Origin of the sequence: Lactobacillus apis, assembly GCF_002837055.1 — a bacterium.
GTDB classification, from domain to species: domain Bacteria; phylum Bacillota; class Bacilli; order Lactobacillales; family Lactobacillaceae; genus Lactobacillus; species Lactobacillus apis.
This window is the reverse complement of the sequence record NZ_PDKP01000008.1, coordinates 1-41,911: the sequence shown is the minus strand read 5'-3', so window position 1 is coordinate 41,911 and position 41,911 is coordinate 1. Positions and strand designations below refer to the sequence as shown.

Annotated in this window: 44 protein-coding genes and 3 pseudogenes; 9 read left to right on the top strand and 38 right to left on the bottom strand. The window is 36.8% G+C overall.

Features of this window, described 5'->3' with window-relative positions; genetic code table 11:
• Positions 1–680, bottom strand: a 680-nt coding sequence (gene rsmG / locus CRG87_RS06035) for a 16S rRNA (guanine(527)-N(7))-methyltransferase RsmG (RefSeq protein WP_101138700.1), incomplete at its 3' end; no start/stop codon positions are given.
• 158 nt (positions 681–838) lie between these two features.
• On the opposite strand from rsmG, the gene CRG87_RS06030 reads away from it, so the two are divergent.
• Together CRG87_RS06030 and CRG87_RS08250 are read left to right on the top strand one after the other, a co-directional pair.
• A complete protein-coding gene (locus CRG87_RS06030; protein ID WP_074426022.1) occupies positions 839–1,375 on the top strand; it encodes a CvpA family protein in 537 nt (178 codons plus the stop codon).
• A 163-nt stretch (positions 1,376–1,538) separates the two neighbouring features.
• A complete protein-coding gene (locus CRG87_RS08250) occupies positions 1,539–2,627 on the top strand; it encodes a C39 family peptidase (protein WP_074426023.1) in 1,089 nt (362 codons plus the stop codon).
• Positions 2,628–2,730: 103 nt separating this feature from the next.
• Here CRG87_RS08250 and CRG87_RS06020 read toward each other — a convergent pair whose 3' ends face one another.
• The 11 genes from CRG87_RS06020 to yaaA all read right to left on the bottom strand — a co-directional run bounded on the left by CRG87_RS06020 (position 2,731) and on the right by yaaA (position 10,977).
• A complete protein-coding gene (locus CRG87_RS06020) occupies positions 2,731–3,660 on the bottom strand; it encodes an FAD:protein FMN transferase (RefSeq protein ID WP_074426024.1) in 930 nt (309 codons plus the stop codon).
• A gap of 7 nt (positions 3,661–3,667) precedes the next feature.
• On the bottom strand, positions 3,668–4,459 hold the full coding sequence (locus CRG87_RS06015) for a tyrosine-protein phosphatase (RefSeq protein ID WP_074426025.1): 792 nt from the start codon (positions 4,457–4,459) through the stop codon (positions 3,668–3,670).
• Positions 4,460–4,543: 84 nt separating this feature from the next.
• Positions 4,544–5,092 (bottom strand): NADPH-dependent FMN reductase, encoded by a 549-nt coding sequence (locus CRG87_RS06010; RefSeq protein ID WP_074426026.1) that lies wholly within the window; start codon positions 5,090–5,092, stop codon positions 4,544–4,546.
• Between the two features lie 11 nt (positions 5,093–5,103).
• Positions 5,104–5,643: an NADPH-dependent FMN reductase gene (locus CRG87_RS06005; protein WP_074426027.1), complete on the bottom strand. Its 540-nt coding sequence runs from the start codon at positions 5,641–5,643 to the stop codon at positions 5,104–5,106.
• Between the two features lie 143 nt (positions 5,644–5,786).
• The gene (locus CRG87_RS06000; RefSeq protein ID WP_074426028.1) at positions 5,787–6,425 is read right to left on the bottom strand and encodes a TetR/AcrR family transcriptional regulator; all 639 of its coding nucleotides are present in this window, start codon (positions 6,423–6,425) and stop codon (positions 5,787–5,789) included.
• A 68-nt stretch (positions 6,426–6,493) separates the two neighbouring features.
• Complete coding sequence (locus tag CRG87_RS05995; protein ID WP_074426029.1) at positions 6,494–6,712, bottom strand: hypothetical protein; 219 nt, start codon at positions 6,710–6,712, stop codon at positions 6,494–6,496.
• Between the two features lie 446 nt (positions 6,713–7,158).
• Positions 7,159–7,833 (bottom strand): ABC transporter ATP-binding protein, encoded by a 675-nt coding sequence (locus CRG87_RS05990; RefSeq protein ID WP_074426030.1) that lies wholly within the window; start codon positions 7,831–7,833, stop codon positions 7,159–7,161.
• Between the two features lies 1 nt (position 7,834).
• Complete coding sequence (locus tag CRG87_RS05985; protein ID WP_074426031.1) at positions 7,835–8,896, bottom strand: FtsX-like permease family protein; 1,062 nt, start codon at positions 8,894–8,896, stop codon at positions 7,835–7,837.
• A 5-nt stretch (positions 8,897–8,901) separates the two neighbouring features.
• Positions 8,902–9,417, bottom strand: coding sequence for a TetR/AcrR family transcriptional regulator (locus CRG87_RS05980; RefSeq protein WP_074426032.1), 516 nt, complete (start codon positions 9,415–9,417; stop codon positions 8,902–8,904).
• A gap of 157 nt (positions 9,418–9,574) precedes the next feature.
• Positions 9,575–10,180, bottom strand: coding sequence for a histidine phosphatase family protein (locus tag CRG87_RS05975; protein WP_074426033.1), 606 nt, complete (start codon positions 10,178–10,180; stop codon positions 9,575–9,577).
• A gap of 29 nt (positions 10,181–10,209) precedes the next feature.
• Complete coding sequence (gene yaaA, locus CRG87_RS05970) at positions 10,210–10,977, bottom strand: peroxide stress protein YaaA (protein ID WP_074426034.1); 768 nt, start codon at positions 10,975–10,977, stop codon at positions 10,210–10,212.
• 62 nt (positions 10,978–11,039) lie between these two features.
• On the opposite strand from yaaA, the gene CRG87_RS05965 reads away from it, so the two are divergent.
• Complete coding sequence (locus tag CRG87_RS05965) at positions 11,040–11,696, top strand: hypothetical protein (RefSeq protein WP_074426035.1); 657 nt, start codon at positions 11,040–11,042, stop codon at positions 11,694–11,696.
• A gap of 266 nt (positions 11,697–11,962) precedes the next feature.
• Here the strand turns inward: CRG87_RS05965 and CRG87_RS08195 are convergent, their stop codons facing one another.
• Positions 11,963–12,085, bottom strand: coding sequence for a hypothetical protein (locus tag CRG87_RS08195; RefSeq protein WP_265734327.1), 123 nt, complete (start codon positions 12,083–12,085; stop codon positions 11,963–11,965).
• Positions 12,086–12,262: 177 nt separating this feature from the next.
• On the opposite strand from CRG87_RS08195, the gene CRG87_RS05955 reads away from it, so the two are divergent.
• Positions 12,263–12,709 carry a hypothetical protein gene (locus CRG87_RS05955; RefSeq protein WP_074426037.1) on the top strand — a complete coding sequence of 149 codons (447 nt, stop codon included), beginning with the start codon at positions 12,263–12,265 and terminating at the stop codon, positions 12,707–12,709.
• A 63-nt stretch (positions 12,710–12,772) separates the two neighbouring features.
• Here CRG87_RS05955 and CRG87_RS05950 read toward each other — a convergent pair whose 3' ends face one another.
• From CRG87_RS05950 to helD, 10 genes and pseudogenes are all read right to left on the bottom strand, one after another.
• A complete protein-coding gene (locus CRG87_RS05950) occupies positions 12,773–13,537 on the bottom strand; it encodes a ChbG/HpnK family deacetylase (RefSeq protein WP_074426038.1) in 765 nt (254 codons plus the stop codon).
• Between the two features lie 9 nt (positions 13,538–13,546).
• Positions 13,547–14,959 (bottom strand): PTS transporter subunit EIIC, encoded by a 1,413-nt coding sequence (locus CRG87_RS05945; protein WP_074426039.1) that lies wholly within the window; start codon positions 14,957–14,959, stop codon positions 13,547–13,549.
• Positions 14,952–15,803 carry a PRD domain-containing protein gene (locus CRG87_RS05940; protein ID WP_074426040.1) on the bottom strand — a complete coding sequence of 284 codons (852 nt, stop codon included), beginning with the start codon at positions 15,801–15,803 and terminating at the stop codon, positions 14,952–14,954. Before CRG87_RS05940 ends, CRG87_RS05945 begins: the two co-directional genes overlap by 8 nt.
• A gap of 13 nt (positions 15,804–15,816) precedes the next feature.
• A complete protein-coding gene (locus tag CRG87_RS05935) occupies positions 15,817–16,314 on the bottom strand; it encodes a PTS sugar transporter subunit IIA (RefSeq protein WP_074426041.1) in 498 nt (165 codons plus the stop codon).
• Between the two features lie 241 nt (positions 16,315–16,555).
• Positions 16,556–16,827, bottom strand: a pseudogene (locus tag CRG87_RS05930) (elongation factor P); the annotation flags it as partial.
• Between the two features lie 4 nt (positions 16,828–16,831).
• A pseudogene (locus CRG87_RS08290) lies at positions 16,832–16,882 on the bottom strand (hypothetical protein); the annotation flags it as partial.
• A 49-nt stretch (positions 16,883–16,931) separates the two neighbouring features.
• Positions 16,932–17,286, bottom strand: a pseudogene (locus tag CRG87_RS05925) (elongation factor P); the annotation flags it as partial.
• 146 nt (positions 17,287–17,432) lie between these two features.
• Positions 17,433–18,347 carry a type I pantothenate kinase gene (coaA, locus tag CRG87_RS05920; RefSeq protein ID WP_074426043.1) on the bottom strand — a complete coding sequence of 305 codons (915 nt, stop codon included), beginning with the start codon at positions 18,345–18,347 and terminating at the stop codon, positions 17,433–17,435.
• Between the two features lie 105 nt (positions 18,348–18,452).
• Positions 18,453–18,902: a GNAT family N-acetyltransferase gene (locus tag CRG87_RS05915; protein WP_074426044.1), complete on the bottom strand. Its 450-nt coding sequence runs from the start codon at positions 18,900–18,902 to the stop codon at positions 18,453–18,455.
• An 11-nt stretch (positions 18,903–18,913) separates the two neighbouring features.
• Positions 18,914–21,208 (bottom strand): RNA polymerase recycling motor HelD, encoded by a 2,295-nt coding sequence (helD, locus tag CRG87_RS05910; protein ID WP_074426045.1) that lies wholly within the window; start codon positions 21,206–21,208, stop codon positions 18,914–18,916.
• Positions 21,209–21,413: 205 nt separating this feature from the next.
• Here helD and CRG87_RS05905 point away from each other — a divergent pair, with 205 nt between their 5' ends.
• The 3 genes from CRG87_RS05905 (at position 21,414) to CRG87_RS05895 (ending at position 23,532) form a co-directional block, all read left to right on the top strand.
• Complete coding sequence (locus CRG87_RS05905) at positions 21,414–22,049, top strand: matrixin family metalloprotease (protein ID WP_074426046.1); 636 nt, start codon at positions 21,414–21,416, stop codon at positions 22,047–22,049.
• A gap of 28 nt (positions 22,050–22,077) precedes the next feature.
• The gene (locus CRG87_RS05900; protein WP_074426047.1) at positions 22,078–22,725 is read left to right on the top strand and encodes a histidine phosphatase family protein; all 648 of its coding nucleotides are present in this window, start codon (positions 22,078–22,080) and stop codon (positions 22,723–22,725) included.
• Between the two features lie 216 nt (positions 22,726–22,941).
• Positions 22,942–23,532 carry a matrixin family metalloprotease gene (locus CRG87_RS05895; protein WP_074426048.1) on the top strand — a complete coding sequence of 197 codons (591 nt, stop codon included), beginning with the start codon at positions 22,942–22,944 and terminating at the stop codon, positions 23,530–23,532.
• Between the two features lie 69 nt (positions 23,533–23,601).
• Here the strand turns inward: CRG87_RS05895 and CRG87_RS05890 are convergent, their stop codons facing one another.
• From CRG87_RS05890 to CRG87_RS05845, 10 genes are all read right to left on the bottom strand, one after another.
• Positions 23,602–24,312, bottom strand: a complete 711-nt coding sequence (locus tag CRG87_RS05890) for an ABC transporter ATP-binding protein (RefSeq protein ID WP_074426049.1) — start codon at positions 24,310–24,312, stop codon at positions 23,602–23,604.
• Positions 24,313–25,095 carry an ABC transporter ATP-binding protein gene (locus CRG87_RS05885; RefSeq protein ID WP_046305925.1) on the bottom strand — a complete coding sequence of 261 codons (783 nt, stop codon included), beginning with the start codon at positions 25,093–25,095 and terminating at the stop codon, positions 24,313–24,315.
• Between the two features lie 3 nt (positions 25,096–25,098).
• Positions 25,099–26,055: a branched-chain amino acid ABC transporter permease gene (locus tag CRG87_RS05880; protein WP_046305924.1), complete on the bottom strand. Its 957-nt coding sequence runs from the start codon at positions 26,053–26,055 to the stop codon at positions 25,099–25,101.
• Between the two features lie 8 nt (positions 26,056–26,063).
• Positions 26,064–26,942, bottom strand: a complete 879-nt coding sequence (locus CRG87_RS05875) for a branched-chain amino acid ABC transporter permease (protein ID WP_074426050.1) — start codon at positions 26,940–26,942, stop codon at positions 26,064–26,066.
• Between the two features lie 48 nt (positions 26,943–26,990).
• Complete coding sequence (locus CRG87_RS05870) at positions 26,991–28,187, bottom strand: ABC transporter substrate-binding protein (RefSeq protein WP_074426051.1); 1,197 nt, start codon at positions 28,185–28,187, stop codon at positions 26,991–26,993.
• A gap of 398 nt (positions 28,188–28,585) precedes the next feature.
• Positions 28,586–30,397 (bottom strand): FtsX-like permease family protein, encoded by a 1,812-nt coding sequence (locus CRG87_RS05865; RefSeq protein WP_074426052.1) that lies wholly within the window; start codon positions 30,395–30,397, stop codon positions 28,586–28,588.
• Between the two features lie 28 nt (positions 30,398–30,425).
• Entirely contained in the window at positions 30,426–32,252 is a 1,827-nt protein-coding gene (locus CRG87_RS05860; RefSeq protein ID WP_074426053.1) for an FtsX-like permease family protein, read from the bottom strand.
• Positions 32,253–32,263: 11 nt separating this feature from the next.
• On the bottom strand, positions 32,264–33,013 hold the full coding sequence (locus CRG87_RS05855; protein ID WP_074426054.1) for an ABC transporter ATP-binding protein: 750 nt from the start codon (positions 33,011–33,013) through the stop codon (positions 32,264–32,266).
• 149 nt (positions 33,014–33,162) lie between these two features.
• The gene (locus CRG87_RS05850; protein ID WP_074426055.1) at positions 33,163–33,777 is read right to left on the bottom strand and encodes an ECF transporter S component; all 615 of its coding nucleotides are present in this window, start codon (positions 33,775–33,777) and stop codon (positions 33,163–33,165) included.
• Positions 33,778–33,904: 127 nt separating this feature from the next.
• Positions 33,905–34,693: a DUF4931 domain-containing protein gene (locus tag CRG87_RS05845; RefSeq protein WP_074426056.1), complete on the bottom strand. Its 789-nt coding sequence runs from the start codon at positions 34,691–34,693 to the stop codon at positions 33,905–33,907.
• 106 nt (positions 34,694–34,799) lie between these two features.
• Between CRG87_RS05845 and CRG87_RS05840 the strand changes: the two genes are divergently transcribed.
• Positions 34,800–36,011 (top strand): L,D-transpeptidase family protein, encoded by a 1,212-nt coding sequence (locus CRG87_RS05840; RefSeq protein ID WP_074426123.1) that lies wholly within the window; start codon positions 34,800–34,802, stop codon positions 36,009–36,011.
• Positions 36,012–36,105: 94 nt separating this feature from the next.
• Here the strand turns inward: CRG87_RS05840 and CRG87_RS05835 are convergent, their stop codons facing one another.
• On the bottom strand, positions 36,106–38,643 hold the full coding sequence (locus CRG87_RS05835; protein WP_074426057.1) for a M1 family metallopeptidase: 2,538 nt from the start codon (positions 38,641–38,643) through the stop codon (positions 36,106–36,108).
• A 159-nt stretch (positions 38,644–38,802) separates the two neighbouring features.
• On the opposite strand from CRG87_RS05835, the gene CRG87_RS05830 reads away from it, so the two are divergent.
• Complete coding sequence (locus CRG87_RS05830) at positions 38,803–39,168, top strand: aggregation-promoting factor C-terminal-like domain-containing protein (protein WP_074426058.1); 366 nt, start codon at positions 38,803–38,805, stop codon at positions 39,166–39,168.
• Positions 39,169–39,221: 53 nt separating this feature from the next.
• On the opposite strand, the gene CRG87_RS05825 is transcribed toward CRG87_RS05830, so the two are convergent.
• The 4 genes from CRG87_RS05825 to CRG87_RS05810 form a co-directional block, all read right to left on the bottom strand.
• Positions 39,222–39,752 (bottom strand): hypothetical protein, encoded by a 531-nt coding sequence (locus tag CRG87_RS05825; protein WP_074426059.1) that lies wholly within the window; start codon positions 39,750–39,752, stop codon positions 39,222–39,224.
• A gap of 72 nt (positions 39,753–39,824) precedes the next feature.
• Complete coding sequence (locus tag CRG87_RS05820; RefSeq protein WP_074426060.1) at positions 39,825–40,091, bottom strand: hypothetical protein; 267 nt, start codon at positions 40,089–40,091, stop codon at positions 39,825–39,827.
• Positions 40,092–40,261: 170 nt separating this feature from the next.
• Complete coding sequence (locus CRG87_RS05815; protein WP_074426061.1) at positions 40,262–41,077, bottom strand: alpha/beta hydrolase; 816 nt, start codon at positions 41,075–41,077, stop codon at positions 40,262–40,264.
• Positions 41,074–41,835 (bottom strand): YibE/F family protein, encoded by a 762-nt coding sequence (locus tag CRG87_RS05810; protein ID WP_046306197.1) that lies wholly within the window; start codon positions 41,833–41,835, stop codon positions 41,074–41,076. Before CRG87_RS05810 ends, CRG87_RS05815 begins: the two co-directional genes overlap by 4 nt.
• Positions 41,836–41,911 lie beyond the last annotated feature (76 nt).

The following is a 41,911-nucleotide window of genomic DNA, read 5'->3' as shown; positions in this document are numbered from 1 at the left end:
TATTTCTTGGGTGTCATTTTGACTTTTTGAACAAGAATCAGCGTTCTTTCTTCGTCACTATAAGGTAATTGCAGCCCTTCAGCCTCACTTACCTTGCCACCAAGAGTTGTGATGGCCTTTTGACTATCTTTTAACTCATCATCAGCTTTAGGTCCCTTAAGTGCAATGAAGTTGCCATCTTTTTTAACTAGCGGTAAGCAATATTCACTCAATACCGCCATATTGGCAACTGCACGAGCAGTTACAAGATCAAACTGTTCACGGTATTGCTTGTTTTGACCGACATCTTCGGCGCGACCATGAACAAGTGTTATATCCTTTAGATCTAACTTATCAACAAGTTCCTGCAAAAAAGTTAATCGCTTACCTAGAGAATCGACAATAGTGACTTTGATTTCTGGTTTTATAATTTTGAGCGGAATTGATGGGAAGCCCGCACCAGCACCAACATCGCATAATTCACTGCCTGATTTAAAAAGTTCATCAAACATGAATAATGGCGTAACACTGTCAAAAAAGTGCTTAAGATAAACATCATTTTCTTCAGTAATTCGCGTGAGGTTAACATGCTGATTAGCTTCAATCAAACTAGTAAAGTATTGGTTAAATTGGTTGATTTGCTTTTCATTTAATTTAAAATTACGCTTTGATAATTCTTGGACAAATTGTTCAGGATTCATTTTTCACCCGTGAAACCTTGTTTCACACCCTATAAATTTAACGCTAAAAGCGGCTTATTGTAAAGCCATTATATCTTATTAATTATGAAATATTTTTTGACTGCCGTCAAAGTCTAAATCAGCAAAAATACGCTATAATATCGTCAAAGGAGATCTATATGATTGTTACTTTAATTGTTTTAGTCTATTTGGCCCTAAAAATATATAAGGGATACCAAACCGGTTTTACCAAATTAATTATTAATTTAATTTTCGCAGCAGTTGTTTTTATCGCTGCAATCTTATTTCAAAATCCTGTTGGCAATTGGCTCTATAGCCAAATTACTGGTCAAAACATTCAAACCAGTTTAGCTCCCAGTACCAATTTAATGATTTTTCGGTTCTTAGCCTTTTTCATTATTTTATTTGTTGGTAAATGGTTAATCAAAATTGTTAAAGGCTGGTTTCCAAGCAAAAAGCCTCACTCAACCAGTTTTGGTACGCTTTTAGATGGTGTTTTAGGCGCAACCGCTCAATTTTTTGCTAGCTACTTTTTCGTCTATATAATTTTGTCGATGCTCAATGCTTTGCAAAATCCATGGTTTATTCAGCAAACACTTAATTCACCATTTTTACGTTTTATAATTTATAGTACACCAGGCCTATCTAATGGTATGTTCAACTATATTTTTAGTATTAGTCGGACAGCTGCATAAAAAAGTTAGACAAATGAGAAGGCAACTACGATTGCCTTTTTTATTACTTTTTTTTTAGATTAACTTTTTCCATTTAAAAATATGACAAATTAATTGGTGGTTGTAGTAAACTAGTTTTGGTAAGATAATTTAACAATAATATATGAAATTTTGGAGGAAAAAAGTGGATAAAAAATCAGTGCTTAAAAAAATAAAGACACTTTCTGCTGCAATCTTGCTTGCTGCTCCGATTGCAAGCTCAAGTATCGTTTCAGTTGTTAGCGCTGCTGATGAGGCTCAATCACCTCAAAGCAGTCAAACAACTCAAACACAGCAACCTAGTCAAACTGAACAATCAGGTAAAACTGAACAAACAGATCAAACTGGGAAAGCTGATCAAACAAAGACGCCGTCTTCATCTAATCAGACAAAAGCGCCTTCGACCACAAATAAGGAGCAAACAACAACTGCTTCAAATAAAAAGGTTAAGACCTTTAAAGTAGCCATTATTAAGAAGAACTACGGCATTTATCAGGGCAATTTTGAGAACAAAAAATCTAGCTCAAAATACTTCCACAAGACTTTTAATGTCAGCAAAACGTTTACCCACAACGGTAAAAAATACTACTGGATTAACCAAAAAGGCAAACCAGCAATTGGCTATATTAACAAAAACGCTGTAGCAACACCTAACCAAGCTAAAATTGTTAAGGCTCCATATGTCAGCCAATATGTTCCAGTTAAAACACCTTGGGGCTGTGCAGGTGCTTCAATGTCGATGCTACTTGGCTCACAAGGCCAAAAGATTACTGCAAGTTTCTTAAAGAAAGTACAAGACAACTTACCAATGCAACCAACTAAGGGTGGTCAAAAAGGTGATGTATACACTGGTGTCGGTTTTGGCTATGTCATCAGTCCTGGTGCTTTAGCTAAATATGCTCGTACCTTTAAGACCGGTAAAAATGTTATTAACATTTCTAGCAAGAAATTAACCTTAGACGACATTAGAATGTACGTTCAAGGTGGAAAGCCTGTTCTTTACTACGGCTTCTCTTCATACCAAAAACCTGGTGACAATGTACGTAACCACTGCAAAGTTATTGTTGGCTATGAAAAAGGTAAATTCCTGGTTTATGACCCTCTATACTACTCAAAGCATGATGGTGCTGGTACTGGTGGCAAGAACATGAACTACGATCATGGTGCAATTGCTTGGCTTCCAAAAGCAACAATTCAACACGAATTCTGCCATAAAGCTATCACTATTAAATAAATTCAATTATTTTAAAAAACGAAGCTGGATAAATTTTTGCTTCGTTTTTTGTTACTTAATGAAAAAACTGCTTTTACCATACTGTAAAAGCAGTTTTAAATCTCTATTGATCAAAATTATCATATTCAACGTGTTCATCATTATATACAAAAACGGCGCCAATTCGATCAGGATCGTCATGCCAGCCCTCAATTGGATGTCCCGCAAAGAAAAGCCGTTTGCATTCGATTTCAGCTTCAACTGAATCCTTAGTAAAAGTAGTTATACCAGCCAAATCAGTTTCTACTGGATAGCCAGTTCTTGGATCAATCAAATGATGATACTTATGACCATCTACAACTAGATAGCGCTCATAAGTACCACTGGTTACAGCTGAGCACTCTGGAACCGTTACTGTTGAAATGTTATTACCACGTGGCTTTTTAGGGTCTTGAACACCAACCGTCCACTGACCACTCGCACGCTTAGGCGAATCATTAACAAGCAAAATGTTACCACCAAGATTGATGATGCCAGCTCTGACGCCGTAAGCATGCCAAAAGTCACGAATTCGATCAGCAATCCAGCCCTTAGCAATGCCACCTAAGTCGAGTTCCATCCCTGGTTTCTTCAAGTAGACTGTTTGATTTTCATCATCTAATTCAACACTAAATGGATCAATTAATTTCATTTTTTCTTGTATTTGTTCACCAGTTGGAACATGTGCATCCTTAAAGCCGATTGCCCACAGCTTAACTAACGGACCAATCAATGCATTAAAGCCAAAGTTTTCGCGGCTTTGTTCAACAGCTAACTTAACCAAACCATAGACAGCACTTGAAACCTGAACTGGTCGCTGACCCGCAGCATGATTAATATCCATTACTTCTGAGTTTTCACGATTTACAGTCAATAAATCTTCGTAGTGATCAATCAAATCAAACGTTTCATTAATCAAAGTATCATCAGTTGTACCAAAAATTTGTAAAGTAATTGAGGTTCCTAAGGCATGATGCTGACCTGTTGCCTGCTCTAAAGTTAAATTTTCAATCATTATGCTTTTATTTCTCCAAGTATTTTTCTCTAATTAGTTCTTGCATTTGGTCATCAATCTCAAGTTCATTAGTAATGTATGAATCAAGACCACCAAAATTTTCATTTATAGTGATTAAGCTGGTGTCAAAATAAGAATTAGCAACCGAGCCTAAAACACGCATATTAGCGCGGAAATTATCATTTTCTCCTGCCTGTTTAAAGTGCTGGTCACGAACTGCACGATAATCATTCAACATGTAGTTTGAATAAAGATAGTCCTGTCGAATTACCTCCATATCTACGCCTAAAATGTATAAAATAATAATCGTTACCAGACCCGTACGGTCCTTACCTTCAGAACAATGATAAAGAATTGCCCCGTCATCATTTTCTGCTATCAATTTAATAATATGATGAAAGCTTCGTTGAGCTGACTTATTAAGGATATGGTGATGATAGCGGCGACACATCAACTTAAAACCTGCATATTGGTCTTTACGATATTCAGCAAATTCTTTACTCATATCAAGTCCGTGCCCACCAGTATTATCTTCAGCAGAAAGTGGACAAGCATAGTGCTCTACATTGTCCAGCTCTTTATCCGGCTTTTGTTTACATTCAGCTGGTGAACGTAAATCAATAATTGTATGTAAGCCGTAATCTAGCAAAAACCGCTCATCAGTTGGCGTTATTTCACTCATATTACCAGTCCTCAGTAAACGGTGGGGGCGAATTTTTCGGCCATCAAATCCTACATATCCTCCGATATCACGAGGGTTACGAACAGATTTCATTGGCAACACAATTGGGGCAGTCATCAACAATTTCCTTCCTGACAAAAATAACCGGATAGTTAATCCTATCCGGTTATTTTACTCTCTGCTAAACAATCTAGCAAAAGATTATTTGTTTGCTTGTTCAATAAACTTGAAGAAGTTATCCATCATACCATCTAATTGCTTGATTGTTGCTTCGTCAGTTAATTCACCAGTTTCTTTGTCAAACTTGCTTGGAGCTTGACCAATCAAAACTTCGTTACCTGGCAAAACGTTAGCACTCATATCTGGTGAAAGTAAAATTTCACGCATATCTTCTTGTGCACGACCAGTACCTTGAGTACCGTATGAAGCACCAGCAACAGCAACTGGCTTCATCTTCATTACGTTAGGACCAGCGTGTGAACCTAACCATTCAAGACTACTCTTTAATGCAGCAGGAATAGTGTGGTCGTATTCTGGTGTAGTGATGATGATACCATCAGCATTCTTAACGTCTTCGATCCAAGGCTTAATAGTGTCATCAGCCATTTCTGTTCTACAGAATGGTGTTAACTTATCAATTTCTTTTACTTCAATATCTGCTTTGTCACCGTAACGCTTAGCAATAAACTTTGCTAAAAAACGATTGTATGAGAAATCAGCGTTTGTACCAACAATTGCTAAAATTTTCATTCTTGGTCCTCCTACTTAGTAACTTGTGCGTACCAACTATCAACTTCATCGAAGAAGTGACCTAAGAATTCAACAGAAGACTTATCAGTTAAGTCACCATTTTCATCAAATTGTTGAGGTGCAACACCCATCATAAACTCATCGCCATTAAAGATCTTGGCACCAAAACCAGGTGCAGTCATCAAACTCTTCAAACGACTTTGTGAACGTGAAGCACCTTGAGGCATTGGAGAAGTTGAAACAATAGCAACTGGCTTACCCTTAAATGGGTGTGTTGCACTTGATAACCATTCAAGTGCGCTACTTAAAGCACTAGTTACAGAGTGTTGTTGCTCTGGTGAACCGATCAAGACTAAATCAGCATCTTCAATTTCTTTAGTCAAAGTTTGAATAGCTTCAGAAGTGTCTTCACCTTCTTTAAACATTGGCAAACCTTTAACAGTTGCTAATTTAAAGTCATATTTGTCAGCAAATTCCTTAGAGATAAACTTAAGTAATGCTTCATTAAACGAATTATTGGCATTTGAACCAGATAATGCAAGGATTTTCATAAAAACCACCTTTCAAGAAAAATAATTTCTTAAATAATTATAACATCATCTGTATTTTTTGGATAAAAAACATAATCATAAGCCTATAGAAGTTTAATCTTTTCATTCTATAACCCTTGTTATATATGGATTTTATTAAAAAATTATTTTTTGTGATTTTTTTCTTTTTTCGCTCTAGCTTCCTTAACATCTTCAGTATCGAACAGAGAAACCGTGCTAGTCTCACTTAGCCAATCGTTAATAACCGCATCATTAAGCTGGGCAGACAGCACGTTTACAATTTGCGTCTGCGAAAAACTTGCAATACCGTTAACTATTAACGATGCCATACCAATTGTCGTAATCCAATTAGCAATTACAATATTTTTAATTTTTTCATTTGTATGATCTGTGTCGCTATACTGTTCTTTAAACTTAGCAACTCCGAGTTCAATCAGAGTATCAGAAATAACCTTGCTTCCAAATTTTCCGTCAACAAACATTGCGCGAAAAAGATTTTCATGTTGCTCAGCAAATTCAATATATGCCAAATCCATGTCTACCATAGGTTCACTAGTGTACTGTTTCTGCAAAATATTACTTCTAAGGTTGTCCGCAATTTGACGCAAAACTTCGTTGCGTAATTCATCCATGCTCTCAAATTCAAGATACAATGGTTGCGTTGAAAAATGACCTGCTTTAGCAATATTGCGAGCAGTTAAGCTCTCAACTCCATCCTTTGCAACCATTTTATAAGCAATATTTAAAATTTTCTTTTTCCCGATTTCTTTTTTTCTTGCCATTCAATTTCCCTTGATTAATCTTAGTATCTCTATGTTAGAGCTCAGTGTAGGAGTCTACTAGGAAGACCTTATAGTTCGTTATCTAAAAATTCATTATAATAAGTTGAAACCATATCATTTACTTCACTTTTGCTTAGCCCCTGAGATGCACAGAAAGAAAAGAATGCGGCAGATAGAATGTAGCCTCTTTCACGATCTTCCGTCAAATTATCAGAAAATCTCAAATTGATACTTTGATTTTCGTAGTTTGTTGTTATTTCAATTGCTTTATCTTCTGGATTTTCCATTTTCTACCTCAATTATAATTACTTGGCTATTTGTTTGATGTTAAATGTTTTGTCAACGTCCTCTAGCATAGGACTTAAAACCCAAAGACTATATATCAAAAACATCCACTTTAAACATTTTTTGCTATTTTTCAAACAGAACATTTAAGTTTTTGAAAATAGTAATTACTTAATAGTGATTCTGTTCTCTAACCACTATCGATTCAGTAATTTATACTATGCTATAAAATAACAAATAGCTATCTACTGTTAAGAATAGTAAATTTGAAACTATTTTGTCAAGAACAATATACTTTTTTATACCCAAAAGCATCAAATCTCAATTGCAAATTTGATGCGTGCTATTGCCTATCATAGATAGCTTGGTATCCAACGTGAGAAGAAGAAAATTGCCAAATAAATAGCAACCTAAAATTTCGGTTTTATATTATATACCATTTTCGAGACTATTGCTTTTTTATCATTTCCCCATCCATCATTTCGTAAATATGATCAGCATATTTTTCCAATCTCGGGTCATGGGTCACTAAAATGACCGCCTTTTGGTAATTTTGGGCAAGCTTTTTGAACAATTGACCTACTTCATCTACATTTTTACTATCAAGTGATGCTGTTGGCTCATCTGCCAGTAAAATTTTGGGGTTAGCATAAAGTGCCCGAGCAATCGCGGCACGTTGCTGCTGGCCTCCAGACAGCTCACTCGGATATTTATTTACTAGTCCGGTAATTCCCAACTGCTCTAATAACTTGTCCATTGTTGCTTGGTTAAGATTTCCCTGCTTCTTCACATGATCAACAAGTTCAAACTGCTCTTTAACTGTTAAAAAAGGAATCAAGTTGTATGCCTGCAAAACAAAACCAATCTGATTCAAACGCAATGCATTACTTTGCTTAGCAGAAATATTAGCAATATCTTCACCGTTAATGTAAACCTGTCCAGAAGTTGGTTTTTGTAAAGAACCTGCGATCGTTAAAAAGGTGCTTTTACCTGCTCCAGACGGTCCCATGATTAGGACGACTTCGCCTTCATTGGCTTTGAAATCTATTTGCTTGAGTGCCTGAACTTCTGCCGCACCTGTTCCGTATACTTTTTGAACATTTTTTAATTCAATAACTGCCATTTTATTCACCTATCGCCTTAGCCGGATCTACCTTTAAAATTGATCTAACTGGAATTAAGCTACCGATAATTCCTGTTAATAGCATGCCGCATGTTCCACTTAAAATAATTTGTGGTGTAAAGCTCATTGGAACCGCAGCAGGCAGAACTTTTGCTGTTAACCACATTGCAGCTAAACCAATAATTACCCCAACTACAACCAAAATAACCGATTGGCTAACTGTTGCTGCTACTAAAGTTCTACTTGGAATCCCCTGAGCCCTCATTACAGCAAAATTATGCATCTTTTGCATTGTCAGAATGTACAAAAAGACTGCAATAATAATTAACGAAATAACGAACAGAAAGCCAATCATTAATTGGAAAGTCATGTTTTGAGCTGTGTAACCCGGCAGCTTTTTAATGAACTGAGCAATCGGGTAAGTCTTACTGTTAGCGTGATTATAATTGTAATTTGCATTCCGAGAAATTATTGCAGATGCTTTTATATTAGGCATCCCTTGACGTAATTTGCGCCAACTTGCTAACGAACCATAAATAATTGGTGCAATATTTATTTTGGCATTTTTGACAAAACCAACAATACGATACTTGTTTGCGGAGCCGTTTAATTCAAGCTTGTCACCTAGCTTATAGCCTTTTGTCTGAAAGGCTTGATCGACCACAACTTCGCGATCTTTTTTGGCTTTTCTACCAGCAATTAATTCTTGATCATCGTAAATAAACTGATCTTTCTTTACCCCAATAAACTGGGCCGAAACCTGTGGGCGGTTACTGTTTTTAGCAACTACCAGTGTTTGACCAAGTAGGGCTTCATTTTTGGTTAACTTGGTTTTGCTCAAATCATCTTTAGTTAAAAGTGATTGACTCATGCTCACATTAGCATTTTTATTTAATACGACTTGCTTGGCATCCCAAGACTCAATTGCCTGCGTATTTTCACTCGCTAAACCAACTGCTAGTGACGATAAGATAAAGATTAAGTAGCTGATTAGGAAAATCATTAAAATGATCAATCCATAACGCAACTTTTCCCGTTTAATTTCTTTAATCGCTAAAAACATTAATCTTACTCCTTTTTAAGTAGCGTCAAGCCCACCTTAAGCTTAGACAAAACAAGCTCCTTTTGCGTTGGTTCAGCCAGTATTTCCCTAATAGCAGCATGACTGAGAACCATAGCGCTCCAATTTTGCGGACTTAATTTAACTAACACGTCCTGAGGAAATGGTTTACTAACTGTGCTTTCGTTATACAACATTTGCATTTTAACTAATTTGGCATATTTACTACTTTGCGTTTGATCAATGAAATCAACCACATTCTGATAAAAAATTTCAGGCTGATAGTCTGCTGGCGCCTTAACAAAAGAATGAATCTCTTTCATTGCGAGCTGATACAGATATTCGTATGCATCAGACAAATCTTCAAAGTACTTGTAAAAAGCTCCACGCGCAATTTCAGCTTCTTTAACAATCCTGGCCACCTGTGCCTCAGCCAACGGATGGTTGCTAAATTCGTTGAGTAAAGCTTGGGTAATCTTCTCTTTTTTGTCCTGTGGTAAATTTACGAAAGTTGGTTTTACCATTTCCTCATCTCCTTTTTTCAAAAAGTGACGTTGTGTCACTTTTTGAAAAATATTAACTCTTATAATTTTTTCCGTCAATCAAAAAGCTCCCGCAATTTTTAGCCAGCCTAAAAATTGGGCAATAAAAAAGAGCTCTTTTTCGAACTCCTTTACCTATTTATTTAAGCTCTAACAAACGATTGTAATAGTTTATCCTAGCCACATGATCACGGTATGAGATTTTAGCTAATGCGCAGTTATCAATTGTTTCAAATGCATTGATGTCTCCGACTGTAAAATAGTGGGCAAACATCATTCTAATTAACGTGCCATGACAAACAACCAAAATCTTTTTATCGAGATATTTTTCCTGTAATTCATCAAGGAAGCTGCCGCAACGTTGATTAAGTTCCGCAAAAGTCTCGCCGTGTGGCGCGTATTTAACGTAATTGGCTGCCGCTTTTCCCCATGGATCAATCGCATCCGGATACTTTTTGCCTAATTCTGTTAAGTATTTTCCATCCCACTCACCAAAATTGAACTCTACTAAGCGCTCATCAGTAATTATTTCTTTTTGTCCTTTGGTAAAAATTTGTGCTGTCGTCAACGCCCTTTTCATCGGACTACAAAATACAAGGTCAAATTGATTAGGATCAAAATTTGCTGCAGCTTCTTCTGCATATGTACGCCCTTCTTGGTCAAGGTCATGATCAAAGCGCGACCCTTGAATTTTCCTAGTCTTATTTAAATCTGTTTGACCGTGCCGTACAAAAACAATTTCCATGCTAATCTCCATTTACTAACTTATCGGTATTAATGTCGCTTGAAGTCAAAGTCTGTTCGAAAAACATACCTACTAGATGTGCTTTCTTCAGCAACAAACTGGAAGCCAAAATCATCAAATTGCTGCAATTCTTCTGGCTGCTTAAGTTGGTTTTCTGAAATAAAACGAACCATTTCACCTCGTGCCATTTTAGCATGAACGCCAACTGTCTTCCATTGACCATTTTTTTGTTCCTGAAAATCAATCGTAATCATTTGTCGTTTATCAGATAAGTATGGCGCAATATTCTTTGAATATTCCTTTGAAGCCAAATTAATTACGACATCATTTTTATCAAAGAGATTATTGGCCAAAGTTTCGCCCCAATATTTATAAAGGTTGGGTTCTCTAAAGCCCAAAACTTTGTTTTTCATCTCTAGGCGGTATGGCCACACGCCATCAAATGGTCGCAAAACACCATAAAGACCAGATAAAATGCGCACATTTTCCTGCAAATATGCCAAAGCTTTAGCCGTAAACAGGTCTGGCGCCATATACTGATATTGAATGCCTGAATAAGAAATAATTGCTGGCGTTAAGCCATCTACTTCAGTTATGTCCAAGGCAGCAAGCTGCTTTTGTCCCTCTTCAGTAGTGCGATCACTTCCACCCCAAATTGACTTTAATTGCGTAAAGCTGCACTTTTTCAAAAAGTCGTATAGTTCTTTTGCTTGAATTAAAAACTGTGGTTGTGATTTCGCCGCAAAGGCATTAGTATCAACTTTCATTTTCATTGCTGGTGAGATAATAATTTTCATCTTTCGTATTTACCGCCTTTTAGGTTAAACTTAATAGTATGAGTATTAAGGAGAGAGATTTAATGAATCCTGATTTTGCTATTATCTTAAATTTTAAACTAAAAAGCACCAAAGATGTAGATGCTGATTTTTTAGTAAAAACTGCACGCAATATTGGTGCTAGAGCTGTTGCAACCGATCAATTACAAGCTGACTTCGAAAAGGCTTGCGCTAAATATACAATTGCCCTAGTTGATGCACAAACTGGAGTTGATTTAACTCCTGTCAATGTAATTGATGAAATTGTTAATCACCGTAAAGAAGGAAACAGCATATTTATCAATGTTGAAGTGGATTCTGCTAATTCACTTAGTGAGAGCACGACAGAAATGTTCACCGCGACCAACAATTGGATGCACATTTTTGGCCATGCTTTAAACGAAAGCGAACCATGCGCATGCACCAGCGACAACGGTTTTGTCTTGCAAAACCGTCACATGCAATATCAAAAATATGTTTTTGTTAAAAAACCACTAGCACAAGAAGTAGTGGTAGACGGTATTGCAGTTGAACCTAACCGAATCGAAATGATCGAAAAGCGAACTGAACCAAAATTTAGCTATGAAGATGGCAAACTAACTATTGATTTAGCAGATATTCCTGAAAGTGATTTTGACTGGCAAATTATTCGTGTACAGGAGCACAGGCCAGAAGACGATATTAAAGAAACTAAGTTTTAAAGTTCAACAAAAAATAGCACTTAATATAAGTTAAGTGCTATTTTATTTTTGATTTAGATACTCCAGTATTGGTTTGAGATCCTTTTCTTTTTTCTGTTTTGGAATATCAGGGTTTTTCAGGATTTCAAATGCCGGTTGAACTACCGCATATATCTCCCTGTTCTCTAAACTATCAATAGTCAAATAACTAATTTTAAAGTAGGCCTCCAAACTAGTTGTATCATTTTCATCTAAAGACTTTTGTATGAGGAATATAAACACCTTTTTCAAGTTACGAGTTCTTTTCTTTTTTCACGTTTCTTATCATAGACAGGTAAAAATAGCGCTACGCAAACAGCAGCAATCTCTGCTATAGCTGTTACCCACTCAGATAATGGTCCTATTTCCATGATATCACCTCTGTTCAATTATACTATCTCATCAAAAAGTTCAACTATTTTTATCACTACCAATGGCCAAGTACTATTATTCATGCTGTATTTTCATGGTGAATTTACACCACAAAATTAACTATATGCAACATGAATAATTTACAATAAACTAAAACACATCAAGGAGAGTTATAAATGAAATCTAACAAACCGTTTTATCAAAAGTGGTGGCTTTGGCTAGTTGCCTTCTTTGCCCTTACCTTTTTCGCTAATGATTCAACTTCAAGCGAGCATCAGAGCAATCAAACTAATGAAGCTCGCTCTGTAGAAGTTACCCACAAAAAAGATGCACCACAAGCCAAAGCAAAAGTACAGGAACTTGTAGTTAAACATAATAATCAAAAACCCACAAAGCAAGTACTGACCGTCAATAAAAATATTGCTCAGAAAACGCAGTTTAACCAAGTAAAATACTACCGTCAAGGAAAAAGTCGCGTTGTTTATATTGCACCTAGGTCTGGTAGTAGATATCATTATGATCCTAACTGCCGCGGTCTCAGGCCTGCAAGAGGAAATATCTCTAAAATATCTAAGAAAAATGCGATTAGCCGCGGCTACACTTTATGTAAATGGGAAGATTAACAAATAAAAAAGCAGAGTTTTTACAAACTCTGCTTTTTCTATTCCTTTGATACAATATCATCTTTAACTTAATTCAGTATATCTAGCTAAATGTAGTCCTTTATCCTCAATTTCCTGTGCTACCTTTGGATCACATAAAAAGTCCACTTCTTGTGTACGCGGAATAGTTAGGCTGGATTGCTGAATAATGCTTTGATCTAAATATCCTGGGTGGCATACCATCATTGGCACATTATCTTCAGGACTAGCAAGAGCAAATTTGACGGTGTCAGCGAAAGTACGATATGGATCATAATTTGGCTTCATGCTATCCATAAAAGTTGTGATTGTTGTATTGTTTTTAAACTTAACTGGGTTTAGGTCTAAATCGAACGGCAATAATGGTAAATTATGCCTTTCAGCAACTACTTCAAGGCCTTTTAATAGGTTTGCACTATAAACAGCATGTGCTTCGAAATAATCTGGCTTTTTACCAACAATTTTTAAGAAATACTGATATTGCGCCTCAATTTCAATAATAACTTCGTCTAAATTAACTACATCATACTCGGCAGTTCGATAAACCTTAGAAGGTTTGAATAAACCATTAGATGTCACCAAACTTGGTATTTTCTCTGGATCTGTCAAAGGCTTACCTGCACAAATCACTGTATGCATCCCAATATCAAGATCAAATGGTTTCAACAAGTCTAACCCATGAAGCGTGTCTTTCATGTTAACCATTACGCCAACATTATTGATTAATCCATTTTTGACGCTTTCATAAGTTCCATAATTAACACCCTTAGAATAGCCTAAATCGTCTGCACGAATAATTATGTTTTTCATATTCTCCTCCTATTTAGTTTTTGGCTCAACGCCAATGATATAAGTAGCAATTGCTGCAACTATTAAGGCAATTGCTGCACTTATAATCCCATTAATTAAGTTAGCAGTAGAGCCTCCTACGTAAGCTGTCAGTGACATAAAATTGGCCACTGGTACAATTACATAACCAGAAACATGCATTATGGCAGCATATATACCGCCTACGAATCCACCAATCATCATTCCAATAAATGGTCTACGGTATTTAATTGCTATTCCATATAAACCAGGCTCAGTAACACCACCTACAAAGTTGGCAATAAAGTAACCAAAAGCTAAAGATTTTTCTTTTTTATCTTTTAAGCGTAATGCAGCACCCAAACTCATACCAGCTACTGCAAAACTAGCAGCCAAAGAACCTAGAATAATAAAGTTATCGTGACCAGTTTGCGCCACAATCGTAATCATTGCACTTATCATAACTAAGTGCATCCCTGTTATAACTAGAAGTTCCCAAAGAGCACCTATTAGCCCGACACCAATAATAGCAGCAACACCGCCTAGTTGCCCGAAGGAAATGATTCCCTTAGAAACGTATTCGCCTACAAATCCTCCAAGTGGTCCAAGTACACATAGGGCAAGAGGTAGCATAATAGCAATTGTTAAAGTAGGTGCAAGAATAGTGCGCAATGCGGCAGTGATATGTTTATTGAAAAAGCGCTCGATATATGACATTATCCATACCGATAGTAAGATTGGCAAAACAGAACTAGCATAATTGGTTAAGTGCATTGGAATGCCATATACTGTGAATGGCTTTCCTGCAGCAACTATTTTTACCAAACCTGGGTCAAGCATAATCGCCCCAAGAAAGATTCCTAGAATTGGGGATGTGTTAAATTGTTTGGCAGCAGTATAGCCGATTGCAATTGGGAAGAAGTAAAAACCAGCATCACCAACAAAACTAAACAGCTGATATAAGTCACTATGTACAGAAATGACGTTAAGCATAGTTGGTCCAAGCACTGCTACTAGCATTTTGAACATTGATGCCGCAATCAGCATTGGAATGAGTGGTGTTAAACTTCCAGCAATTTTGTTTAAAATCGTATTACCTACAGACTTCCATGTTAGTTTTTTGGGTTCGCTTTTTACGTTATCAATATTTTCATTTATTGGCGCAGCTTCTGTTAAGTTGCCCACTGCAGTAACTGCATCATAAACTTCATTAACCGTTTGACCAATGATAATTTGATATTGTCCACCAGATCTTGCAGTTCCCAACACGCCAGCAATATTTTTTATCTCGTCGTCTTTTGGTATGCTCATGTCCTTAAGATTGAATCGTAATCTTGTCATACAATGAGTTACACTAACAATATTCTCACTGCCACCAACAGCATCAACAATTTGCTGAGCCATTTCCTGATATTTTTTATTCATTTTCACTTTCCTCACTATTTAATTGTGTAATCATTCTTTGAACGTAAATCATTAAATAAAATTCTTCATCATCCGTAGTATTTGTACGTAATTTTTCATCAATCTGATTAATAATATCTACTGTACACTGGTACACTCTAGGATAGCTTTCTTTAAAACTTGTCCTGAGTAATTTACTTGAGCCATCATCAATTTGCTCATTACTCTCTAACCGCTTCAAATAGTATCTTAGATGCGTAATAAACCTGTTATAGATAAAGGAATTACGATTAATTTTTAGCTTAAATTGTTGCTCAATCTCTTTTACTATTAAGTCGGCAATTGAATTAAAACTATCTTCACTTATTTGCAGTTTTGTAACTACTTGAGAATTAATAAAGTGCATAGCTATCGCAATTACTTCTTCTGAAGATAATTTTACATTCAACTTCTGTTCAATTAGTTTCAGAGCTATTTCGCCAACCTGACATTCTTTAGGATAAAACGAACGAATATCATACGAAAATGGATAATCAATTCGTATCCCTTTTTTTGAACGTTCAATCGCAAAATTAATATGGTCTGCTAAACTAAACAGAATATTTTGATTTAAATCTTGACTCAAAATAGTTTGTGCCTGCTGAATGATATCAGCACTCACTTCTAAAACATTTTCCGGAATTTCTTTAATCAGTTTAAAATTACGACTGTCAATTCGATAAAAAGTCAGTTTGATTTTACTTAAGTCAGTTAGTTCATATGGTGTTTTAGGGTAGCCAATTCCTTTACCAAAAGCCACCAATTCGTCATGATTTTGATCTAAACAAACTGCTACGTTATTATTTATTCGCTTAATGACTTGCATTCAGATACTCCCATTAAACTTGCTTTTCGACTATTGTGTCCAAATTAGTCACCTTATCGCCATAGTTCTCAATCAATTTCCAGTCTTGATGTTCCGGTATCAGCTTGGTAAAAATGACCATCGTAGTCAAATCGACTTCTCTATTCTTAAGAAAGTCACGATCAAGTTTAACTATTTCTTGTCCCTGTTCTATTTCTTCATTTTGTTCAACGGCAGCTGTAAAACCTTGTCCATTTAAATTAACTGTATCTATACCAATGTGAACAAGTATTTCGTCTCCATCTTTGGTAACTATCCCAACTGCATGATGGCTTTCAGGTAATGAAACAACTTTTCCAGCTACTGGTGCAAAAACTACATTTGCTGTTGCAGATAAGCTTATTGCAAAACCGTCTCCCATCATTTTCTGTGAAAATACTGGATCTTTTACATCACTTAAATTTGTCAGTATTCCCGAAATAGGTGCAGTAACAGTAAATTTTGTGCTTTTCTTTTTAAAAAAATTAAACATAATTATCCCCCCTTAGCACACAAAAAAACTCTTTGTGGCACAAGATTAGCAAGTGTTCAAAAAACACTTTGACTAATGGTAATGCCTCAAAGAGTAACAATCCATTTCTTATTTATATGTATCATTATACACAATTATATTTTCTATGCAAGCGCTTTTTAGATTGAAATATAAGCTACCTAGCAGCATTTTAACAAAAAGCATAAAACGCAGTCATTTTCGACTGCGTTTTTAAGTGCAACTATTTATTACCTTCGGCTCTTGATTTATATACGCCTTCAGCTGTATTAATAATTAATTCTTCGCCCTCTTTAATAAAATCAGGCACTTGAACTACCAAGCCAGTTTCCATCGTTGCAGGCTTACCTGTACCGGTAACTGTAGCGCCCTTAATACCAGGCTCAGTATGAGCAACTTTCATTGTAACAGTTGCTGGTAATTCAACGCCAAGGAGCTTGCTATCATTAGCAAATTCCAATTGAACTTCAATATTCGGCATCAAATAAAACTTATCATCACCAAGTTGTTCACCAGAAACTTCGTATTGTTCATAAGTTTCGGAGTCCATGAAAGTATAAACATCACCTTCGTTATAAAGGAANCGCCAAGGAGCTTGCTATCATTAGCAAATTCCAATTGAACTTCAATATTCGGCATCAAATAAAACTTATCATCACCAAGTTGTTCACCAGAAACTTCGTATTGTTCATAAGTTTCGGAGTCCATGAAAGTATAAACATCACCTTCGTTATAAAGGAATTGTGCTTTCTTTTTAGTAATGTCGATTAATTCAACCTTTTCAGTTGGACGCATCGTCTTATGAACAACTGCCCCACTTTCAATGTTGCGTAAGTCCATTTGCATAACAGTATTGCCCTTACCTGGTTTATGATGGTTTGCCTTAAGCACCCGAATCATTTTACCGTCTTGACTAAATACCATACCCTTTTTTAAGTTAATTGCCTGTACCATTGTTTTTTCTCCTTCTTATTTTAATCGTGTTTAAATTCCAGAAAAAACTTTACGCTGGAGGCAATGCAAATTTTTTAATTAATAATAAATAAATCGTATTCATACCGTTTAGTATAGCAAAATTGACCCAAACTAGGTACTAAAAGTTAAAACTGCCGCAGATAGATTTCATCAATTTTATGACCGGTTGTTTTATGCAAAATTAAACTGGCCCGCTGTTTAGTTGGCTCAATATATTCACGCAAATTAACTAGGTTGACCATCTGCCAAGTGTCTTGTGCTAATTGAATTGCATCTGCACGAGGACCGTTAGCCATCTCATAGTAAAAATTAGTTGGATCATTTTTATTCATTTCAAGCACGCGTTCAAAACGTTGCATGAACCATTTTTCAATTAGTTCTTCATCAGCATCGATGTAAATTGAGAAATCAAAAAAGTCACTGGTAACAATTTGCCCATTAGTTGGTAACTGTAAGGTATTAATTCCTTCAATAATTAAGATATCTGGCTGCTTTACATGTCCATACTTACCTGGAACAATATCGCTTAATTCTTGTGAATAAAGCGGATAGGCAATATTTTCTTTGCAGCTAAGGACATCCTTTAGAAAGTCACTCAATAAGTTCATATTGTAACTTTCAGGAAAACCCTTCCGATCAAAAAGGCCACGCCGTTTCAATTCCTCATTCGGATAAATAAAGCCATCTGTTGTCATTAAATGAACATTTAAGTTAGGAAATGTTCGGCTAAGTAAAACTTGTAGAAGACGAGCAGTTGTTGATTTACCAACTGCAACCGAACCGGAAATACCAATGATAAAAGGTGCAGCAAGCACATGCTGCTTTAAAAATTCACTCTGCTTTTGCTGTAAAGTACGTTTTTCTTGGTACACCAAATAAAGATAGTTAATTAGGCTGCCATAAATTTCTTGAACATCCGTTAAATTGATGACATCCCCTAATGATTTAATTTTTGCAAGTTCATCCTTCGTTATTCTAACAGCATCATTAGAAGAAAAAGATGCCCATTCATCTCGATTAAAACGCAAATAATTTTTCATCTTTAGTCTTTCCCTTACCTTATGTTCAAATCATTACTGATATCAAATTAAATTATCTCATTGCAAAAGAAAAACTCACGTTAAAAACGCAAGTTTTACTTCTTTTTATAAGTTATAGTACATCATAATGTGGTCAATACCCGCTTCAGTAAAAACTTCACCCTTAGTTTGATAACCTAATTGATCATAAAAAGGTTTAGCTTGCATTTGAGCATGGCAAATTAATTGCTTAACACCAAGGTCGCGCAGATATTGGTGCACCTGTTGCATCATTTTTGTACCAAGATGTTGCCCACGTGTTTGAGCAGCAACTGCTACACGGCCAAGAACCCACTGATCATTTTCTTTAAAAATACGGCAAACAGCAAGTGCTCTATTTTGCTCTTTGTTTAGTAAAAAAACTTGAATTGCAGTAAAATCTTGATCATCAAGTTCAGGCTCAGTGATTTTCTGTTCTGTAACAAAAGTGTCAATACGCAATCTTGCAACACAATACATCTCTTGACCCGACATATCAGCAATTTTTTTAAACTTAAATGTTTCCTGTTTCTCCATCTTAGCCTCACCTATTTTTCTTCGTAAGTGTCTTGATTAACATCAAGAAGTGGACTTTTGGTGCCTGTATAAATCATATCAAGCTTATACATTGCACGCGAAGTGATAGTGTAAACCAGTTGCGTTTCATCAAGGCGGTGATAGCTTTTCTTTGAGGCATCCCACATAATGACAGAATCAAATTCCAAGCCTTTAGCTAAATATGACGGAATAATCAACGTTCCATCAACTAGTCGCTGATTAGCGGTTGCAATCAAAGTGGCTTTTACACCATTTTTCTTCAATTCTTCTGCAACAAACTTAGCACTTTCAAGATCTTTAGTAATTACCGCTGTTGTCAACTTGTTTTGCTCATTTTCCAGTAATACTTGTTGCAAAACTTTTAACGCCTCAGCATCGTCATCTCGTCCCCAAACGACAGGCTTTGGTCCCTGTCTGTTAAAGGACTCAATTTTTTCACCCTGACGTAAAATCTGCTTGGTAAACTCTGTTAATTGCTTGGTTGAACGGTACGATTTAGTTAACTGAACAACATCCGTTTTCTTAGGATCGAACAAGCCACTAATTTGTTTAAGTAAGCTTCGACTCTCATCCTTAGTAAAAATAGCCTGGTTTAAATCTCCCAGCATTGTGAATTTGGCGCGTGGAAAATTATATTTAAGGTAGCAAAGTTGAAATGGTGTGTAGTCTTGAATTTCATCAATAAAGGCATAACGCATTTCATAATCAACGTGCCGCCCAGTAATCATGTCATATAAATAAAGATAGGCAGAGACATCATTCATATGAATATAGTGGTTCTTAAAGCTAGCTTTGACTTCTTCAACATGGTCATTCCACTGATCCTCGGTAATATTCCATTTAGAAAGATCAGTCATTTTCGGAACGCGACGCAAGAAACTAAGGTATTGCGCACGCATATTAATAAAGTTATTACGCTTAATTTGTTGGAAAACTTTATCCAGTGCCTTAACCACAATCTTGCGGCTTAAGAATTTTTCTTCTTTTTCTTCAGATTCAAATTCTTGATCAGGCCGGTCATATAGCTCGTTAAGTTGTTCTTGACTCAGGCTCTGAATTTCATCAGCTACCCAAGACTTTTTAGCTTCAGAATTAATCTTGCGGTTAAGCAATTTAATTAACTCTTCACGCGTTGCATCAATTCGGTTGCTTAAATTGTAGTTCGAATTGTAGGAATAATAAATTTCATTGATTTTTGCTTTTTCAAAAAATGGACGCTTTTTGTCACGGAAATAAATGTTCTTAAAGATTACGCCACGTTGATTAAGGTGTTTTGCATAGCGAGTCAGCAAGTCAAAGAAACTAGTTGAATCTTTAAATTGACTGATTGCTGAATCGGCAGAATCATCCTCAAACTGATCAAACAGGTTTTCGACATTCATGCCAGGCAAACGACGTGCAACAAATTGCCAGTATGTCATTTGCACCATATTCTGTTCACCCATCTCAGGCAAAACATTTTTAATGTAGTCATTAAATAGCTGGTTAGGGCTAAACATGATAACATCGCTACTTGTTAAATTACCACGGTACCGATAGAGCAAGTATGCTATTCTTTGTAAAATTGCAGAGGTCTTTCCCGACCCAGCAGCACCTTGAACAAACAATAAATCAGCGCTTGTATTACGAATAATCTTATTTTGCTCGCGCTGAATTGTCGTCACAATCGACTTCATTTGCGTACTGGACTTTTCACCCAAGACCTCAAGCAACATTTGATCACCAATCGATTCATTGGTATCAAACATATTGACAATCTTACCGTCTTCAATCATAAATTGTCGCTTCTTGGTCATCTCAACGGTAATTTCACCTTCAGGGGAAACGTAAGAAACGTCGCCAAGCTTGCCATCATAATAAATTGAAGAAATTGGGGCACGCCAGTCATAAATTAAAAAGTGATCATTTTTGTCAGCAAAAGAGCCTAAACCAATATAAATAGTTTCTGCAGGCTGACCATTCTCTTTAAAATCAACTCGTGCAAAATATGGTTTTTGCTCTAATTTCTGAATTGTCGATAATTGCCTGGCTGCATGTTGCCATGCATTCTCACGTTCATCAAGAAGTTGCTGCTGTTGATGAATTGACAAGGCCGTTTCCATTGAGGTGGAATAGCCATCATAATCTAGTTTTACATCATCAAAAAAGTGGGAATTAAGATCCTTAGCTTCTCCTTCTGCTGACTTAATTGAAGAGGATAATTCTGCCTTCTTGGCTCTTATCATTTTCAAGATATGATCAAGATGCTCTTGCTCAAACTTTTTTTCATCTACTCTATTTAACATAACGTCACCTGTTTTTTCAGAAATTACTTTTTATATTTTTCGAAATTATAATGTTCATATATACTTTATTTGCAGTTTTTTTATTTTTATATTTTCAATCAAAATCCGTGAAATTTTAAGGATTTATGTCTATAATACAGTTAAAGAATAGTTTGAAAGCAGTACATTTTCCTTTAAATAACAACAGTATTGGAGCTGATAAATTATGAGTACCTTTCATCATTTTCTAAATAAACTATTTTATGCATTAGTTGCCACAGTAGCACTCAGTGGGTGCTTTGATATACTTAACTCTGGAAATATTCCACTTAGCAACATACAGAATCAAATCGTCTATGCAAAAAAAGCAAAACGTGTAGCAAAAAAGACAAAAAAGGAAACAGCTTCTGAAGAATGGAAATGGCCTCAGCCTAGTGCCACTGTATATATCGACTTAAAGGGAGACCAGAATCTTATCGTAGCTACCAATCATGCAATCAAAGTTTGGAACGAAACTGGGGCTTTTACGTTCAGTAAAACTAAAAATAAGAGCCAAGCTGATATTATCGTTAAAAGTGCCTATAACCCAGACGTTAATTACGCCGGCTACACAACTTTCCATTTTTACGTAAAATCAGGCCAACTATTTTCTGCAGATACCACCTTAAATACCTATTACCTTGACAATTTCTCAAGCTACAATTACAGTTATGAACGAGTTGTTAACACTGTGGAACACGAACTAGGTCACGCAATTGGGCTTAAGCACAATAATGGTCAATCAGTTATGTATCCAACTGGCTCCATCTATTCTATTCAAGAAACAGATATTGAAACTGTAAAAAAACTTTACAATAAATAAGTATATTAAAAAAATATAAGTAGGTAAAATGAAAAGAATCTATATTGTTCGTCATGGGCAAACATACATTAATCGCTATAATAAAATGCAGGGTTGGTGCGATACACCACTAACTGATAAAGGTATTGCTGATGCCAATGAAGCTGGTGAAGCTCTTAAAGGTGTTGCATTCGACATTGCTTTGTCTAGCGACTTGAAACGTGCTAGTGATACTTGTGATATTATCATGGCACACAATACTAATAATGATGTACTGCAGCATATAGCTTCCCCATTTTTCCGCGAACAATTTTATGGTTACTTTGAAGGCATGGATTCTGATGCAGCATGGCAAATGATTGGTGGCCCGCACGGTTACAGGAATCATTATGATTTGTTTCAAAAAGAACCACTCGATAAGGTTAAAGACTGGATTAAAGAGGCCGACCCCTTTCATGATGCTGAAAATGCAGAAGAATACTGGAAACGACTCAATCAAGGCTTCAATCTGATTGATCAGCTTGATGGGGCAGAGAATATCCTACTTGTGACTCACGGTTTCACTATTCGTAGTATTGCCGCAAAATATGGAGATTTTGATATTAGCAACGGTCCCCGTAACGCTTCAATCTCAATTATGAATATAACTGATAAAAACAAAAAAGTAATTTCATACAATAAAATGAAATTGTTCTAGCTACATTTTCTTCACTTAATCAAAACCTCAATTATCAACATAACTGAGGTTTTTTATTGCTCACAAGTGTTCTATATTTTCTCATAGTCATGCAAAAATATCTAGGCAAATTGCAGTTGTTCACTAAATAATATAGATTTATAATCAAAACTTTTTAATTGTTTACTGCTATAATTATCATGAATATTATTATATTAGCTAGCAAAGGTAATTAAGATGAAAAAAAGCCTTTATTTTTTTAAAAAAACAGTCTGTGCGTTATCTGTTTCAGCTGTTCTCATTGGATCATTCTTTTTAAGCAATAATCCTAGTTCGCCAGTTTCTTTTAGACAAGTTACCTATGCCAAAGAAACACAACACCGTCGGTGGAAAAAAGCAAAGGCTTTGGTTTACCTTGATTTAGGGAAAAATGACGATTTAATTGCCGTAACTAATGATGCAATTAAAGAATGGAACGAGACAGGTGCATTTACGTTCACAAAAACTAAGAATAGGAAAAAGGCTCAAATCACTGTTGTACCTTGGTACAATTCAGAAACCCGCTATGCAGGTTACACTCATTGGCGCTATTACGTCAAAAACCACCGTCTCGTTGCTTCAACTATCCAGTTAAACACATATTACTTGTGTGATTTTGCAGATGATGCTGAGCGCTACCAGCAAGTACTTCAAGCTATCGAGCATGAACTAGGACATGCAATGGGGCTTGATCATAATACAAAAGTGCCGTCCGTCATGGACACTGAAGGAAGGTACCCTATTCAGCCAGTCGATGTTAAAAACGTTAAGAAACTCTACCATAAATAAAGCTTGCTCCATAGATAAAAGACCACTCACATTTTTAGTGAATGGTCTTTTTACTCTTGAAGTAACTACTTAGCCACCGAAGTACACTTTCTGCACTTCTGGATTAGCTAATAGTTCCTGTCCTGTACCAGTTAATTCAATTTTACCAGTTGCCAATACATAACCTCGATCAGCAATCGAGAGCGCTTGTTTAGCATTCTGCTCAATCAACAAGATTGTTGTTCCCTTTTTATTCAGCTCTTTAATAATCTTAAAAATCTCCTGAATATACAAAGGTGACAGTCCCATCGAAGGTTCGTCAAGTAAAAGTAATTTAGGTTTAGCCATCAATGCACGACCGATGGCCAGCATTTGTTGCTCACCACCTGACAGCGTTGCAGCATCCTGATTTTTACGCTTTTGTAAAATTGGAAAGCGTTCAAAAATTTCCTGATAACCCTTGTTTACTTCACTACCGTTTTTTTGTAAAAAGGCACCCATCTGTAGGTTTTCCATTACCGTTAGTCCGGAAAAAATATGCCGTCCCTCTGGAACTTGTGAAATCCCGTCTAATACTGTTTGCGGAGCCTTTTCTTTAACAATGCTCTTACCCTTATATGTAATTTGACCATCCTTAGGTTTAAGTAGTCCAGAGATTGTTTTAACAATTGTCGACTTGCCGGCACCGTTTGCACCAATCAAAGTCACAATTTCGCCTTCATTTATTTTGAAACTTACCCCTTTAACAGCTTGGATAACACCATAATTAACGGACAAGTTTTCAACTTCGAGCATCGCCATCTAGACTTCACCTTCTCCCAAATATGCCTCAACCACTTTATTATTTGTCCTGATTTCCTCAGGGGTACCAGTTGCAAGTAATTCTCCTTGATCGAGAACATAAATGCGTTCAGCCAAGTTCATAACAAGAGACATGTCATGCTCAATCAATAAAACAGTTATGCCAAACTCTTTTTGCACCCGCTTAATTAGGTTAGTTAAATCTGCTGTTTCCTCTGGATTCATTCCAGCGGCAGGTTCATCTAAGAACAAAATTTTAGGCTGTGTTGCCAAGGCTCTAACTATTTCTAAGCGGCGCTGCGTTCCATAAGGTAGATTTTCAGCTAATAATGCTTGGCTATCTGTTAAATCGAAAATGTCTAGCAGCTTTTCTGCTGCTGCTCTCATTTCCTTTTCAGTTCGATAATAGCTTGGCAAACGAAAAACAGTTGTCAAAAATCCTTCTTTGTACTTATTTGTCATGGCAGTTAAAACATTGTCCATAACTGTTAAATTTTTGAACAAACGAATATTCTGAAAAGTTCGTGACAAGCCTAAATCAGCAATTTGGACAGCATTCTTACTGGTTAAATCATAAGTTTGCTTGTCAACTCGTAAATCTATTTTGCCGCTAGTTACAGGAACCATCCCTGTTAATAAGTTAAATAGCGTTGTTTTACCAGCACCATTTGGACCAATAAGGGCAACCAATTCATGTTCATCTAGATGAAGTGAAACATCGTTAACTGCGGTTACACCACCAAATTTACGTACCGCGTGTTCTACTTGCAGTAAATGCTCCATGTGCTAGCCCCTTTCCTTTTTACCAAAATGTTTACCAAGATTCTTTAATGAAAATTCCCAGTTCCCGAGCAATCCTGATGGCTTGAAGATCATTATTAAAATCAATGCAATTGCATAAATAACCATTCTTAGCGCACCAAAGTTTTGTAAGACCGTATCTAACACGCCTAAAACAACTGCTGCTAAAAATGTTCCGGTCATACTACCAACACCACCTAAAACAACAATTACAAGAATCGAAATAGACTCCATAATTCCAAAGTTTGATGGTGAAATAGTTTGGATATAGGATGCATGCAAGCTACCAGCAATCGCAGCTGTTGTCGCACCAATAACAAAAGCGGCTACTTTCCACTTTGTAGTGTTAATTCCCATCGCTTCAGCAGCAATTTCATCTTCACGTACGGCTTTGATTGCTCGTCCGTTTTTAGATCTAATAAAGTTCATCAAAACTAGGGTCGTTAAACAAACCAAAATATAAACAGTTGGCCAAGAGCATAGTTGAGGAATATTAAACATCCCCGCTGAGCCACCAGTAATCTTCAGGTTATTGATGATGTTGCGAATAATTTCAGCCGCACCTAAAGTCGCAATTGCTAAATAATCACCCTTTAGTCGAGTAAACGTTGCTGTTCCGACAACTAAGGCAATAAGTGCCGCAAGCGCCATCCCAACTAGCAATGACACAATAAAACCTAGTTCAGTACTTACGTGCTGGGTAATAATCGCGGTTGCATATGCACCAATTGCCATAAAACCAGCGTGTCCAAGTGAAAATTGGCCACTAAAACCGATAATTAAGTTCAATCCCGTTGCCAAAATAATATTGATTCCGATTGTGACCAACATATTTTCAATAAAGTCATCGATCACGCCTACCATAATTAACGCATTGATTAGATAGAAGCCAGCAATCATAATTACAAGCCACGACAAGATGTATTTCAAATTTGCTTTCATTTTGCCACCTAAACCTTTTCTTTAGTATTTTTGCCAAAGATACCGGCTGGTAAAAAGAGCAAAATAACAATTAAGACAAAGTAAACGACAGCATCTTTGTATGCAGATAAACCAATTGATTGGAAAAATGTTTCCAAAATACCAATCAGGAAGCCTCCTAGTGATGCACCAGGTACTGAACCAATTCCGCCCAATACGGCTGCCACGAAGGCCTTGATTCCCGGTGTCATTCCCATCAGCGGATCAATTTGGTTATAGTACATCCCAATCAGAATACCGCCAGCACCGGCTAAGGCCGAGCCTAAGGCAAAAGTAAATGAAATCGTATGGTTCACATTTACACCGACTAACTCAGCTGCATCTGGATCAACCGAAACTGCTCTCATTGCTCGTCCCATTTTGGTTTTTTTGATAGTTACCTGCAGCAAAACCATTAAGATCAACGCTGTAGCCAAAATCAAAATTTGAATATTAGAAATGACAATGCCACCAATGTTGTAATTAACTTGTTCCATTACTTGGGGAAAGCTGCGTGCATTAGAGCCTACTAAATATGACATACCATTTTCTAGCAAAAACGATACACCAATAGCAGTAATCAAAACAGCGATTCTAGGTGACTTACGTAGAGGTCGATATGCAAAATATTCAATCACTACACCAGCTAGTGCACTAACAATCATTGCTGTAAGTAGAGCGATAATAAAGTTAAAGTGCCAAAGGCTAATTACGTAGTAGGCACAAAATGCCCCTAACATGTAAATATCACCATGAGCAAAGTTAATTAACTTAATAATGCCGTAAACCATGCTATAACCCAACGCCAACAAGGCATATATCGAGCCTAATGATAAGGCATTGATAATTTGCTGTAAAACTATCTGCAAATTTGATCGCTCCTTTGAAATATCTCTATTAACTAAACGTGTTTTACGTTAGTCAACCTTGTAAGAATTACTGATTTTTCCGTTAGTCATTTCCTCAGTTATGATTGGTCTTTCAGGGTTGTGTTTTTTATCAATCGTGATTTCGCCAGTAACACCCTTGAAGTTCTTAGTCTTAGCTAAGCCTGCAGTAATTTTGACTGAATCATCTGATTTTTGCGTTTCAATTGCATTTTTAACTAGGTATACCGCATCATAAGCAAGTGCTGAGAATGCAGGAGCATCAGTGTGGTAACGTGCCTTAAAAGCTTTCATAAACTTCGAAGCAAATGGATCCTTAGCTGCAACACGGGTAGAAAATGGTGTGGTGTAGAAAATATTTGTGGCATTCTTAGGACCTGCGATTTGTGGTAACTTCGGATCAGCCATTCCGTCACCACCAACGATTGGAATCTTGATACCCATTTGACGAGCTTGCTTGATGATCAAACCTACTTCAGTGTAGTAACCAGGAACATAAATCGCATCAACGTTTTTCGACTTAAATGAAGTTAAAACAGCGTTAAAGTCCTTATCACCTGCTGAGTATGTTTGGTTAGCGACTACCTTACCCTTATATGTATTTTGGAAGGCCTTAGCTAGTCCTGTTCCGTAATCACTTGAATTATCAGCGTAAATAGCAACACGCTTGGCCTTTAATTTATCCATTACAAATTCTGCTGCTTTAGTTCCTTGGAAATTATCTTGGAAACAAGCACGGAAAACATACTCTTGAACCTTACCGTCTTTTTGTAAAGTATATTTTGAATCCGTTGCTGATGGACTGACACTTGGCACAGCTGCTTTCGTAATATTTGGAATTTCAGCAGTACCTGCACTTGTGGTTGCAGGCCCAACAATTGCTGCAACCTTGTCCTTAGTAGTTAACTGAGCTGCAACAGAGGATGAAGTAGCTATTGCAGACTTATTGTCACGTAAAATCAATTTAATTTTCTTCTTGTGGCCATTAACGTTAATCCCACCTGCTTTATTGATTTCATCAACTGCAAGTTGGACACCCTGTCGTTCCGCATTACCATAACCGGCAGCAGCTCCAGACAGCTCTAAATTGGCTCCAATTTTAACAACATCATGTGCTTGGGTTGTTCCCTTGCTACCACTGTTTTTAGCAACGGAACAGCCCGCCATCATAAATGCAGCCGCTCCTAATGTGACAGCACTCATTACTTTTTTAGTAAACTTACTCATTTTTTCTCCTTTGACATTTACCTACAAAAACACCTCATTCAACTTAATGAATGAGGCGCTAGGTCATTTATGAGTTAAGCCCCATTCATCAAGAAGCAAACAAGGGCTCAACTTTACAAACTGCATTCAGCAATCTACTTAGGTTAAGTCCTACTTGACAACAAGGCAATAATTATCTTTTGCGTATTGACTATTCTAATGTTCTTTTTATTTAATTTTGTAATTTTCATTAAAATAGCCTCCTCAAAATTTAATTTAACACTTAGAATTATAGGTATCTTGTTTTTAGGTGTCAAGAAATATTTTAAAAATAATTTAATTTAGCCAAAAACCTTGAATGAATAGTTAGCTTTTTCAGCAAAAATAAAAAGCTGCAATCTTAATGATTACAACTTTTTTCACTCTTTTGTTAAAACAAGTTTTTCATACAATTTGACTGTTAATAAATAATAAAATGAATAGAGAATAATAAAAATAACAAACGGAATCCAGATACTACGGTATGGGTTTTCTAACAAATCTTTAAAAAGTTGCAGTCCAAAAAGAACATCAATCACGCCTAGAAGTGCTGGTAAGAGAAAAAGAACACCGATTTCTGCTTTGATAGAACGCCGTAGTAGCTGTTTCCTTGTCCCCATTTGGTAGAGCATCCGGTACTTCGCTTTATCGCCAGCAGCACCACTTAAAACTTTAAACATTAAAGTTGAAGCAAGCATAGTCAAAAAGGCAAAGCCAAGAAAGAAGCCCATGAATTCAAACGAACTACTGTAAGCAAGTGAGTTGCCGTAAAAAGCCGCTTTAGACTGAGGCACGAGGGCGGAAAAAGCAGGCTTTTCTTTTACTTGCTGACTTTCCATTTTAGCGATAATAGGATAAGCCTGGCGAAAATCTTTAACTCGAAGAAGACTAACAAAGTTTTTCTGACCACTAAGTTTGCTTAACTCCTTTGACGAGACAAGCTTAACTTTTTGCTGGCCATGGTTTGGAACCATCCGCATAAAAATAGTATTATCTATTGCATTGCTATCAGATATTTTATTTACTTGCAGTGCTTTAACGGTATATTGAGTGACACCTCTGTTATTGGAATAATTAACACTAACATATTTCGCTGGCTGTTTCGAAAGTTCAGCTTGATCAAAGTAAAGAACTTTTTTGGTTTCCTTGTAATGGTAGGTCTGTTTACTAATTACATCCAGTTTTGACTCGGCCTTTTTGACGGCAGAAGAATTGCTAACAATTGTTGCATCGTAATAAACAGACTGCGTTGCTAAATCATTGAGCGAATCAAAGTTCAAACCAACGGTGATTGCACCAAGTGCAAGAGCAAACAGCAAAGAAATCATTGTCAAAACTCGAGTATAGCTTTGCAGCCGAAATTTCAACTGCCCCAGCGTAAACATGCGAATGCCATGGTAAGAAAAACTTTTCCTTTTTAACAAAAGCCCCACAAGCGAACTAAACACTGCAGCAAAAATCAAGTATGAACCAATTACAATTGTTACCAAAGCGGTTGGAATAATTTTAAAAACTTGCTCCTTTGGCAGTGTCATTACGTAATAACCTATTGCCAGTAAGAAAACACCGCCTGCTGCTTCGATTACTCGTAAAAATGGGCGATAGCGAAATTTTACTGGTGCCTGATCTTCATGCAACAAAGTAATAACAGGCGTGTGCGTTAACTTATATACGTTAGCCAAGGCCACCACCAAAAATATTACTAAGAAAAACGCAATCGTAATTATAATCGCATTAGGTAAAATGGCCTGAAAATGTGGTATTTCTAAGCCTAACTTGCTAATTAGTATTTTTAGACTAATCCAGGTTAAACCAAACCCAAGTATAAGTCCTAAAAAAGTGGCTAAAAGACCAGTGATTAGGGTTTCACCAAAAATCAGTCGCCCTATCCTAGTGCTTTTAGCACCCAGCATCATGTACATGCCGTAATCATGCTTACGCATGCTGAGTAAAAACGTATCAGCATACAATAAATAGACTAAAGTAATAATGACTAATAAAACAATGCCAAAAATAAAAATATATTTTAAGTAATCTGTTCTAACGTGGATGTCATTTTTAATAAAGGCTGGGTTAACTGCAATTGCTAAAAACATATAGAAAACCATGCTAGCAACAGTTAAACCTGAAAACAAAACCAGATAGTCCTTTAGCCTGCTTTTTATTCCCGTTAAAGACAACTTCCAAATCATACGCACTCCTCTTTCCTAAACTAGCAGCTCATTCTCCTTTATTGAGAACAGTATCCGATTTCAAAACGATTTTTTCATATAACTTCACTGTTATTAGGTAATAGAGGACGTACAAAATGATAAAAATTGTAAATGGGATCCATAAGTTGTGGTACGGGGCTGGAAGGAAAACTCTAAACATCTGTAAACCAAATAAAACATCGATTACGCCTAATATTCCCGGTAAAATGAACAAGATACCAATCTCATTTTTAATTGAATTACGTAAGACAGACATTCTAGTGCCCATTTCAAACAACATCTGATAGCGAATTTTATCGCTAGCAGCACCCGTTAAGATTTTAAACATTAAAGTAGAAGCAAGCATAGTTAAGAACGCAAAGCCCAAGAAGAAGCCCATGAATTCAAAGCCACTGCTAAAGTTCATAACTAGCTGATAGGCTCCTGCCTTACTTGATTGATAAACATTGGCATAATTTTTGCTTTCTTCTAGCTGCTGCTTTTCAATTTTTAAGAGAATTGGATAGTCTTGCTGAAAATTCTTTACGGTTAGAAGGGTGACAAACTGCTTGTCGCCCTTTAAACCAGCCCATTTTTGCTGTGAAACCAAACGAATAGGTTTATGGTGCTTAGCAGGAAGCATTGAGTTCAAAGCGTTATTAGCAGTTGTTCCCTGCTTAGCCAGATCAGCAATTTTCAAATTTACTGTCTTATATGCTGGTGTGTCATTTTTGACATAGAATTCATTGTTTTTGACTGGATTAGTACTGAATTCAGCCCGCTTAAAGTACAAGTACTTTTTGTTTTCTTTATAATGATATGTTTGTTCGTGCTTGATATGCAGCTGTTTCTTAGCTTCTTGAACCGCAGAAGAGGAACTTACAATCGTCGTGTCATAATATGTGCTTGCAGTAGCTTGATCTTTAAGTGTACTAAAGTTCAATCCCACCGTGATTGCTCCTAAAGCCAAGGCAAAGAGTAGCGAAATAATTGTTAAGATCTTGGTGTAGTCGTGAATCCGAAACTTTAACTGGCCTAGTGTAAACACCCGGATACCGCGGTAAGAAAAGTCTTTTCGCTTTAATAAAAAGCCAATTAATGCACTGAAAAAAGAATTAAATGTAAAGTATGACCCCGCTACAATCGTCACTAAAGCAACTGGAATGATAATTAAAATCATTGCTGCGGGAAGACTGAGCGTATAGTAACCTATGGCTAGCAGAACTAGGCCAGCAATTGCTTCTACTGAGCGCAGCCCCGTTTTATGACTCATTTCAGCTGGCTTTTGCTCGTCTTTCAAAAGGCTGATTACTGGTGTACGTACTAATTTACGTGCATTTTTGAGCGCGCCGAAGAGAAACATTAAAGTGAAAAAGATTAGTGTCCACAAAACGGCATTAGGCAAGATGGGACTAAAATGAGTAACCGTTAAACCCAGTTTATCAATTAGTAATTTGGCAACAACTGTGGTCAAGCCAAAGCCCAGAATAATGCCAGCTGAAGTGGCTAAAATCCCAGTAATCAATGTTTCTAGAAAAATTAGCACCCCAATCTTGCTACTCTTGGCTCCTAGCATCATATACATGCCATAGTCGTGCTTACGCATGCTCAACAAAAACGAATTAGCGTAAACAAGATAAATCATTGAAATAATGACTAGTAATACAATGCCAAAGCCAAATGTAAATTGAACATATGAAGTTGAGGTTTGAATATCGTTTTTGATAAAGGCCGGATTAATTGCAATGGTCAAAAACATGTAAAAGATCATGTTTGCAACAACCAAGCCAGAGAATAAGACCGTATAATCTTTAAAACGATTTTTGATTCCTGTTAAAGATAATTTCCAAATCATATTCGTTTCCTCTATTCATCGGTATCTAAATGGTCAATCAATAAGTGATAAAACTCTTGCCGCGACAGCTCGTTTTTCAACATTTGCTTACCAATCTTACCGTCTTTAATAAAGAGAATTCGACTGGCAAAACTAGCGGCAAACGGATCATGAGTAACCATCAATGTTGTAATGCCATCATTTTGATTCAAATCTTCCATTGTATCCAATAATTCGCGTGCACTCTTTGAATCAAGCGCACCGGTTGGCTCATCTGCAAGTAAAATTGCTGGTTCATGAACTAAAGCTCTGGCTGCTGCTACCCTTTGCTTTTGACCTCCGGAAACCTCAGCAGGATACTTGGCTAATATTTGCTCAATTCCAAGTCGTCCAGCAATTCGATCGATTAACGGATCAATTCGCTTAGTTGATATTCCACGCAAACTTAGCGGCAAAGCAATATTTTCGCGGTTAGTTAAGTTTTCCAGTAAATTAAAGTCTTGAAAGATAAAGCCAATTTGCTTACTTCTAAAATCGGCTAACTGATTGGCGTTTAACGTACTATTATCCTCATGATTAATAAAAACATGACCACTTGTTGGCTTATCGAGAGTTGACAAAATGTTAAGCAGGGTCGTTTTACCTGAACCTGAAGCACCCATAATAGCCACATACTCGCCCGAATTAACCGTGAAGTTAATGCCCTTTAGTGCCTGATATTGCTTTTCGCCGCGCTTGCCATATGTTTTAGTTACCTGCTCTACACGTAGTATTTCAGTCATGTTTCCTTTTCCTCCTATTAGTCACTGTGTATTATATATCTAATACACTAATCCTGTTTTGACATTTTGTCAAACAAAAAAAGCACTTACTTAAGTAAGTGCTTTTATCAGCTAAGTTTTGCTGTAATTCTAGTATATAAAATTAAGCTTTAGCCAATTCTCTTCATCACCTTTTTTAGTGGTATCACAATAATCGGTGTAACTATTGCTGTAAAAATTGCTTCAATCAAGCCGTTCATCCCTAAGGCAATAATCAAAGCCTCGATTAATGGCGTTCCTTTGGCAAAATTGCCCATATAACCAATGAGCCGCCCTGAATCATTCATAAAAACAAGGCTGGTTAATAATATGACTAAGACTGTATTGGTTAAAGAGGTAACCGCACCTGCAGTTGCATAGCCGGTTTCTCTTATTCCCTTTTTCTTATTCTGAAAGAGTTTGCCTATTAGACCAGGAAAAAGTCCAGCACAAACACTTGGAATTACTGCGATGAAAACATTTTGAAAGAGCATCAAGCTGACAATATCGCCTGGCTGTGTAAACGCCAAGATTAATCGTAAAATTCCCCAAAACAAACCAAAAACCGCTCCAGCCATTGGACCCATTAATAAGGCGTAGATTGCTACTGTTAATGGCGCAGTCGTAATTGCAGGTAACCCAGGCAGGATACGAATGTAGCCAATGTTAGGAACAAAGGTCTGAAGTAAAAAAAGTGCGATGAATAAAGCTGTAATTGCCATGTTTCTTGTTTGTTCTCGTCTCATGTAAGTTTTCTCCTTAATAACATTTTGCTATTATATTGCTAAACTTTTTAAGTCGCAAACAATTATATTAGTTGCTAAGACCATGATAATACAGGTTTAAACTCTAACTGTCCTTATATGCTTTTTCCTAATCCTGTTCTTCTTCAAAAAAGGCTCTAAATTGCTCGGCCTCTTGGAGCAATTTTTCACGATTATCGACCTGCGATAACTTATAACCCACAAAATAAGGTGAAGCAGCAAAACGCGCAATTAGCTTAGCACAAATTTTGCCTCCTTCACGCGGATAAAAGAATAAATTATAGGAATCACAACGCCCCTTCGACACCACATTTAACATGTACTTGGTTCCCGCTTGAATCCAGTCTGCCCATAAGTCAACACTAGACAAATCACATAAATTAAGATTTAATTCAACATAGCCATGAATTGGTGCAGTTGAAACGTTAATCTCAACTCCAGCTTTATCAAAGAGGGTTATACCCTTAAAATTAGCTTCATCAATATTCCGATAGCCGTCTTGCTTTTCAAGTCCAACAATTTGCATGTGTGGATGCACAAGTGAGCCTCCTGAATTTGGACCAAAGTTCTTGTACCATAAAACGGACTTGAACTGTTTTTGGGCCCTCATCTTATTGAAGCAGTTCAGGGAAAACTGAATTAATTGTCGATTGAACGCTTTAGAATAGGTCGCAATATCACCATGATGATCACTCGACTCAATTAGAACAGTTTGAACCGTGTCACGTAACGTTGGATACTTATTACGCAACCAGATCATGTCTCCATTTTTTTGATAGATATTTTCTAAGCTGTCAACTTCACAAAATGGACAGCCCGAATTATTCTTTACTTTACGATATGAATTAGGTTTATTTTTTGCAATATTTACATCAAAAATTAACGGGTCAATATCCATCATATCCTCCAAAAAAATCTATCTTATCTATTTTACTAGCGCCGCAATAGATGATAAACTGGAACCGCAATTATTTTATAAAAAGTTATTTATAGTGGGTAAAATTATGCAATCTAGAAAAGACTTACAGAAACACAACAATCGCAACAACTTTTATTTAATTATGGTTGGCATCTTCATGATTTTAGCCGTTGTCTTTGGTGTTATTTTATATAACCGACACGTTGAATCACAAAAGGCAGCCAAAGAATTTGCTATTACTCATTTTAACCCTAATGTAACCATTTATGGCGTAAAAGTGGGAAATCTAACTGTTGATAAAGCAACGAATAAAGTCAATGCAAAAGCTAACAATATGGTTGTGTTGGAAAAAGGTAAGGTTTCAATTGAACGCGATCCCAAGCTTAAGACTATCCAGCGCGAAGAAGTTAAAAAATATTTCGATAAACAGCACACGACAATGCCTGATAAACGAATTTTTGACTACAAATACACAGATCTTGCAGCAGCTAATGATGCGCTTAAAAATGTTAGTCAAGCAAAATTGAATTATCAAATCGCTGGCAAGTCATACAAATTGCAAGCCCGCGACTTGCTTAACGAAGTTACTTTCAAACAAGGCAAGTTTAACTTCATTAACTCCGAAAACTTAACCGCCAAGCTTAACCAGATTGATCAGGAAGTTACAACCTTGCACAAAAGTTATAAATTTACTGTTCCGGTCAAGAAAAAATTGAATGGCAAGGAAATTACCGTTAAAAATGAAAGTTATGGCTGGGGTGTTAACGTTAAAAAGGCACAGGCAGCGATTGAACAAGCCTTCTTAACTGGTAAAACCAAATTAGATGGCAAAAACTATCTTTATGGCTTAGGTTACAGTACTTATGGACTCGGTTATGGTCAAAATAATCATGGCATTGGTGACGATTATATTGTTGTTTCCTTGAAAAAGCAGGCACTTTGGATTGTCAAAAAGGGCAAATTGGTTGTTTACCTAAATGACGTGGTTACAGGAACCAAAAATGGCAGTAAAGGCAACAGAACGCCTACTGGCGTTTGGTACATTCACTATAAAGAATCTCCATCTGTTCTTCGCGGACGTAACAGCGATGGTTCAAAATATGCATCACCAGTTAAGTATTGGATGCCATTTACCTTAAGCGGGTGTGGCCTGCATGATGCAAGCTGGCGTGGTGATTGGACTAAAACTGCCTACCTCCGTGGTGGTTCACACGGCTGTGTTAACATTAAACCAGCTGAAGCGAAAAAAGTTTGGCGTAACGTAACTAAACATGAGCCAGTAATTGTTTATGATTAGAGTTAAATCCTAAGCAAAAAAGCAGTGCTTTAATTAAGCAGTGCTTTTCTTTTGTCTAAAAAGTCATGACGTTAACGTCTTTTTTTCAATAAAACTATTTAGTAATAGCTTCCTTAATCTTCTGGTTAACAACTGCCTGTTCTTTAGTTACCAGGTCAGCCTTGGTGGCAATAACCTTAGTATCCATTTGAATCTCTCGACCTAAACCAGGTTGATCAATTTTTGGCTCAAAGAAAGTAGTGAATTCCTCTAAACGAGCTGGAGTATGGAATGCTTTTGCCGTAACAGTTATGAAACTGGTAAATTCCATATCGCCACCGATAGTCTTTTCAAGCCAAGCCCATTCAGCACGAATCCAATCCCAAGCTAGTTGCTCACCTTGCTTGTTAGAAAGAACTGAGAAGTACCATGAACGCAAATCTTGTGGCTTGATAATGTCATTGTTTTCAAAATTATCAACAATTTGCTTAAGGTCTTCCTTGTCCTGAGTTGAAGTTATGGCTGCCATAAGGTCTTGCTTAAAGTATGGATCAACTGCAGTTTGATATTCTTTAACTAGGCGTTCAATAAGCTCTGAACTGTGGTAGTTTTTAGCTTCGTTAATCAAAACATATGGTCGAACTGAAGCTTCAATCTTAATTAAGTCTGCCTCGTTTTGGGCAAAAATTTGGTGACCTGCTTTTATCACAGCTGGGTTGCCAGCATATAATGCAGCTGATAATTCAGTTGGACGAATTTGTAGCTCATCAGCAGTATCTGTTTCTTTAGCTTCCCAGCCAAGACGTTCTACTTGTTTACTTGAAAGTTGATTAGTAAATTGCTTTAAGTTCTTTTCTTCATCAGAATCTGGTGTGACAAACTTACGTAAACTAGCTACAGCACTGAATAAAGCACCAATTACGATGTTAGAATCAGAGTCAGCAAATTTTGGTAACAATGGCACGATTTCTGCATATGAAATCTGGTTGCCTTGAGCTAAAAGACCCAAATCTTGCAATAATTGTAATTGATCAACAGGCTTTAAGTCGTCAACTTCAGCAATAATATCAGTCATCAGTGTTTCATCGTAGTTAACGATAAAGTGTGAACTATTGCCAACATTAAGGCGTAATGCATGGCTTGCTTTTGCACGTAAGTCACTATAATCACCGAGATCGAGTTCTCTATCAGACATAATCTGAGGTGCGTCAAAGTTTGCATTTAGCGGAATTGCCCACTTGCGGCCAACTTCCTTACCTTCACCAGCAAAGAACTGCTTCTGTGTTAAGATCAAATGACCATTTGCGTCAACTTTAGCACTAACTACAGGGTAACCAGGTTGATCCAACCAAGTATGCATAATTTTGCCAATGTCCAAATCAGTTGCAGTTGATAAAGCATCCCAAAGATCGTCACCAGTTGCATTGCCAAACTTGTGTTGGTCGAAATAATATTTGAGACCTTTACGTAAGGCCTCATCGCCAAGCAATGCTCTTACCATTACAAGCATTCTCGAACCCTTAGCGTAAACAATTGCACTGTCGAAAATTGAATCAATATCAGCTGGATGTTCTACTTCAACGTGAACCGATTGAACACCATCAGTCGCATCACGGTTTAAAGCAGCCGGCACTTCAGAAACTTGGTATGTGTTGTCCCAAACGTGCCACTCAGGTTCAAGTGCATCAACTGAGACGTATTCCATCATGTTGGCAAAACTCTCATTAAGCCACAGGTCATCCCACCACTTCATTGTAACCAAGTCACCAAACCATTGGTGAGCCAGTTCGTGAGCAATTACAGTTGCAACATATGCTTTTTGGTCAGCAGTTGCATTATCTGGATCAAGTAAAATTGCTGCCTCACGGTAAGTAATTAGACCCCAGTTTTCCATCGCACCGGCCGAAAAGTCTGGCAACGCAAGTTGCCAAGAATGTGGTAATGGATACTTAGTTTGATAGAATTCTTCATAAAATTCAATTGCTCGCTTAGCAATATCTAAAGCAAAGTCTAATTCTTTTGCTTGGTGTGCCTTTGTTGCAAAGACACCAACTTTTACACCATCTTTGGTTTCAGTCATCTTAGATTGTAATTCACCAAATGCAAAAGCAATTAGATAGCTAGACATTCTAACGGTTTTTTCAAAGTAGTGTACACCGTCTTCAACCTTAATTTCAGGCATGTTAGCAATGGTTGTTTCGCCTTCATGTTCATCATATTTCAGTGCTAAAGAAAAAGTAGCTTTAGCTTCTGGTTCATCAACACATGGAAAAGCTTGACGAGCAGAGGTTGTTTCAAATTGCGTACCGATAATCTGCTTTTTAATCCCATCTACTGTGTAATATGATGGATAAATGCCCATCATGGTATCAGTTAAAGGAGCAGAATACTTAATTTCAACTTCTGTCTTGCCAGTCTTACCCAAATCTATCTTAATTGCTTCTTTTTCATCATCGACTGTGAAAGGAACATCTTGGCCTTCGCTAGTCACTGAAACGATCGTCAGGTATTTTTGGTTGACCATGATTGAATTCTCGATGGCCTCACCTGTAATTGTAGTAGTACCTTTAATTGTCTTCAGTTCCCGGTTTACTTCAATATAAAGATCGTAATGCTTGGGATGAAAAGTTTCATAAAAATGTTTTACTGTCATTGTCTGCCTCCTAGATATAGCAATATAACAAATTTTACCAAAACTATTAGGAAATAACATTAAAACTCGTTTGTAAGCTTTGCGTGTTTGTTTTGTAACAGCAATGAAATATTGCTTGTGTAGTATTATCAATAACAATAAATCAAGTTTAAACAGGGAATGAAGAAATTGAAGAAAAGTAAAAGTATTATTTTAAAGTTAGTCGCCGCGTTAGCCTTATCGTTTAGCTTTACCACAATTGCACAAGTAACTACTGACCACTCTGATGTTCAAACGGTTCAAGCTGCCAAAAAACAGTCAAGTGCTGAACGTGCTGCAAAAAACTGGATTGCGATGCGTGAATCTGGTGGTAACTACTACGCTAGAAATGGTGTTTGTTACGGTAAATATCAATTAAACATCAACTACTTAAAAGGTGACTTATCTCCCAAAAACCAGGAACGTGTTGCTGATAACTACGTATATGGCCGTTACGGTTCATGGGTTAATGCCAAAAACTTCTGGTTAGCTCATCACTGGTATTAAAATTCGTTTCCCAAAAATAAAAAAGTCTAACAATTTGTTAGGCTTTTTATTTACTATTTATTTGTTTTGAGCATTTGCTCAATCTCGGCAAAATATTTTCCCCACTGGTTTTCTTTTTGTGTGCCACATTCCTGCTTTAGCAAATACGCTAGCAATTTCTGCTTATCAGGGCGATCAAGAAACAGGTAGCTTTGCGGTATAGTGATTTCAGGCATGACACTACGTAACTGCTCCAGAGTGACCTTTTTCACTGCGCAATAATTGAGAATCGGAATAATGCAGCCATCATTTTTCGGCATAAAATAATCATATATTTCTTCATATTGGTCGTGTTGAATCAACTGGCCAATTTTAGCCAAGGTATTCGCATCATTTTGAATTAATGAGGGACATTTAATAAACAATTCAATGCCACCATTTTTACCAGTTGTGTACACAAAGGCCTGGAAGCTGTCCTTAAAGAAACGTTTACGATACTCAATCACTTTTTGACCGATTAAAATTTCGTTTACGTATTCTTCATGCATTGATAGTAATAAGCTGGGTAAAAATGGATCGTATACACTGTTTTCAACTGTCTGCAATATTCTTCTCCCTTAAAAAATAGAAAATAAAAAGCTGTCCTCCCATCAAAATGAGAACAGCTTTTTTGCTTTTTAAGCTCTGTGTCGTAATAAATGAGCCTTAGCCGGTTCTGCCTTAAGCCAGTTGGCAAAGAAGGCAAAGCCAAAAACCATCAGCGCAATAATTGCAGTCAAGATAAACAAACCATTATTACTGTTCAAAGCAATTGTTTGCTCATCTTTTAAAAAGGCGTCTGACTCATTAACTTGATTGCACAATCCAAAGAATAACATGATTAGACTGCTCAAAGTTAGTACGCCATTAATTGCTGTTAAAACTTTTATTTTCGTTAACTTCAAAAAATCATGTCCTTTCTTTTGATTCAAATATGTGCCATTATATACCCTCAGCAAATAAATGCAATACTTTTCAGCCAAAATAGTCCATTATTTAGGCACTTTTACAAGTTGTTTTTGATTTATTGATTCAACTTTTCAGGTTAATAAAAAAGAAGCTAATCGCTTCTTTTTTACCATTCACTCTTTAACCATTCTTGTGCTAATTCGAACCAGTGACCAGCATGTGGATTATCTTGCCATTCTCTTCCCTTAACCACCATATCAGTTCGAGCAAGTGAAAAGCCATGACCACCGCGATTGAATAGATGCGCCTCACACGGCACATTATGTTCACGTAAAGCTTCAAGATATTCCAATGTATTGTTGACGAGTACAATTGGATCATCCCACGCATGGAAAATAAATGTTGCTGGTGTTTTATCGGTGACACCTAATGCACTATTTTTAACGAAATCATCAGCCGGCACCTTGTCCAATTCATCTTCTGGAATATCAAAGCCAATTTTAGCTAGGTTAATTAGTGGGTAGCCTAGAATAGTCTTATTTGGCAATACCGCTTTACTGGTAAAATTAAATTCTTTTTGGTATTCCGATGAATTGGCCATGCTATTAGCCAAGCTAGCAACGTGCCCACCGGCCGAAAAGCCAACTGTAACAATTCTTTCCGGATCAATTTCATATTCAGCGGCGTGATCACGGAAGTATTTAACCGTGCTTAAAACGTCAAGTCCTGCATCAGGGTATATATCGCCCTCATCTTGAACCAAATTATATTCCATCACCACACTATTAAAGCCGCAATTATTAAAAGCTAATGCAACCGGCTCCCCTTCGCGCAAGGATAAATGATCAAAACTACCACCAGGAATAACAATTGCGAGCGGATGTTTAGCGGTTACTAAATCTCCAATCGAATCCAAAGTGTATGTGTGCACGTTAAATGCCCTGTTGTTAAAGTTAGTTAATGTTAAATCTGTTACTTTCATTCTTTTACCTCATGCTTCACCATATTCTTTGCCAAGAAAGCCGTTGATAGGGGTACCGTTAGCAGTACGGCAATCAGCGAGTACATGACAATCAAAATTTCATTAACAAACATCTTTTCGTTGAGAATTTCACCTAAAGTGTAATTTAGCCTAATATACCATAAAAATAGAGATAAAAAGCTGCCAAACATTCCAAATAAAATCGTGTTCATTGATGTTCCTAATACATCATTACCTATTTTAGACCCGCTCGCCATTAAATCCTCGTGTGAAATTTCCGGATTGTGCTTTTTGATTTCTAATAAACCAGAGCTCATTGCAACTGCGGCTTCAGCAACTGCACCTAAGGTCGAAAAAATCGCAACAGCGACAGCAATTAGTGGGTAGCTTAAGCCTGGCATTTGCGATAAGCCAACCAAAATTTCACCCGCTTCTGGCCCAAGGCCCGCAGCTTGAGCAAGCCATTCACAGCCTAAAATGAGCACACTGACGACTAAGCAGACAATAAACGAACAGGTAAACGAATTTTTGGCCACCTGATAGTCATGTGTCCCTAGGAAAATAATTGTTACTAATTTTAGTGGAATAAAAATCAGAATCAAAATTGGAATATTAATGCCCCATGAGATTAAAATTGCCAGCAAGATCAATAGCAGTGTGTTAATCAGTACACTGAAAAAGCTTCTAATTCCAGTTTCACCGCCAACGATGGTCATCAGAATTGCTAAAACAATAATTAGTGCCATTAACGTACTCAAATTTGCTTCCACTCCTTTCTCTTTTTCTCTTCCAAAAAGAGAAGACTACAACCTGTTGCAAAGACAACGGTCAACA

Bases quoted from the DNA above. Each gene is read 5' to 3' on its own strand.
- CRG87_RS06030 (WP_074426022.1), top strand. From the start codon at position 839: ATGATTGTTACTTTAATTGTTTTAGTCTATTTGGCCCTAAAAATATAT.
- CRG87_RS05900 (WP_074426047.1), top strand. From the start codon at position 22,078: ATGAAAAGAATCTATATTGTTCGTCATGGGCAAACATACATTAATCGC.
- CRG87_RS05885 (WP_046305925.1), bottom strand. From the start codon at position 25,095: ATGGAGCATTTACTGCAAGTAGAACACGCGGTACGTAAATTTGGTGGT.
- CRG87_RS05945 (WP_074426039.1), bottom strand. From the start codon at position 14,959: ATGAATAAAAAATATCAGGAAATGGCTCAGCAAATTGTTGATGCTGTT.
- CRG87_RS05990 (WP_074426030.1), bottom strand. From the start codon at position 7,833: ATGGCAGTTATTGAATTAAAAAATGTTCAAAAAGTATACGGAACAGGT.
- CRG87_RS05985 (WP_074426031.1), bottom strand. From the start codon at position 8,896: ATGTTTTTAGCGATTAAAGAAATTAAACGGGAAAAGTTGCGTTATGGA.
- CRG87_RS06005 (WP_074426027.1), bottom strand. From the start codon at position 5,643: ATGAAAATCCTTGCATTATCTGGTTCAAATGCCAATAATTCGTTTAAT.
- CRG87_RS05870 (WP_074426051.1), bottom strand. From the start codon at position 28,187: ATGAGTAAGTTTACTAAAAAAGTAATGAGTGCTGTCACATTAGGAGCG.
- CRG87_RS05905 (WP_074426046.1), top strand. From the start codon at position 21,414: ATGAGTACCTTTCATCATTTTCTAAATAAACTATTTTATGCATTAGTT.
- CRG87_RS05980 (WP_074426032.1), bottom strand. From the start codon at position 9,417: ATGGTAAAACCAACTTTCGTAAATTTACCACAGGACAAAAAAGAGAAG.
- CRG87_RS05965 (WP_074426035.1), top strand. From the start codon at position 11,040: ATGAATCCTGATTTTGCTATTATCTTAAATTTTAAACTAAAAAGCACC.
- CRG87_RS08195 (WP_265734327.1), bottom strand. From the start codon at position 12,085: ATGGAAATAGGACCATTATCTGAGTGGGTAACAGCTATAGCAGAGATT.
- CRG87_RS05815 (WP_074426061.1), bottom strand. From the start codon at position 41,077: ATGAAAGTAACAGATTTAACATTAACTAACTTTAACAACAGGGCATTT.
- CRG87_RS05830 (WP_074426058.1), top strand. From the start codon at position 38,803: ATGAAGAAATTGAAGAAAAGTAAAAGTATTATTTTAAAGTTAGTCGCC.
- CRG87_RS05880 (WP_046305924.1), bottom strand. From the start codon at position 26,055: ATGAAAGCAAATTTGAAATACATCTTGTCGTGGCTTGTAATTATGATT.
- CRG87_RS06010 (WP_074426026.1), bottom strand. From the start codon at position 5,092: ATGAAAATTTTAGCAATTGTTGGTACAAACGCTGATTTCTCATACAAT.
- CRG87_RS06015 (WP_074426025.1), bottom strand. From the start codon at position 4,459: ATGACTGCCCCAATTGTGTTGCCAATGAAATCTGTTCGTAACCCTCGT.
- CRG87_RS05975 (WP_074426033.1), bottom strand. From the start codon at position 10,180: ATGGAAATTGTTTTTGTACGGCACGGTCAAACAGATTTAAATAAGACT.
- CRG87_RS06020 (WP_074426024.1), bottom strand. From the start codon at position 3,660: ATGATTGAAAATTTAACTTTAGAGCAGGCAACAGGTCAGCATCATGCC.
- CRG87_RS05950 (WP_074426038.1), bottom strand. From the start codon at position 13,537: ATGAAAAACATAATTATTCGTGCAGACGATTTAGGCTATTCTAAGGGT.
- CRG87_RS06000 (WP_074426028.1), bottom strand. From the start codon at position 6,425: ATGGCAAGAAAAAAAGAAATCGGGAAAAAGAAAATTTTAAATATTGCT.
- coaA (WP_074426043.1), bottom strand. From the start codon at position 18,347: ATGAAAAATTATTTGCGTTTTAATCGAGATGAATGGGCATCTTTTTCT.
- CRG87_RS05940 (WP_074426040.1), bottom strand. From the start codon at position 15,803: ATGCAAGTCATTAAGCGAATAAATAATAACGTAGCAGTTTGTTTAGAT.
- CRG87_RS05835 (WP_074426057.1), bottom strand. From the start codon at position 38,643: ATGACAGTAAAACATTTTTATGAAACTTTTCATCCCAAGCATTACGAT.
- CRG87_RS05915 (WP_074426044.1), bottom strand. From the start codon at position 18,902: ATGGAGAAACAGGAAACATTTAAGTTTAAAAAAATTGCTGATATGTCG.
- yaaA (WP_074426034.1), bottom strand. From the start codon at position 10,977: ATGAAAATTATTATCTCACCAGCAATGAAAATGAAAGTTGATACTAAT.
- CRG87_RS05935 (WP_074426041.1), bottom strand. From the start codon at position 16,314: ATGTTTAATTTTTTTAAAAAGAAAAGCACAAAATTTACTGTTACTGCA.
- CRG87_RS05955 (WP_074426037.1), top strand. From the start codon at position 12,263: ATGAAATCTAACAAACCGTTTTATCAAAAGTGGTGGCTTTGGCTAGTT.
- CRG87_RS05850 (WP_074426055.1), bottom strand. From the start codon at position 33,777: ATGAGACGAGAACAAACAAGAAACATGGCAATTACAGCTTTATTCATC.
- CRG87_RS05895 (WP_074426048.1), top strand. From the start codon at position 22,942: ATGAAAAAAAGCCTTTATTTTTTTAAAAAAACAGTCTGTGCGTTATCT.
- CRG87_RS05995 (WP_074426029.1), bottom strand. From the start codon at position 6,712: ATGGAAAATCCAGAAGATAAAGCAATTGAAATAACAACAAACTACGAA.
- CRG87_RS05865 (WP_074426052.1), bottom strand. From the start codon at position 30,397: ATGATTTGGAAGTTGTCTTTAACGGGAATAAAAAGCAGGCTAAAGGAC.
- CRG87_RS05860 (WP_074426053.1), bottom strand. From the start codon at position 32,252: ATGATTTGGAAATTATCTTTAACAGGAATCAAAAATCGTTTTAAAGAT.
- helD (WP_074426045.1), bottom strand. From the start codon at position 21,208: ATGTTAAATAGAGTAGATGAAAAAAAGTTTGAGCAAGAGCATCTTGAT.
- CRG87_RS05840 (WP_074426123.1), top strand. From the start codon at position 34,800: ATGCAATCTAGAAAAGACTTACAGAAACACAACAATCGCAACAACTTT.
- CRG87_RS05890 (WP_074426049.1), bottom strand. From the start codon at position 24,312: ATGGCGATGCTCGAAGTTGAAAACTTGTCCGTTAATTATGGTGTTATC.
- CRG87_RS05845 (WP_074426056.1), bottom strand. From the start codon at position 34,693: ATGGATATTGACCCGTTAATTTTTGATGTAAATATTGCAAAAAATAAA.
- CRG87_RS05855 (WP_074426054.1), bottom strand. From the start codon at position 33,013: ATGACTGAAATACTACGTGTAGAGCAGGTAACTAAAACATATGGCAAG.